Here is a 57,671-nt window from a genome sequence, read left to right on the forward strand (position 1 = left end):
ACCTCTGTAGGATTAGCTCGGCAGGTTCAGAGCATCCCGATTTACTATCGGAAGGGTCACTGGTTCGAACCCAGTATCCTCCACATTAAGCCTTATCAGTTATTCTGGTGAGGCTTTTTTGTTTTAGGGGCTTTTAAATAAACCTCTGTAGGATTAGCTCGGCAGGTTCAGAGCATCCCGATTTACTATCGGGAGGCTCACTGGTTCGAACCCAGTATCCTCCACATTAAGCCTTGTTGGTTTTTTTTGCCTTTTCTTATTATCTTATTAGAGTGTTCTATACCTATGTTATTTACTCTATTTCTCGGGATCGATATTATGTTGGTTCAACCTCTAATTTGCAAGAGCGGTTGTTAAAGCATAATACAAATCATAAGGGATTTACAGGAAATACTAATGATTGGAAAATTGTCTATTCAGAAGAGTTTGCTGCAAAAGAAGGCGCTCTTGCGAGAGAGAAGCAAATTAAATCTTGGAAAAGCAGGAAGATGATAGAGAAGCTTTTTTGTTAAGCTGGCTCAGAGCATCCCGATTTTCTATCGGGAGGGTCACTGGTTCGAACCCAGTATCCTCCACATTAAGCCTTATCAGTTATTCTGGTGAGGCTTTTTTGTTTTTGGGCATATAATGCCTAATTTGATTTATTATGCTGCTCGTACACCAAGCCTTGGGCGCCATTCGTGCAAGTGCAACGTGGTAGCCCCCACGTTAAGCCCTATTGGCCAATGTTGGGCCTTTGGGGCTTAAGGGAACGATAAATTATTTCTTCTTTCTGGTGGTACTGATATTAGGTAAAAAAGCCGTAATTAACCCTATCAATGGTAAATAAGCACAAATGGAGAACACGTAATTGATACTCGTTTTATCAGCAAGGTTTCCAATTAACGCCGAGCCCAGGCCGCCCATTCCAAAGGCGAAGCCAAAGAAAAGCCCAGCCACCAAACCTACTTTTCCAGGAATCAGTTCCTGTGCATATACCAATATTGCCGAGAAGGCCGATGCCAAAATCATCCCGATAGGAACAATTAGGATGCCCGTCCAGAACAAGTTGGCATGCGGCAACATCAGCGCAAAAGGAGCGGCACCCAGAATAGACACCCATATTACATATTTACGGCCAATTTTATCGCCAATTGGGCCGCCAAGCAACGTGCCGGCCGCTACCGAAAACAAGAATACAAATAAGTATATCTGCGAGGTTTGTACCGAAACATGGAACTTGTCGATCAAATAAAAAGTGAAGTAGCTGGTTAAGCTGGCCATGTAAAAATATTTCGAGAAAATAAGCACCAGCAAAATCACAATGGCGGTAATTACCCTGGTTTTCGAAAGATTGTGCTTCTCTATAATAGTGCTGGCCTTTTTTGCTTCGCGGTTTAGCACATAGTTTTTATACCAATTGCCTACGTAGCTGAGTACCATAATAGCCAACAAGGCAATTACCGAAAACCAGATAACGCTGAATTGTCCTTTTGGAACAATAATCCAGGCGGCCAGCAAGGGCCCAATGGAACTGCCGGCATTGCCTCCTAGTTGAAATACTGATTGGGCCAATCCCTTTTTTCCGCCAGATGCGGCATGCGCCATTCTGGATGCTTCTGGGTGGAAAATAGAAGAGCCCGTGCCCACCAAAGCTACCGAAAACAAAATCAGGTAAAAGCTATTGGATAATGAAAGCGTAATAAGCCCAACCAGCGTAAAGCCCATGCCAATGGCTAAGGAATAAGGTTGAGGCCTCTTGTCTGTGTATAAACCTACAAAAGGTTGAAACAAGGATGCCGCCAGCTGAAAGGTGAGCGTAATCAATCCGATTTGCGAAAAGGTTAGATGGTAAGAGCTTTTAACCAGAGGATAGATAGCCGGAATTAAAGATTGAATGGTGTCATTAAGTAGGTGTGAGAAACTTAGCGCAAATAAGATGGGGAAAACGGTTGCGTTTGTTTTGCTAAAATCAGAAGGGTTTGCGTTCATAAAAAAAAGATTTTAAACAAAGCTACATATTTTATTAAAGGTTAATCGTTAAAACTAAGATGTAATCACATATACACATCGTTTTAGTGCGTTAAAAGGTATTGTTGAAAGGCTTTGCGCCCAAATCAAATAAAACCACTTAGGCACATAAGATATCGCATCTTAATATCATTGAAAGGCCATGTGCCTATGTGATTAAAAGCTATGCGCCTAAAGCTTCATTTCAGCAACTTTCCACGCAAATTGTAAATCGTTCCTGTACATACGGCATAAAATCATAAATCATTTGTACTTTTGCGGGCGAAAACAAAATGAATATAAAATGAGTACTAATAGAGGACCAATATCGAAATTCATGGAGACCAATTATCTCCACTTTAATGCGGCAGCTATGATGGATGCGGCTAAAGGTTATGAAACGCATTTAGACGAAGGTGGTAAAATGATGATTACCCTTGCCGGTGCAATGAGTACTGCAGAATTGGGTATTTCTTTGGCCGAAATGATCAGGCAGGATAAGGTTTCAATCATTTCTTGTACTGGTGCCAACCTAGAAGAGGATATTATGAACCTTGTTGCTCATTCTCACTATAAAAGAGTTCCAAACTATCGTGATTTGAGCCCCCAAGATGAGTGGGATTTGTTAGAGAACCACTACAATCGGGTTACCGATACCTGTATTCCCGAAGAAGAAGCTTTCCGTCGTTTGCAAAAACATATCCATGCGATTTGGAAAGATGCAGATGATAAGGGCGAACGCTACTTTCCACATGAGTATATGTACAAAATGTTGTTGAGCGGTGTTTTGGAACAGTATTACGAAATTGATCCCAAAAATTCGTGGATGTTGGCGGCCGCCGAAAAAAACCTGCCAATTGTGGTTCCGGGCTGGGAAGACAGCACCATGGGCAATATCTTTGCGTCCTATGTCATCAAAAATGAATTTAAAGCCACAACCATGAAAAGCGGTATCGAGTACATGGCCTGGTTGGCAGATTGGTATGTGAAAAATTCAGATGGTAAAGGTGTAGGCTTTTTCCAGATTGGTGGTGGTATTGCTGGCGATTTCCCGATTTGCGTTGTGCCAATGCTTTATCAGGATATGGAAATGGAAAATATTCCATTTTGGAGTTATTTTTGCCAAATTTCAGACTCCACTACTTCTTATGGCTCTTACTCGGGAGCGGTTCCAAATGAGAAAATTACTTGGGGTAAACTAGATATCAACACGCCGAAATTTATTGTAGAAAGTGATGCAACAATCGTGGCGCCATTAATGTTTGCCTGGATATTGAAACAATAAATTAATTTCCAAATATCAGGGTTTAAAACCAACCCAAACCAAGTCAGCGATTTCCAAAAAATCGCTGATTTATTTAGCGCTAGCCGCTAAAATTGCAATAGTTTAGAATGATTATAAATTGTATTTCACTGTCATTAATATGTCATTGGTATCTTAATAAAGATTACTTTTGTCCAATTATTTCTGAGAGGTAAATCATCATTCATCACTTAGATTAAAAATTTTATTTCAAAATAAAGCATAAAATACTCATTATGAGGAATATCTCATTCGGACTTAAAAAATTTAGAAAAGCAACCTTCGTATTAGCTGCACTATCTTTTTTAACTGTAACTGTATCGAAAGCGCAAGATGTTGTAGAGGGAAGAACGTTATTTAAGTCGAAGTGTGCTTCATGTCACGCCTTAGACCATGATGGTACCGGCCCAGCTTTAACTCCAAAGGTTAACGAATTGGAGGAGTCGTTTTTAATTCCTTGGATTAGAAACAACGTTGAATTAAGAGCTTCTGGGAACAAACAAGCTATCGAAGCCGCTAAATTCTCTCCATCGGAGATGACCGCTTTTCCTAATTTAACTGATGATCAAATTAAAAACATCATCGCTTATGCAAAAGCAGGAGAGCCTAAAAAAGAAGCTGTTGCAGGTGCAGGAGAAGTGAAAGATGAAGGCGCTTCAAGCCTTTCAATTGCAGGTGTAATCGCGATTATTGTTCTGGCTATCGTTGTTTTGGTAGTGTTGGGCAGAGCGGTTAAAATGCTTGAGCGTTTAATTCTAGAGAAACAAGGTATCGTAGTAACAGATGAAGACAATGTTTCTTTAGCTACGGGCTTAAAAGGCTTGTTCAAGAACAAGAAGTTTGTGTTCTTTACCGTATTGTGCTTGGTGATTGTGTTAGGTTCATTCGGTTGGATGGGCATGTGGGAAACAGGTGTACACACGGGTTACCAACCAACGCAGCCAATTAAATTCTCGCACGAGTTGCATGCTGGTATTAATCAAATTGACTGTCAATACTGTCACACTGGGGCATTCAAGTCTAAAAACTCAACGATTCCTTCTTTGAACGTTTGTATGAACTGTCATAAAAACGTACAGGCAAGAACTGATGACGGATTGATTTCTCCAGAAATCCAAAAAATCTATAACGCTTTGGGCTATAACCCAGATACGCAAACTTACGACAAAACCAAAGAGAAGCCAATTGAGTGGGTACGTGTACATAACTTGCCAGATTTCGCTTACTTTAACCACTCTCAACACGTAGTGGTTGGTGAAGAAGCTATTCGTAAAGAAGCAGGTTTGAAACCAACTGATCCAGTTTGTTTCGCTTGTCACGGTCCAGTGAACACCATGGAAGAAGTTTACCAATACTCTCCGTTAACCATGAAATGGTGTGTTAACTGTCACAGAGAGGCGGATATCTCTAACAAGAAAAACGATGCGTTTTACGCAAACGTAATTGCTGCTCACGAAAAAATCAAAAAAGGTGAGAAAATTACCCCAGCGTTGTTAGGTGGTTTAGAGTGTGGTAAGTGCCATTATTAATAAATAGAGTTTTAGTTAAGAACGTTCGATAAACAGTAATATAGCTTAAATGGAAAGCAACAAAAAATACTGGAAAGGTTTGGAGGAGTTGAACAAAACTCCCGAGTTTGTTGAGAACAACAAAAGCGAATTTGCCGAGCCGCTTCCAATAGAAGATGTTTTAAGTGAAGCAGGACTAAGTACCGTTACCCCACGCCGTGACTTTTTAAAAGCCTTAGGTTTTGGTTTAGGTGCGGTAACCTTGGCAGCTTGTCAAAAAGCACCGGTACACAAATCAATCCCTTACTTGGTTAGGCCAGAAGAGGTAACTCCGGGTATCCCTAACTACTACGTTTCTACTTTTAAAGGTAACAGCGTAATGGTAAAAACCGTGGTAGGGCGTCCAATCAAAGTTGAAGTTAACCGCAATGCTGGTTTATTCAGCAGAGGTACTGATGCGCAGGCTCAGGCTTCAGTGTTGGATTTGTACGATGTTTCTAAACTAAAAAATCCTTTGTTGAAAAAGGATGAAACAACTTGGGCTGATTTGGACAAATTCGTAAAAGGCGAATTGAATAAAGTACAAGCATCAGGTAAGAAAATTCGTGTGGTTGCCAGCACTTTGAACAGCCCTTCGGCTAAAGCAGTGGTAACTGAATTTACCGCAAAATACCCTACTACTAAATTGGTTCAGTATGACCCGGTTTCTTATACAGGTATCATCAAGGCTAACGAAAATAGCTTTGGTAAAGCGGTATTGCCAAAATACAACTTCGATAAAGCAGATTTGATCGTAAGCTTTGCAGCTGATTTCTTGGGAACTTGGATCAGTGGTGAAGAGTTTACAGCTCAATATACTTCTAACAGAGATTATAAGTCTCTAGAGAAGAAAAAAATGTCTCGCCACTTCCAGTTTGAAGCTGGTATGAGTTTAACAGGTACCAACGCCGATACTCGTATTGCTTTGAAACTATCGGAAGAAGGGCCTGCACTAATTGCATTATACAATGCGATTACAGGTGCCAGCTTGCCAGGCGCAGGTTTGCCAGACAATGCCAACGCTGATAAAGCAATTAAATTGGTAGCTAAAGAATTATTACAGAACAAAGGCAAAGCAGTTGTAGTAGCTGGTTCTAACGATGTTTCTGTTCAAACTTTAGTAAACGCTATTAACGTGGCTATTGGTAGCTATGGTACTACTATCGATTTAGATAATCCTTGCAAACGTTACGAAGGTAATGATGCAGAATTTGCATTGTTGGTTGACGAAATGAACAAAGGTGAAGTAGGGGCAGTGTTCTTCTTGAACTCAAACCCTGCTTATGATGCTATCAATACTAAAACTTTTACCGAAGGTTTAGCAAAAGTTGGTTTAAAAGTTTCTTTCTCAGATAGGGAAGACGAAACTGCCGATCTTTCTGATGTAGTAGCCATTACACCTAATTATTTAGAAGCTTGGGGCGATGCTAATACTTATGAAGGTTTTTACAGCATTGTTCAGCCAACCATTAACCCAGTATTCAACTCTCGTCAGGCAGAGCAAAGTTTATTAACCTGGGCTGACGCTCCAGTACAAGATTACTACCAATACGTACGCAATTACTGGGAGAAAAACATATTGCCTGCAGCTGGTAAAACTTGGAAAGATGTGCTACAAACAGGTGTAGTTATTAACGCTGCAAGACCAGCTGGAAGTTATGGTTTCACTTTATCTTTAGATGCCGTTGCAGCAGCTATCGTAGCAAGCAGCAAAGCATTGAAGAAAGATATCGAGCTTCAGATTTTTGAAAGTGTTCCTATGCGTGATGGTAAGCAAGCCAACAACGCATTCTTGCAAGAATTTCCTGATCCAGTAACCAAGGTAACTTGGGATAACAGTTTAGCCTTAAACCCTAAACAAGCCGAGAAACTAGGTTACAAGGAATTTGACGTGGTAACGATCAAAGGCGAAAATGGTTATTCGGTTGATTTGCCAGTATTGTTCCAACCAGGACAAGCCATGGGCACCGCTTCAGTAGCTTTAGGTTACGGACGTACCAAAGCAGGTAAAGCGGGTAACAACGTAGGTAAAAACGCCTTCCCATTTGTAACTTACACCAATGGTACCTTAAAGTATGCTACTACGGCTACTTTAACCGCTACAGGTGCTTGGTCTGAATTAGCTCAAACACAAACCCACTACTCTTTCGAAGGTAGAAACATTGTTCGTGAAGCCTCTTTCAAAGATTTCCTAAAAGATCCAGCGGCTGGTTCAGGTAACCACCACAAACATAAAGTTTACGATTTGTGGACTACCGATAAGCACGAAATGTTGGGCAACAACTGGGTAATGGCAATCGATTTGAACGCTTGTACAGGTTGTGGTTCATGTATCGTAGCTTGTAACGTAGAAAACAATATCCCAGTGGTAGGTAAGGATGAGGTTCGCCGTCGTCGTGAAATGCACTGGTTACGTATCGACCGTTACTATAGCTTTAACGATGAGCAACATGGTGCGGTAACTAAAGAGAAAGAAATTGCTCATTTAGATAACCTAGAGAATGTTTCGGTAGTGCACCAGCCAATGTTGTGTCAACATTGCGATCATGCACCTTGCGAAACCGTATGTCCGGTATTGGCAACAGTACACTCGTCGGACGGTTTGAATCACATGGCTTACAACCGTTGCGTAGGTACCCGTTACTGTGCAAACAACTGTCCATACAAAGTACGCCGTTTCAACTGGTTTAACTACTGGAACGATTCGCGTTTCGATAACTACTTGAACAACGAGTTTACACAATTGGTATTGAACCCAGATGTTACTACCCGTTCAAGAGGGGTAATGGAAAAATGTTCGATGTGTATCCAACGTATCCAAGCAGGTAAATTAACGGCCAAAATTGAAAAACGTGCATTGAAAGATGGCGATATCAAAATGGCCTGTCAAGAAGCATGTTCTGCCAACGCAATCATCTTCGGCGATAAAAACGATCCAAACTCGGAAGTTTCAAAGGCCCTACGTAGCGAGCGTACCTACTACGTACTAGAAGAAATCAACGTTGAGCCAGGTATCGGTTACATGACAAAAATTAGAAACATAGATTCAGAAACAAAAGAAGTACATGCGTAAGCTATTACTTACAGCAATATAGAATATGGCAGGACATAACGAATCAATTTTAAGGGAACCTTTAATTACCGGAAAGGACATCACGTATGCCCAAATTACGGAAGAGATCTTATCTCCGGTAGAAAATAAACCTAACAAGGCTTGGTGGATTGGATTTATCCTTGCACTATGTGGAGCTACTTTATGGGTAGTTTCAGTAGGCTATACCTTCTGGTTTGGTATTGGTTCTTGGGGTTTAAATAAAACAGTAGGTTGGGCTTGGGATATCACCGGTTTCGTATGGTGGGTAGGTATTGGTCACGCTGGAACGCTAATCTCCGCAGTACTATTACTTTTCCGTCAAAACTGGCGTAACTCCATCAACCGTTCGGCAGAGGCGATGACTATTTTCGCCGTTATTTGTGCCGCAACATACGTAGTATCACACATGGGTCGTCCATGGTTGGCTTATTGGGTACTTCCTTTGCCAAACCAGTTCGGATCACTTTGGGTTAACTTTAACTCGCCATTGGTGTGGGATATGTTTGCGATCTCTACTTATTTCTCGGTATCATTGTTATTCTGGTACACCGGTTTATTGCCAGATATCGCCACCATCAGAGACAGAGCAACAGGCGTTCGCAAAAAAATCTACACCATTTTCTCATTCGGTTGGACAGGTAGCGTAAAAACCTGGCAACGTTTTGAGGCAGTATCATTAATTTTAGCAGGTATTTCAACGCCACTGGTACTTTCGGTACACACCATTGTATCTATGGACTTTGCAACTTCGGTAATTCCGGGATGGCACACCACCATTTTCCCTCCTTACTTCGTTGCCGGTGCAATTTTCTCGGGCTTTGCCATGGTATTAACCTTATTATTGGTTGTACGCAAGGTGTTAGGTTTAGAGAATTATATCACCATGTTCCACATCGAATCAATGAACAAGATCATCATCTTAACAGGTTCGATTGTAGGTGTGGCTTACTTAACCGAGTTATTCATTGCTTGGTACTCAGGTTCACAATACGAGTTATACGCTTTCCAGAATCGTATCGCCGGTCCATTTGCTTGGTCATACTGGTTAATGATGACTTGCAACGTAATTTCTCCGCAGTTGTTGTGGTTTAAGAAAATCCGTACCAACATTGCTGCAACTTGGGTGCTATCCATTGTGGTAAACATCGGGATGTGGTTTGAGCGTTTCGTAATTATCGTAACTTCACTACACCGCGATTACCTTCCTTCAAGCTGGACCATGTTCTCCCCAACCTGGGTAGATGTGGGCGTGTTTGTAGGCTCAATCGGAGTATTCTTTACTTTGTTCCTATTGTTCTTAAGAGTTTTACCTTCTATTGCAATTGCTGAGGTTAAAATGATCTTGAAGAGCTCAAGTGAGCAATCTAAGATGAAATTGATTAAAGAAGGAAACTTAGATAAAGAGCAGGTACAGGAGTACATTGAATCTTTAGAGAAATTTGATAGTGTTAAACAAGAAGAATACGCAAAAATATAACAATGAGTAATATCAAATATATTTTAGGCAGCTTTGGAGATCCTGATGAGATGCTAACCGGCATCAAGAAATTGCAGGAGAATAACATCTCTATATATGATGTTTATACCCCTATGCCTATTCACGGTATCGAAGCGAAATTGGGCGTTAAAAGATCTAGATTGGATATTGCCGCTTTCTTTTTCGGAATTACAGGTACAATCACCATGCTTACTGGAGTTTATTTAGCTACCGTAGTAGATTGGCCAGTAAACATTGGTGGTAAAACGCACTTTGCATTGCCAGATTTTATTCCAATTACCTTTGAGTTAACCATTCTATTCTGTGCATTTGGCTTGGTAGGTTCATATTATGCCTCTACCCATTTGTTCCCAGGAAGAGCCCCAAGGGTAATGGATTTACGTGCAACTGACGATCGTTTTGTCATTGCTATTGATGCCAAACAAAATACAGAACACGAAAAAATTGATGAACTTTTAAAAGGTGCAGGCGCTTTAGAAGTTAAGCATAATGAAAGGAAGTATATTAGCTATGAATAAGAATAAGATTGTTTTAGGAGCATTTAGCTTACTAGCTTCTGTAGCAATGCTTTCGGCCTGTAGAGACAATAAGAGTACAGGTTTAGAATACGCAAGGAATATGTATGATCCAATTGCCTACAATCAGGATCAGCCAAACAAAAACTTTGCGAACGGAGCAACGGCCCAAACGCCACCTCCAAACACTAATCCGGTTGATTATATCCGATATGAATACCCAAATACCAAAGAAGGGTATGAGGCTTCTGTAGCTTTGGTTAACCCACTAGCGTTAACAGAGAAAAACTTGACCGAAGGAAAGCACTTTTACACTGTTTTCTGCTCACCTTGCCATGGTGAAAAAGGCGATGGACAAGGCCATATCGTAAAGTTGGATAAAGGTATTTCAGGCGTACCCGCCTACCACGGCGCTGATGCAGTTTCATCTCGCGGTGGTTTAATGAAAGATATGCCAGCTGGAAAAATTTATCATACCATTATGTATGGTTTGAACGCAATGGGGTCTCATGCTTCACAGCTTAGTCCAGATGAAAGATGGAAAGTAGTGATGTATGTTCAACAATTACAAAAAATACAATAAGAAAAGCAGATATAAATGGGAACTCATCATTATAATTTAAGTGAACAATTTGAGTTTACTGGAAAAGTAAAAACTTTGAGTATTGTTGGTATCGTAATTGGTATTTTAACAATAGCTTATGGCTTGTTCTTCAACAGTGATCACATTACACATGAGCGTACTTTTGCCAATCTATTGTTGATGGGCTATTACTTCGCCTGTGTTTGTATGTCTGCCACGTTCTTCCTAGCAATACAGTTTGTTGCTCAGGCAGGATGGTCAGCATCTATTTTACGTGTACCGCAAGCCATGGCAAAAAACCTGCCTTGGGCAGCATTGATCTTAATTGCCATTACTGGTTTGGGATTATACACGCACAACCTTTATCACCATTGGCATGCCGAAGGATTAACCGATCCTAACTCGCCAAATTATGACAGCTTAATTGCAGGTAAAGCAGTATTCTTAAACTGGCCGTTTTTTATGATCAGGCAGGTCGTGTTTATGGGATCATATGCAATTTTTGCTCATTTTGTAACCAAGTGGTCGTATAACGAAGATTTAACAGGAGGGTTAACTTCTTACAATAAGAGTTTCAAATACTCTTGCATCTTCTTGGTAATCTACGGGTTTACTACGCCAATCTTTGCTTTCGATAACATCATGTCCTTAGAAGCACACTGGTTCTCTACCATGTTCGGTTGGTATAACTTCGCTTCAATGTGGGTAAGTACCTTAGCGATCATCGCTATCGTGATTATCTTATTGAGAAAGGCGGGTTACATGAGCTGGGTAAACAATAGCCATCTACACAACTTAGGCCAGTTTATCTTCGGTTTCTCTATTTTCTGGACTTACGTTTGGTTTGCTCAATTCCTATTGATCTACTATGCGAATATGTCGGAGGAGACGGTATATTTCCACAAACGTTTCAACAGCTACGAGTTCTGGTTTTACCTTAACTTGGTGCTGAACTTCTTATCACCATTGCTATTGTTGATGGATCGTGATAACAAAAGAAGTGAAAATATCCTACTAGTGGTTTCTATCATTGTAGTGTGTGGCCACTGGGTAGATTATTACCAAATGATTATGCCAGGGGTATTTGAGTTTGGAACAAAAAGCGGTAGCGGTTTCGGTATCTTGGAAATCGGTATCACACTTGGCTTTGTAGGCCTATTTACTTACACAGTATTAAGTGCATTAAGCAAAAAACCTTTGGTGGCAAAAAACCATCCGTTTTTACAAGAGAGTTTAAACCACCACTTATAATAAAAAATACGGTTTACAATAAATAAGTAATATAACTACGGTACATCGTACTACTTTTAAAGAAAATGAGTTTAAGAAAATTAATCGTTAATAAAACAATGGCAGCGTTAGCAGTATTATTTACTGTTTTTACCAGCGCTAATGCCTTTGCTCAGGAAGCAGCTGCAGCCACTACGGCTAAACCTGTAGACATGGGTCCAGTACATAAAAATGCAATATTTTATGTGCTAATGTTCTTGCTTTTATGTTTATTCATTGCCATAGTAGGCAAAGCATTAAAAGTATATGAATTAACCCGCGAAACGCAAGGTAAGCCAGAAGGAATCAACTGGAATACGGTAAACGCTGTAATATTTGCTCTATTCTTAATCGTAGGTTTATACGGGGTATATTGGGAGTATTCGGTTCACGGTAAAATGATTTCTCATATGCACGAGGCGGCATCTGAGCATGGCCAGCGTATTGATGAGATGTTTAAATTAACATTGATCATTACCACTATCGTATTCATCCTTACCCACATCGTTCTTTTTGCATTCGCTTATTTCTACAGAGCTTCTGATCAAAGAAAAGCTTATTACTACCCGCATAACAATACGATCGAGAAGATTTGGACAATTGTTCCTGCTCTAGTATTAACCTTATTGGTATTGAAAGGTTTCTTAACATGGAGATCTATTTTCTATAAAGTGGAAGATCCTAAGAACAGACCGATCAGTATTGAGGTAACTTCATCGCAGTTTTTATGGGATATCCGTTACGCTGGCCCAGATGCAGTGGTTGGCAAGAAAAACTACAAGTTAATTACCGCGATCAACAACTTAGGTATCGATTTTAACGATAAAAACAGTTTGGACGATTTAATGGCCGAGGAAATTGTTCTTCCGGTAAACAAGCCAGTTCGTTTTATATTGACAAGTAAAGACGTTATCCATAGTTTCTATATGCCTCACTTTAGGGTACAATTAAATACCGTACCAGGTATGACCTCATATTTTGAGTTTACGCCAACGATTACTACGGATGAGATGAGAACTAAACTTAACGATCCTAAGTTCAACTACATTTTGTTGTGTGCTAAAATTTGTGGAGCCAACCACTTTAACATGCAGAAAAATGTAAGGGTTGTTAGCGAAAAAGAATATCAAGAATGGTTAACTAAGCAAACTCCTTATTTAACTAACGACTTGAGAAAGGCATTTAACTTACCTGTACCGGTAGAAGCAGCCCCAGCAGCTGAACAAGCTCCTGCGGATACTGCAGCTACAGCTGCCAAGGTAGCCTTAGATGTAAACAACCAATTAGCTTTAAAAAAATAATAATACTGGAAAAACCTTATTATGTCAACAATATCATTACACGATACACACCACGACGATCATGGACATGGCCATCACCATGAAACGTTCTTAACTAAATACGTATTTAGTCAAGATCACAAAATGATTGCCAAGCAGTTTTTAATAACTGGTATCATTATGGCAGTTATCGCAATGCTTTTATCGATCCTATTTAGGATTCAGCTTGCTTGGCCAGACAAATCTTTTCCTTTATTAGAAACATTTTTAGGTAAATGGGCTGAAGGTGGAAGAATAAAGCCAGACTTTTTCTTGGCGTTAGTAACTATTCACGGTACCATCATGGTATTCTTTGTACTAACCGCAGGCTTAAGTGGTACTTTTAGTAACTTGTTAATTCCTTTACAGGTTGGTGCTAGAGATATGGCTTCGCCATTTTTGAACATGCTTTCTTATTGGTTCTTCCTAGCTGCATGTTTAATCATGATGGGCTCTTTCTTTACCCAAACAGGACCTGCTAGTGCTGGTTGGACAGTTTATCCACCACTTTCGGCAGTACCAAAGGCCATGCCTGGTTCAGGAATTGGTATGACCTTGTGGTTAGTCAGTATGGTTCTTTTCGTAGCCTCATCTTTAATGGGTGGTATCAACTATGTAAGTACCATTTTGAACATGCGTACAAAAGGTATGGACCTTTGGAAAATGCCTTTAACCATTTGGGCTTTGTTCCTAACTGCGGTTCTAGGTATTTTATCGTTCCCAGTATTGGTAGCGGGTGTAGTACTTTTAGTATTTGACCGTAGCTTTGGTACAAGTTTCTATTTGTCGGATTTAGTATTCGGTACTCAAATTTTGCCTAACGAAGGTGGTTCTCCAATTTTGTGGCAACACTTATTCTGGTTCTTAGGTCACCCTGAGGTATATATCGTGATTATGCCTGCTTTGGGTATTTCTTCAGAGATCATCTCTGTAAATGCTAGAAAGCCGATTTTCGGTTACCACGCAATGGTTTATTCATTGATGGGGATTACCATCCTATCATTCATCGTTTGGGGGCACCACATGTTTGTAACAGGTATGAACCCGTTATTGGGTGGGGTGTTTATGATCACCACATTGATCATTGCGGTACCATCAGCGGTAAAAACCTTTAACTACCTGGCTACTTTGTGGAGAGGTAATATCAGATTTACGCCAGCGATGTTATTCGCTATCGGTTTGGTATCTTTCTTCATCTCTGGTGGTTTAACAGGTATCTTCTTGGGTAACGCTTCATTAGATATTAACTTACACGATACTTACTTTGTAGTAGCTCACTTCCACTTGGTAATGGGTTCTGCAGCTATTTTTGGAATGTTGGCCGGTGTTTACCACTGGTATCCAAAAATGTTTGGCCGCATGATGAACCCTAAGTTGGCTTATCTGCACTTCTGGGTAACTTTCATTTGTGCTTACTTGGTATTCTTCCCGCTACACTTCTTAGGTTTAGATGGTGTACCGCGTCGTTACTATGCGTTTACCGAGTTTGAGTTTATGAACAAATGGTTAACCGTTAACGTATTTGTAACTTGGTCGGCCATTATTGCTGCATTGGCTCAAATTGCATTCTTGTTTAACTTCTTCTATTCAATGTTTAGAGGTAAAAAAGCAACTCAGAACCCATGGAATGCGAATACTTTAGAATGGACTACACCAGTTGAGCATTTGCACGGAAACTGGCCAGGGGAAATCCCAACTGTTTACCGTTGGCCATATGACTATAGCAAGCCAGGAGCTGAAGAAGACTTTATTCCTCAAACAGTTCCTTTCTCACAAACGATGAGCTCTAATTTACCTCATGACTTTGAAGGTAACGAAGAGGCTGAGCGTATCCAAAAAGAATGGGAAGCTGCAAATAAGCCGGTGACCGAATAAGCACTGCGCCGAACTTTGTCCAAAATATGTAATAAGGTATCTGCCAAGTGTGCTAACATTTACAGGTACCTTATTTTTATAAATCTATCACATATTCAATGATTGCTAAATCTGAAAGTAGATTTATTAGAATAAACTTAATCACCATCATAGCTACATTAGTAGTTATTTTGGCCGGTGGTATTGTTCGTAGTACGGGTTCAGGAATGGGTTGCCCAGACTGGCCAAAATGCTTCGACCAATATATTCCACCTACTTCCATTAAACAACTTCCTCCCGATTACGAAACAAAATATGTAGAAGGAAGGAAAAAGAAAAATGAGAAGTTTGCCAAGTACTTGGAAAGTATGGGCAAGCATCAATTAGCAGATCGTATCAGAAACGATCAGTCGATATTGGTGCATGAAGAGTTTAATGCCGCTAAAACCTGGACAGAATATATCAACAGGCTTACGGGTGCAATTCTGGGTATATTCCTTTTGTTAACTGCAATTTTTTCATTTGCATACAAGAAGAAAGCTAAACGAATTATTGTACTCAGCTGGTTGAATATCCTAGTAGTGGGCTATCAGGCTTGGTTGGGTTCAATAGTAGTTTCAACCAATTTAACGCAATGGGTGGTAACGGTACACATGTTACTAGCCTTAGTTATTTTGGGAATTGCGATTTATACTTACAACTATGCTAAGCAATTGCACAGCGAGCCAACGGTAATTATGTACCGTATCATGTGGTTGAAAGGCTTTTTGTTCTTTACCATCTTAATTTCTATCCTACAGATTATTTTAGGTACCGAAGTTAGGGAAGCAGTAGATAGCATTGCCAAGTCACTGCAATATAACGGACGAAATACTTGGGTGTCTAAAATAGGTAGCGTGTTCTCCTATCACAGAGACTTAGCAATTTTAGTGGGTATTAGCAATTTTATTGTTTATAAGATGGTAATTGACCGCTTTAGCGGCAAAGCCTGGCCATTAATTACGGCCAACTACCTGATGGTAACCTTAATCGTTCAGGTAGTCTCTGGATTTTTGTTATCGTACCTGGGTTTACCGCCTTATGCGCAAGCCGTACATATTTTGTTTTCGACCATTATGTTCAGCTTGCAATATTATTTGTACTTGTTGGTGTATAGGACCAAAACCTATAAGGCCGCTTAAATATTAAAAATTGAAACAGTTTTTTTCAGATTTTTCAAAACTCATAAAATTCCGACTAACGTTCTTAGTGGTGTTTTCTGCGTCTGTTACATTTTTAATCGGGTCAAAAATTCAGGTAGACCGTGCCATTATTGATGAAATTAACTGGAACAATTGGTTGATTTTGATCATTGGTGGTTTTTTGGTAACCGGAGCCGCAAATTGCTTCAACGAAATTATTGAGGTTGATCTGGATAAGCTCATGACCAGAACCAAAGATAGGCCAATGCCAGCAGGTCGTATGACCACGGGGCAGGGCCTCGTATCAGGTTTGGTGATGGGTATAGCAGGAACATGGCTATTGGGCAAACTTAATTTAGAAACCGGGTTGATTTCTGTGTTTTCTATTTTATTATATGCTTTTGCTTATACACCGTTAAAAAGAAAATCGCCTATTGCTGTTTTTGTGGGCGCTATACCAGGAGCATTGCCACCACTTATTGGTTATTTGGCGGCTATTGGCCACTCGCCAGTAGGTTACGTGCCCAGAGATTACCAAATAGCCATCATCTTGTTTTTGGTGCAGTTTGTATGGCAGTTTCCCCACTTTTGGTCTATTGCGTGGGTGTTAGATGAAGATTACAGCAAAGCTGGATTTAGATTATTGCCAACCAAAAAGAAAGATAAAGCCAGCGCTATCTTTACTTTTGCCAGCACCCTGATCTTAATTCCAGTAAGCTTATTGCCAACTTTCTATGGTTTTGGAGGATATTATATTGCTGGCGTTTCGGTGGTGCTAGGACTGTTGTTCAGTTGGTATGCCTACCAATTGGTAGTGAAAATGGATTTGGCAAGTGCCAAAAAAGTGATGTTTTGCTCATTTTTTTACATCCCTTTGGTACAATTAATTTTATTGTTTGATTTAGTAGTATAAAGATGGTGAGTACAATGCAACAAGAGCGCGTAGCGTTCAACTTTAAGCCTAAAAAATTTGTGGTTTGGTTGTTCGTGGTTTCTTCTACCATTATGTTTGGCGGATGGACCAGTTATTACCTTGTTTTTATGGCCTCAAAAGGTAAGGGGCATGGTTTGGTTTTACCAGAAGTTTTTACCTACAGTACTGCTGTGCTATTGGTTAGTAGTATCTGTTTATTTATGGCAGCAAGAGCGCTGAAAAAAGGCGATACCAGTAAGCAAAGAATGCTATTATGGCTAACTTTTGTTTTAGGCGTTGTTTTTGGTGTGTTGCAGTTTCAGGGTTGGGTAGGCCTTTACCAAACCGGGGCAGTATTGGTAAACAACAATGCGGCTATTTCCATGATTTATGTTGTATCGGGTTTCCACTTGCTACATATTGTGGCGGGTTTAGGCTTCGTGACCAGCAGCCTTATAGGCAGTTATAAAAAGGTTTCTCCGGAGGTTGCTACCTACCGCCAGGACGTTACCTCAATATTTTGGCATTTTATAGATATCTTATGGATATATCTATATGTTTTTTTACTTTTGAACAGTTAATTTTTTAACAAACTATTATACTAATATTAAATGGATTCATTATCGAAGTTAGACCAAGTTAAAACAACCCCATGGGCCGGCGGTCGTTCGCCGTGGTCGGTAGAGTATGGTAAAATAATGATGTGGTTTTTCTTGTTGTCGGATGCCTTCACATTCTCATCGTTATTGGTTTATTATGGAGCGCAAAGATTTAGCAAGTTTGCTTGGCCAGATCCGGATTTGGTTTTCCAGTCTATCCCAGGTTTCGCAGCCCACGGCTATCCTTTGGTTTTCGTAGGTATAATGACTTTTATATTGATCATGAGTTCTGTAACCATGGTATTAGCCGTAGAAGCAGGACACAGAGGATCTAAAAAAGAAGTAATTTGGTGGATGGTAGCAACCATCATCGGGGGGTTCATGTTCTTGGGCTGTCAGGCTATCGAGTGGACTCACTTACACCACGAAGGTTTCTGGTGGGGCCAAATCCCTAAAGAATTAGGACATTTCTTTGAAGGCGAAGTCTCCGCAGTATCTGCACAGCAGTTTGCCAACCTGTTCTTTACCATCACGGGTTTCCACGGTTTCCACGTATTCAGTGGGGTGGTCATCAACATCATCATTTTATGTATGGTCATTAACGGTACTTTCGAAAGACGCGGACATTACTTAATGGTTGAAAAAGTAGGTTTATACTGGCACTTTGTAGACTTAGTTTGGGTATTCGTATTTACCTTCTTCTATTTGGTTTAATTAGTTTTAAAGATATTTATCATGTCAGAACATCACACACATACATCAGAGGAGCACGGTCACGGAGAACATGCTTCAATGTCTAAAGGCAAAATTTGGAAAGTGTTTTTCATCCTTTTGTTCATTACCGTAATTGAGTTTATCATTGCATTATGGGCAATCCCTGGAGGACATATGTCGCAATCGGTTGGCAACTATGTTTACATCTTTTTAACCTTGTTAAAAGCCTTTTACATTGTGGCCTATTTCATGCACCTTAAGTACGAGAAACTGGGATTGCAATTATCGCTAACCGTTTCTTTCGTGTTTATCATTTACTTTATTGTACTGATGCTGATTGAAGGCGGTTACCTTCATTTGCACATGCCTAAGGTATAGATGCACGATACGCTCCATCCGAAATTATAAATGATCGAAAAACCGGATGAAATATAATCATACCAAAAAAATATTAATCCTGGTCACCATATTAGCGGTACCAGGATTTTTATATTATTTACTTCAGGACAAGGGTAAGAACCGGTACAAACCTTTACCTATTTATGGTCCAAAAGTGGTTGCGTCAACCTTCCATTCTGTAAGAGGAAAGCAAATTCCAGACACCATTTATCACCTAGTGGATGATTTTGCCCTGACCAACCAAAACGGCGATACCATTACTTTAAAAACCTGGCAGGGCAAAGTGGTTGTACTTAACCTCTTTTATACGCAAGTTAATTCTGATGGTGCGAAAATATCCATGAAAGCCATGCAAGGCTTTAACGAAATGTACCAAAACAATCACATGGTGCATTTGGCAAGCATTAGTGTAGATAGTAAGGATGATCTTAAGGCGATATCCAATGCTGCCAAAGCCCAAAATGCAGTTGCGCAAAAATGGGATTTTCTGAAAGGCGATACCGCAACCCTGAACAAGCTGGTAAAAAGATCACTATTGCTTGATGCAGTAGACAATAGTACACCTACTGAAAGAAAATTTATCTATAGTAGTAAAATAGTACTGTTAGATTCTCAACATCGCATTAGGGGTTTCTACGAAGCCAGCAACCAGGAAGCCTTATCTAAATTAGACGACGAAATTAAGGTGCTCATTGCCGAAGAACTCAGAAATATCAAAGACGGTAGGTAATTAACAGTTCTCAATAAACAATTCAACGGGCTAAATTTAGCCAACTATTAATTTATGAAAATGGAAAATACGGTAGAACAAAAATATAACAGGTGGATCGTGATCCTTTCGGTAGCTGTTCCGCTAGTAGTGGCTTTGTTATTTGGCGTTAATTTAAAGAAGTTGGGTTATGATGTACAACCACTGAGCTTTTTGCCTCCCATTTACGCTACCATTAATGGCATTACGGCAGTGGTATTGCTAGTGGCGGTTTGGGCCATTAAAAATGGGAAACGTAAGCTGCACGAAAACCTGATGAAATTTGCCATCGTATTATCAGTGTTATTTTTAGGAATGTATGTAGCTTATCACATGACTTCCGACTCTACAAAATTTGGTGGCGAAGGAGCCATCAAATACATCTATTACTTCATTTTAATAACGCATATACTACTGTCTATCATCATCATTCCATTTGTATTGATTACTTATGTGAAAGCATTGGCACAACGTTTTGATAAACACAGAAAGATTGCGAAGATCGCTTTTCCAATGTGGCTCTATGTAGCGGTTACCGGAGTGGTGGTTTATCTGATGATTTCTCCTTATTACACGCATTAATTTTCTGCATAAGCAACGCCTAACCGTTTACCGAACGGCAAACTGAAATTTTAACGCTCGATTTTGTAAAAAATCTATAGCTTTTTGCTATAATTCTTATCTTAGAACATAGCAACTATAATCATTCAGAAGTGTGGGTAAAGAAACTGTAGAAAGTATACAACTAATGTTGGAAAAAGGCAATGCCAGGGCCTTTACAGATTTCTATAGCCAATATTTTAAAAGATTGTTGATCGAAAGCGATAAATATGTAAAAGATATTTATGTAGCGGAAGAAGTAGTGCAAAATGTTTTCCTTAAAATATGGGAACGGTCCGAGGATCTTACCGAAATCAAATCCATCAAATCGTATTTATACCGTTCAGTCATTAATGCTTCCATCAATTACGTAAACAGGCAGCGGAATTTAGAGCAACACCACCAAAAAATAGTAGACGAATTTACGGAAGACCAAGCTGAGCAACTGGATGAAGAGAATGAATTGATTGTACTGTTATTTGACGAAATTGAGAAGCTGCCACCGAAATGTAGGGAAATCTTTAAAATGAATAGATTTGAACGCTTAAAATACCGTCAAATAGCCTTAAAATTAGATCTTTCCGAAAGAACTGTTGAAAATCACATCGCCAATGCGTTAAAACTTTTGAGAGAGGCTATGCTCAAAAAAAGAAATGTGGAAATTGGCAGCTCTACAAGGTTATTTCAGCTTTTATTCTTTTTTTAAAAAAAAGTTCGTGGATAACTAGGGGTTTTTGGTGAGGTATTTGTCATAGCGTTACTAAACAAACAAAATGACTAACCAGCCAGAAATACTTGCGTTAATTGCAAGGCATTTGGAATATCCAGATGACTTAGCGTGTAAAGCCCAAGTTGAGCAATTTCGTAAACATTCAGCCGAAAATGAGGCTTTCTACAACAGCGTAGAAAAAGTATGGCGTTTGTCTGGCAAAGCAGCTCCGTTGGCTAGTTTAGATCATCATCAAGCAGCGGAAAGGTTTAGTAAGAGATTAAATAAGCAAAGACAAAATCTTCCAACTAAAAAAACTAAGCTTTCTCGTACTACCGTATTCCTTAGATGGGCCGCCGCTGCAGTGGTTTTATTGGCCCTAGGTTCGGTCATCTATTTATACTCTGGAGGGAAGTCGCTATTTCACAAGCAACGTACTTATGCTTCAGATGCTGCGCCGGGAAGTAACAAAGCTATTTTGGTATTGGCCAATGGTCAAAAAATTTCCTTAAGTGATATCAACAACGGCGATGTAGCCAAAGAGGCAGGCTTGTCTATCACAAAAACCGCCGACGGACAACTGGTGTACAACATTGTTGACGATAAATTAGGCGGAGCTGCAAAAGAAGACACGTTTAATACCATTGAAACCCCAAAAGGAGGAGTTTGGCAAATTAAACTGCCTGATGGCTCGTCAGTATGGCTCAATGCCGCTTCGGCGCTGACCTATCCGCTTTCCTTCGCAAAAGGGAAAAAACGCTTGGTTGAATTAAAAGGGGAGGCCTATTTTGAAGTTTCAAAAGACAAAGATCATCCTTTTATCGTTAAAACGGCCAAACAGGAAGTTGAAGTACTGGGAACAAGTTTCAATATCAATTCCTACGCTGATGAGAGCGAAGTAAAAACCACTTTGTTGGAAGGCAGCGTGAAAGTAATGCCCTATTTGGCAGGACAACAGCCAAACATCTTAAAACCTGGTGAACAAGCTGTACTTAGTGCAAGAGGTATCAACATCAAAGAAGTTGACGCTGAAGAATCTATTGACTGGAAAAACGGCTATTTCATGTTCAACAATGAAAAACAGGAAAACATCATGCGCAAAATTGCCAGATGGTACAACGTGCAGGTGGAATATGCCGACGCTAGCGCTAAAGATGTGATGTATTACGGAAGCATTAGCCGTTTTGAAAACGTATCGAAGGTACTGAGAAAATTTGAACAGACCGGAGAGGTGAGATTTGAGATCCACAAAAACAAAATAACCGTTTATAAAGAAACTGGGCAATAATATTGCTCGCATTAATCAACAAAATCAACAAACCGAACAAACTATTCAACATGAAACAAACTCAACAAACTTAGCCCCGCCATTTCCACGTCAAATACAAAAGAAAAAAGAGGTGCTCGTAACACCTCCTTTTCTTGTATCTGTTTAACCCGTTCCTAAAATATTGGCGTATCAAGGAATCATTTTATTGGATTAACCGCAAAATCCCAACGGTGCTTGGCACCGTGTGGCGAAGCTGCAAAAAAACAGACTATCAAATGTATAGAAATTACACCAAAATTCTATGTAGGTATTTTGGCTACCTACCAAAATTTTTATTGATCATGAAATTAGTTACAGTAGTATTGCTTGTCTCCTTTCTTCAAGTAAGCGCTGCTTCCTACGGGCAGTTGGTAACTATTAGAGAAAAGAAAGCAACTTTAGAGAAAGTTATTAAGGAAATTAAAAGGCAGGCCGGTTACGACGTGTTGGTATCTACCGACAAAATGAAGAGTAACACCATGGTAAATGCGGGCTTTAATAACATTTCTGTGGAGCAGGTGATGGATAAGATCCTTGATGGAAAAGATTTAACCTATTCCATTGAAGACAAAACGATTCTGATTAAGCCTCGGGAAAAATCGTTCTTCGAAAAAATTGTCGACTACTTTGCCGCTATCAAGATTACCGGCGTGGTAAAGGACAAAAAAGATGGGCTGCCCATGCCTGGCGTTAGTATTACCATTAAAGGAACAACCACTACGGTAGTTACCAATGATAAAGGGGAGTACCAAATTACGGCAGCAGAAGACGCTGTGCTGGTTTTCAGGTTTATTGGCTACAAAACCACAGAAATTGGCGTTAATGGCCGAACCAAGATCGACCTCTCTATCGAAGAAGATGCCAGCGAACTGAAAGAGGTAAACATTGTTTCAACCGGATTTCAGAACATCAATAAAAAGCTGTTTACCGGCTCTGCAACCAATATTAAAGGTAGCGATGTAAAGCAAGATGGTATCATTGATGTTAGCCGCATGCTGGAAGGTAAAGTAGCAGGTGTTTCGGTACAAAACGTGTCCGGAACTTTTGGTACTGCACCTAAAATCCGTGTACGTGGGGCAACTTCAATATCTGGTGAAAACAAACCCCTGTGGGTTGTTGACGGAATCGTGCTGGAGGATATCGTAAACATATCTAACGACCAACTTTCCAGTGGCGATGCGCTAACCTTGTTAGGCTCGTCTGTGGCAGGCATCAATGCTGATGACATTGAAAGCTTTAATATTTTGAAAGACGCTTCTGCAACAGCACTTTATGGCGCAAGAGCAATGAACGGCGTAGTGGTAATTACCACCAAAAAGGGTAGAGCCGGAAATAATAATATCTCCTACAGTGGTAACTATTCAACCTTTTTGAAACCTTCGTACGATCAATATAACATCATGAATTCAGCCGATCAAATGTCGGTGTATGCTGAGGTTTTAAGAAAAGGAGGCTTGGACGCCAACATTGTGAACGGCAAAAATGGCGGTGTATTTGTAAAACTGTACGAGCAAATTAATCTGTATAATTCCACTACTGGTCAATTTGGGGTAGAAAATACGCCCGAAGCAAGAGCAGCCTTTCTGCAAAAATATGCCAGGGCCAATACAGACTGGTTCGATTTGCTATTCAGAAATTCCTTTGTACAAGAGCACTCACTTTCATTCACATCGGGCTCCGAAAAATCACAGCATTATTTTTCATTAGGATATTATGACGATAACGGCTGGAGTATTGCCGATAAGGTGAAACGTTATACCATGAACATCAGGGGTAACTACAATATCTCACCCAAAGTAACCGCGGGTATATTGGCCACAGGTTCTTATAGGCAACAACGCGCTCCAGGAACGCTGGGACGTACAAATAACGTGGTTGAAGGTAAATATGAAAGAGATTTTGATATCAACCCGTTCAGCTATGCCCTAAACACCACACGTACCATGCGTATGTATGATGATAACGGCAATCTGGAATTCTACAAACTTAACTATGCTCCTTTTAACATCAAGAACGAAACCGAAAACAACTACATTGATCTTGATATGTTGGATTTGAAAGTGCAAGGTGAATTAAATTACAAATTCCTAAAGGGATTTGAGTTTAAGTCATTAGGTTCAATGCGCTATGTGAAAACAACAAGAGAGCATAAAATTACCGAGTATGCCAACATGGCCCTGGCCTACAGATATGCGCCAAACTCTACCATCAGGGAAGGCAATATCTTTTTCTACAGGGATCCGGATAAACCACAGGAAGTAGAAAAGATATCGGTGTTGCCGCAAGGAGGTTTCTACAACAGAAATGATGATAATTTGTTGAATTTCAATGTCAGGAACCAAATTCAATACGACAAAACAATTGGCGACCACACCTTTGGAGGTTTTGTTGGCCAGGAACTGAAATTTACCAACAGACAAAATAGTTTTAACAACGGTTACGGTTATCAATACGATAAAGGTGGCGTGCCTTTTACAGATTATAGGATCATTAAGATGCTGCTAGAAGCAAACTATAATTATTTTGGCATGGACCGTTTCTACGATAGGTTTGCTGCTTTCTTCGCAAATGCAAGCTACGCCTATCAATCAAAATATGTAATCAATGGTACGTTCAGGTATGATGGAAGTAACAGGATGGGCGAGTCTAGAACCGCCAGATGGTTACCTACCTGGACCGTGAGTGCTGCCTGGAATGCCTCGGAAGAAGACTTTATTAAAAATATCGACCAAATTTCCTACTTAAAACTAAGAACCGGTTACGGTTTAACGGCAAGTATGGGTAGCGCCCGTAACTCTTCTGTTTTATTGACCAACAGTACAACCTTAAGACCTAGACTATCAGAAGTGGAATCGAGGATTGTATTAGATGGTTTGGAAAACTCTCAACTGACTTGGGAAAAACAATATGAGTTTAATGCCGGTTTAGATTTGGGCTTGTTTAAAGATAAACTTTCAGTTAATATAGATTTTTACCACCGAAACGGATTTGATCTGATCGGTCCTTTCCGTACTTCGGGAATCGGCGGCGAATTTACCAAATACGCCAACTACGCCGACATGAAATCTAGAGGTGTTGAGTTTACGGTAAGCGGAAGGGTAGGAAATCCGACAGGATTGCAGTACACGCCAACATTTACCTTTGGCTACAACAAAAGCAAAATCGTTAACCTAAAAAATACCTCCCGAATTTACGACCTGGTAAGACCAGAAGGTGGTGCTTTAGAGGGCGGCCCGGTTAGAGGATTGTATTCCATCAACTTCCAAGGGCTAAACTATTTGGGTGTGCCCACTTTCGTTGATGAAAACGGTAATGTTTCTAACAGCGTTTACGTGCAAAGCCAAAACCCAGCTTATTTAACCTATGAAGGTTCTGTTGAACCTTTAATTACCGGCGGTTTAACCAATACCATCAAGTATAAAAACTTTGTACTTACGGCATTTGTATCTTATCAAACAGGTAATAAAATCAGATTGAACAACGCCTATTCTGTAAATTATGATGACACAGATGCCATGCCAAGAGAGTTTTTGGATAGATGGACCTTGCCACTGGACGAAACCGTGGTGAATAGCCCGTCCGTAGGTGATTACCTGTTAAGGAAATCACTTTCTGGAAGCTATCCTTACACTGCCTTTAACTATTCTTCTGAAAGGGTGGCCGATGGATCGTTTGTAAGGTTAAAGCAAGTTTCTCTGAGCTACAACCTACCGCAGATGCTCATGAAGAAGATCGGGTTAAATAGTGCATCTATCAAACTACAGGGCAATAACATCTGGCTAATTTATGCCGATAAAAAGCTTAAAGGACAAGATCCGGAATTCTTTGCTTCGGGTGGTGTAGCTATACCAGTTCCGAGACAGTACACATTATCATTAAAAATTGGAATATAAAAGCATAGTCATGAAAAAATTATTTAGTTATATACTTACGGTGAGCTTTATTGTTTCCACAACAGGTTGTAAGAAATTTTTAGAGCATGCACCCGATCAGAGAACCCAATTAAACAGTCCACAAAAAGTCTCTGAGTTACTGGTAACCGCTTATAGCGCCGGTAATTATGTGTTGGCGGCCGAGTCGATGTCTGATAATGTTTCTTTTGTAAATGCTACTGGAAACAACGTTCCAGCTAACTTCGATTCTTACTTTTGGAATGATATCAGGGCAATTAACCAGGATTCTCCTACCTATTTTTGGACCAACACCTATCGGGCAATTTCAGTAGCCAACCAAGCTTTGGATGCCATTAAGAAAGCCGCTGATCCGGAAAATTATCAGGCCCAAAAAGGAGAGGCCTTGGTAGCTAGGGCTTATGGTCATTTGATGTTAGCCATATTTTTCTCGAAACCTTATGATAAGGCAACCGCAGAAACAGACATGGGCATTCCCTATGTTACCGAGCCAGAAAATATCGTGCTTAAAAATTACGAACGCAAATCGGTAGCGTACACCTATGCCCAAATCCAGAAAGATTTAGATGAAGGGATCCCTTTGATTAAGGATAATCTATATACCGTACCGGCCTACCATTTTACCAAGAAAGCCGCTTATGCCCTTGCAGCCCGTTTTTATCTTTTCAAGAAAGATTACGACAAGGTAATTGAGTGCGCCAACTTGGCTTTTCCTGCAAATAACTTTGCCGATAACCTGAAACCTTGGCCTTCGTACGGCAGTATGCCAAGCAGCACCGAGATAGGAACCGCCTTTACAACGGCATCAACGCCAGGTAACCTGTTATTGATACAAACCACCTCGTGGTTAAACAGGTACTACAACAGGGCGGTTTTCGCTTTCTCTCAAAACCGCTTAAACAGTATCACCGCCCCTATGGGAATTAATTTTTCGGCATACAGGAAGTTCTCCTTCTCAAGCACCTATTATTTTGTGCCCAAGTACGCCGAGCATTTTGTAAGAACAAGCATTAACGCCAACACTGGTACGGGCTATATCATGCAGCCGTCGTTAACCACCGAAGAACTATTGTTGAACAGGGCAGAGGCCTATATCATGAAGGGACTTTATGCAAACGGCGTAACCGACATCAACACATTGTTGAGTAAACGAATCACCAATTATACTTCGGCCAATGGTGTAACTGATGCAAAGGTAAAAGCATATTACAGCAATTTGCCAAATGAGCAGGCCATGTACACCAATGCAATTTTAGACTTTAGAAGGGCAGAATTTGTACATGAGGGCATACGCTGGATGGATATTCTTAGGCACAAGCTTCCGGTGGTCCATGTTTATGAAGACGGATCATCAAAGGAATTAAAGGCTGATGACCTAAGAAGACAATGGCAATTACCTGATGAAGTTTTGCTTTCAGGAGTACAAAAAAATCCAAGATAACATAAAGCCTAATTGAACATGAAAAAAATAGGAATTTTACTTACGGCTATTGCGTTATTAATGTTTGGCTGTAAAAAAACTGAAAACGTAGACAGGGAAATTGTAGGTTTAGGTGGCGATACCTGGCCTAAAACAGCTTTAGATACCTGGCTTTACGATACCTTTACCAAACCTTACAACATTGCGGTTAAATATCGCTGGGATGGAACAGAACAAGATCCAAACTTTACTTTGGTGCCGCCAAAGGTAGAGCAGGTAAAACCGCTGATGGAAATGGTAAATACAGCGTGGGTTCAGCCCTATGTTGACTTGATGGGAGCTAACTTTATCCGTACCTATGCGCCAAAAAACTATGTGCTTATCGGCAGCGTGCGCTACAACTCCGGCGGTACGGTTACTTTGGGCGAAGCTGGAGGAGGCATCAAGATCACTTTGTTTAATGTAAACAATTACGATGCTGCCAATAGGGCCGTATCTAAAAGGATACTAAAAACCATACACCACGAGTTTTCCCATATTCTGCACCAAACGGTGATGTTCCAGAAAGAATACCAGTACATTACCCCAAGCGGTTATACGGCTGATTGGAACAATGCCACTGGCTTTTATAACAAAGGCTTTATTTCGCAGTATGCACAGGCGGCACCTGAAGAAGATTTTGTAGAAATGATTGCCTTAATGATCACAGAAGGCCGGAACGGCTATGAAGTACTTACCAGAAACATTACCGATGCTACGGCATTGGCCAGTGTACGCCAAAAGCAAACCATGGTAACCGCTTATTTAAAGCAAACCTGGAACGTTGATATCGAAAGCATACAGGCAAAAGTACAAGCGGCCTTAAACCAACGTGCCCCAGAAAATGCTGGCGATTATTTCGCATTTGGAACAGACAAGTTGCCAATCCTGACCATTGATCCGATTGCCAATCCAAATATGTCTGCGCCTTTTATCAGCATTTTTAACCAAACTTCAACCGGATTGGCCGGCGTTGGTGGAGCAGGTAGGATTTTGGATCAAATGGCCCTGATACGTACTTCGGCTACGCAAATGACCTTGAGGCTTTATTATAGAAACACTGCGGGCACGGCATTTACGGCAGATTTTGTGCACAATGTTACCAATAATACCAACGGAACTTTTTCGTTAACCTACGCCTCTAGGGATGCCAATGCTGACGTAATCGCTTCGGGCGTAACCAGCATGACCAATTTCTTGTTAGGCAAACAATTTGGAGTTAAATATTACTACAACGCCAATAACACAAAGCAATATACAGGTGTTTACGATTTTAATAATCAAGATACTTATATGTACGGGTTTTTATCATATTAATTTTTTGAAATGAAAAAGCAACTTATTTATATAGCGCTTACCATGTTGGGTTTTGTGGTAGGCTGCAAGAAAGATGAAGATCCAAAATTGGAAGATCCAGATAAAAGGCTTACCGCCGAACTGGCAGCAAGACAGGCCGATTTACTGACGGCACCTAACGGATGGAGGGCGACAATCTATCCAAAGGGAGGAAAAGGTTTCATGTACTATTTGAAATTTAATGCCGATGGAACCGTAAAAATGCTTTCAGATTTTAATGCTACCACTTCAACGGTACTGGCCGAAAGCACCTATCGATTAAAGGCACTGATGAGGCCAACATTGATTTTCGACGGTTATAATTACATCCATTTGCCGGCAGATCCCAATGGATCAGTAAGCGGTGGCAGTAATGCAACAGGTTTAGCTTCTGATTTTGAATTTGCATTTACCAAAACAACTGCAGATAGCATTTATTTTGATGGCATATTCAACGGAAACAAGTTCATTATGTCTAAATTGACGGCAGCAGATGAACAAAAGTTTTTGGCAGGTGCCCTAAAGCCATTCATGGATGATGCAACAGCTGCCACCTCTAATAAAATCCTTTTTATACTATTGGATGGAAAGCAAATCCCCGTGTCTATATCGATTTCAAATAAATCGATTAGCATAGCGGGTAAAACCAGTTCGCCTTTTGCATTTAAACTGGATGGCTTAGAACTAAAATCACCACTCAAAATCAATAATTATACCTTTGATAGGGTATATTGGGACGATGTGAACAAGCAATTTTATTTCTTAAACGGAACCACCAAAATCATTATCGAAATTTCACCGTCGCCATTACCGTTGGAAGAAACGCCTGAACTGCATACTTTGTTGGCAAGTCGTTGGAATTCTTTGCTGATCAATATGAGCACTATGCCAGATCAGTCAGCCTCCTTTAAAACAGCTTACAACACTGCAAATACAAGCCTGGGTACCTTGGGCGGTGCCGGAAGATACATCGAATACATCACCATTTTATTTAATACCAACGGCACCATCAACTTCCAAATTAGGTATAGAAATCCGTCGAGCCCTAACTCGTTTTTCTTGGCCGATTTCAATTATACCATGAACTTGAATGCCGCCACAGGGGTAGCTACTTTTACACAATTGGGTACGCCTTCGGGTAATGCGGCTACCATAGCCACCTATGTAGTTGCTTTACGAAACTATATCGCAAACAATTCGTTTAAAATTGCCTACATCTCGGCAGCAGCTCCAGCTGGCGCTAAAGTAGGTGGTTTCTTAGGCCAAAGTAATCCTGCATCGTTTTTCTATGGAACGCTCAGTCAGTAGAGGGTTTTGTGAGTTAGAGTAATAGTTAATTAAACAGCTTGGTTAATGGCCAAGCTGTTTTTTAAAATCATAATTTATTTATAACAAGCTCTGTATTAATCTTTTCACTTAAATTAACGGTAAAATATTATGAAACAAAAACGTCTAATTTTTTTCGCAATTATGGTTATTGCCTAGTAGTTTTTCCTCGTATGAAAGGCATAATTTTTTGTTGTATATCCAAAATGGCCAAGTAGTTGGTCCTTACGGCCTATAATTTGAACAAAGTTTGTTCAAGAATCACTTTATTTGTTTTCCTCATGATCAACATTAAATTTAAAAGAAGTAAATACAAATTTGGAACTTATTGGACCGGCCCAATATTTTTACTACTGGGCATTTCCTATTTTGTAACGGAGCAAGTATACCAATGGAACCATTATGCTTACCTGTTTGTTGGCGTTGGTACAACGCTATTCCTTATTTTCGATAAGCAAGCTAATTATATTGCCATTGATAATGATAAACTTGTCATCAATGGATTATGGACCCGTTGGCTTTATTTAAAAGACATTACTGGTTTCGAAATCAATGGTGATCACTTGAAAATTTCTAAAAACAATCGAGAGATAAATATTGATCTTTCTTTAATCACAGAAGCCTCTAAAACAGAACTGATTTCTTTTTTGGAAGAACTTAGGCCAGTGAAGTCAAATCATTAGTGTGGTATTCTTTTACCTAAAAATGAAATAACTTGTGCCAATTTTACTTTAAATTTGAGGCATGAAAAAAATACTGGCCATATTACTTTTCTTTTTCACGGTGCTGATCTTTAGCCCCCAAGCCAAAGCCCAATGTGCAATGTGTACTGCAAATGCCGAAATGGGTGTAAAGAATGGCAATACACAAACTAAAGGTTTAAACTCTGGCGTTTTGTATTTGCTGGCCATTCCATTTTTATTAGCGGGTGGTGTAGGCGTAATTTGGTACACCAACTTCCGTAAAAAAGATACTAGTCCGCTGGCCTAGTTACTACTGTTAAATACCTTTAAAATTTCCTTAAACAAAGATTAATTTGCTACATTGGCATCAATGGCTAATGCGATGATTTATGTTTAAACCACCGTCATTTTTTGACGGCAGCTTCATCACAAATGAAATAGAATCTAAACAGATGAAAAAATCCACTTTTGATTTCCTGAGGGAACTGGCTAACAATAACAACCGCGAATGGTTTGCAAAAAACAAAAACCTTTATGAAGAGGCCAAAGCCGATCTTTTTGCTTTGATAGCTCCGCTAATTAAGGAACTTTCCGCCATTGACCCCGAGTTTTCGGCAGATACCGAACCCAAAAAATGCTTGTTGCGTATTTACAGGGATATTCGTTTTAGTCCAAACAAAGCGCCCTACAAAAAGAACTACGGGATTGCCTTTGATGTAAAGGGATATGGCCCAACCACGCCTAGTTACTATCTGCACTTAGAACCAGGAAGCTGTTTCTTTGGCGCTGGATTTTGGATGCCCGAGAGCAAGGTGGTGAAAAGCATTAGAGAGGAAATCGATTACAGTGCCGATGAATTCTTAGCAGTGGTTAACAACAAGGACTACAAAGCATTATTCGCGTTAAGCAAAGAAGATAGCCTGAAAAAAGCCCCAAAAGGATATGAAATAGATCATCCGATGATTGAGTATTTGAAATTGAAAAGCTTTATTTCCATCTATCCGCTAAAGGAAGAAGACTTTTATCAAAAGGATATCGTGGAAAAGTTGAAAAAAGCATTCCATACCATTCAACCTTTCATTTTATTTTTGCGCAAAGCAGTAGATCAGTAACACCTTAAAACATACATTGATAAATACACAAATGAGGAAATTCAATTTTTTAGTTGCCCTTTTTTTAGTTATCGCCACGCTAAGTTCGTGCGTGGTGCTTTCTACCAAAAAATATAAATCGCTTTTAGCCAAGCAAGATTCCCTTAATACCGGATGGAACAGCTCGCAATTGCAGAATGAAAGTTTAGAGCAGCGCATTAAACGCCTACAAGCCGATACCGCATCGCTGAACAGTCAGCTAGCGGCACTTAACCAGCGCTACAGCGATTTGGATGCTAATTACAGCAAATTGAGGAGCAACAGTTCATCAGAAATTAACAAGCTGAACGAAAACCTGAAAAAGCGTGAACAACGACTAAAAGAGGTAGAAGAAGTATTGCGCAAACGCGATGAAGCCACCAACCAATTGAGAGCTAAATTGCAACAGGCACTACTTGGTTTCACTAAAAACGGCCTAACGGTAGAAGTTAAAAACGGAAAAGTTTATGTTTCCCTAACGGATAAATTATTGTTCCCATCGGGAAGTATCATTATCGACGAAAGAGGAAAACAAGCATTAACCCAATTGGCCGAAGTATTGAAGCAACAGCCAGAAATTAACATTGCCGTAGAAGGTCATACCGACTCGCAGCGCATCAACAATTTAGGTCAGATTAAAGATAACTGGGATTTAAGTGTATTACGGGCAACCTCTGTGGTACGTTTCCTTACCGAAGAGCAAAAGGTAGAAAGTGTAAGAATGACCGCAACAGGTAAGGGACAATATCAGCCTTTGGCCGAAAATACCAATGCCGAAGGCAGAAGCAAAAACCGAAGAATTGAAATTGTACTTTCTCCAAAATTGGACGAACTGTACGATTTGATTAAACAGTAATTAAGACTTACGAAGTTTTTAAGCTATTCAAATTTAAACTTCGTAAGTCTATAGAAAAATAAAAGAGGCTATAAAAAAGCCACAGATACACAGATTTGATTTGTGCATTTGTGGCTTTTATAATTGATGACGTTGATAATCGGTTAAAATGGTGATTGTAGTGATGCAAAATCACTTAACACTAAATCTTTGTCAGACAAAGAAAACTCCTTAGTGTCCAGATAGGCTGCCCAATCAATGTTGATGGTGGGGTCATTCCACATAATGCCTATTTCCGAATCCTTATCATAGTAATTGCTTACCTTATAGGTGAAGATCGTATCATCCTCTAAAGTTAAAAATCCGTGTAAAAAGCCAGGTGGTACCCATAATTGTTTGTGGTTTTCACCACTTAATTCAATGGCAAAATGCTGCCCGTAAGTAGGAGAGTTTTTTCTAATATCTACGGCAACATCAACCACACGGCCTTGTATTACCCTTACCAGTTTGCCCTGTGCAAATGGGTTTGCCTGGGCATGTAAACCGCGTAAAGTTCCTTTTTTGGAAAAGGATTGGTTGTCCTGTACAAAAGTGACGTTAATACCAGCTTGTTCAAAAAAACGTTGATTAAAGCTCTCGTAAAAATAGCCCCTGCTATCTTGCCAAAGCTTAGGCTCAATGACAAAGAGATCTTTTATTGGGGTTTCTATTAAGTTCATAAATTTATCCTACAAATTCCATTAAAGTGCTAAAGGTAACCAGCTTGTTGGGGTAGCGGTTGTACATTTCGGCAATAAACAATTGCTCGTGCAAGTCTAAAAAGGTTTGATGGCGGGCTTGGTCTTCCGCAATGAATTGGATACAATAGCTGAGCCCCTCGTTGGGCGAATCCACAATCTTCAACAGCCGATAGGAAACAAAGCATTCTGTTGCCATCAATTGCTCAATGTGGCTTTCCGTCATCCATTGCAGCCAATCGGGCGCCGAAGCTTCTTCGATAATTACGGTTACATTAAATAATAGCATGTGGCAAAGATACACTTAAGCCCCCAAATTATCCCCACGGATATTGCGGTATCTTTTTCTGGCCTCGGTGTTCAGCATGCTGCCCGGAAAGTCGGTAATCAACTGCTGGTATAATTTTTTGGCCCCCTCTATGTTTTTCAGCTGGTGCTCGTAAATATCCGCTAGCGTAAATATCGCATCGTCAATCCAAATACTGGTCGTATGATTGGCAATCAGTTGCTTTAGGTTTTCCTCGGCTTTCACAAAATCATGGGTTTTAATAAAGATTTTGGCTTTGGACATCAGTACATCGTCGGCCAGGCTATTGTTTGGAAATGCAAGATCAATACTATCCAATTTTTTGATTGCTGCGGCATTGTTGTTGACGAACTGGAGCATTTCAGCATCTGCATACATCATCAGGGCCAAACTGTCGTTTTTGCTTTGCAGGTTATCGGAAATCAAAAGGCTTAGGTTGAGGGCGTCGTTAGCCATCAGCTGCGAAGTGGAGGCTTTAAGCACGTCGGCCTGTGATTTGGCATATTTAAAATTGCCTTGGTAGAAAGATAGTCGTGCCGATCGGAAACGAGCCTCGCTAGCTACCGGAAGATTTTCATATTGCTTGGCAACCTGTTCATAAACCAGCAAGGCCTCCCAAGGCTGTTTGTTCAGCACATAAATGTCGCCCAAATCTATTTTTACCTCGCCTAGTTCCATTGCTGGTAAACCTGGCACTTTTAATGCCTGTTCTAAGGTTTTTTCTGCATCGGGTAGGTTGTTTAGGTAGTAGGCTTGTAGGTAAGATAGTTTTTTAAGGGCAAAAATGGTTTGGTTGCTAATCCCATACTGACTAATTACCAGTGCAAATTCCTCTGCCAGCGCTTTAACGGCTGTTTGATCTATTTTTCCCTGCATGGCCAGTTCGTATTTGGCATTAATAAGCTGTATTTTTGCAGGTAGGTAAAGCTCTTGCTCAGGCCCTTTGCTGAGCAGGTACTCATAAGCTTTGATGGCCGTTGAAAAAGCCTTGTTGGCTACAAAAGTATTGGCCGTATTAAAAATCAAATCGCTGGCATTCTTAGCTCTTTTATCTTGCGCAATAAGCTGCCGCAAGGCCATTTCATACTGCTGTTGCTGGATATATTGCCAAATCAGGAGCTCGGTATAAATTTCATTTTGAGGGTCTTTTTGTATCTTTTTGAGCAAAGCAGATTGGAGCAGCTGATAGTCGCTGTTGCCTTCAAAAATGTTCGATAGTACGCTTTGTGCTTGTGGCACCAATTGCGGATTGGAAGGAAGTGCATGGATATATTCATCGATCAACGCCTGTTTGTCCTTCTTAAACCTATAGATACTTAAGAGCTCAAACGTAAAGAGCTGCTCGTCGCCAAGTACTTTGCGTCCCTGTAAAAACGTGTTAACGGCCATATCATAAGCTTCGAACCGGTAAAAAGCATTGGCAAGTTCCCTAAACTGAAATTCGTTTTTGGGTACATTTTGGATCGCGGTATAATAAATTTTGTTGGCCTCCGGAGTTTTGCCCAGCTCCTGATAAATGCGCCCCAGGGCTATTTGGTAATTGAGCTTTTGCGGCCATTGCTTGATCAATTTTTTAACCAGAATTTCGGCCTCATCGTACTTTTTAATTTTAAGTAAAGCCGTATAATAGAGATCAAAATACCCATCATTCCCGGTGCTTTTAAAAAGTTTTTCGAGCAACGAGGCCGCTTTCGCATAATCTGCCTGCTGATAGTACTGATAGGCCAGTGCTTCATCTATATTTTGCTGCCCAAAACTGGAAATATAGTAGCAGCAGCCAAGAAGTAATAACATCAGACGTTTCATGGGCATCTTTTTCGCTAATTGCTAAAATTAAATTTTTTAAGCTTATAATTACGCATTGAATATAAAATAACGTTGGGCGCCGTACTGTATTTTAAATGTTACGGTGTATTTTCCGTAAAATGCCAAATAGTTATTTTATTTGAATGTAAACTAGCCTTTGAAATAAGTAACAATATTAATGCTAATAGCCCAACGGCTATAGGGTTGTGTAATTTTGCGACATGATGATTGCAGTGAAAAAATATGTATGGTTGTTGTTGGTGGTAGCGCTTTTTGCATGCAATCGTGATACCAAAGTAAGGGAAGTCCCTGTGAATGATTTCTTTAAAACGCAGGATAGGGCTTTGTATCGATTATCGCCCAATGGCAAGCACCTTTCTTATCTTACCCTTAAGGATAAAAAGCAACATCTGGTAGTAGAGGATTTGGAAAAGGGCAATACCGTAGAAGTTTCAAAACTTGAAGAACGTAACATCAACTTCTATTGCTGGGTAAGCAATGATGAACTGATTTACTACAAGGAAAAAGAAGGCAGTAGGTTCCAAACGGATTTGTACATTGTTAACAGGAATGGTACCCAGGAGCGTCTTTTAAGTAACGATGGCAAAAGTAAGATCCGTTTGCTTGAAGACCAATTGATAGAAGATAAATTCCTGTTGGTAAGCAGCAATAAAAGAGATTCTACCGTGTTTGACGTTTATAAACTAAATGTTAGAAATGGACAGATGCTGATTGCCGCCAAAAACCCCGGAAACTTTACCGATTGGCTTACCGATAGCAAAGGAAAACTGAGAATGGCCATTTCTACCGATGGCGTAAACGAATCTGTATGGTATCGCGAAAATGAGGCTAAGCCATTTCAGAAAATCATTACCAATAACTTTAAAACTACGTTGTGGCCTGTGGCTTTTTCAGAAAGCAAGCCCAATACTATTTATGCCATTTCTAATGTAAATAGAGATAAAAATGCTTTGGTAGAAATTGACTGTGTTACTGGAAAGGAAAAAAGTGCGCTGTTTGCGGAGGATACCCTGAACGTGGTAGAAGCACAGTATTCCAAACGCAGGGGCAAAATGGATTTTGTGGTGTATGAAACCTGGAAAAAGGAAAAGTACTATTTGAACGACGAAGCCAAAAAGCTTTATCAAGGATTGGAGAAATTAATTCCCGATGCCGAATCGAAAATTGTGCACAGCGATAAAAATGAGCAGCACTTTATTGTAAGGACTTTTACCGACCGTAGCCCAGGGGCATATTACCTTTACTATGCAGAGAACAACTTTTTGAAGAAGTTAAGCGATATTAATCCTTCCATCAAAGAAGAGGAAATGTGCGAAATGAAACCTATCAGCTATGTAACCAGTGATGGGTTCAAAATTAACGGATATTTAACCTTGCCATTGGGCGTACAGCCCGAAAACCTGCCCGTGGTGGTAATTCCGCACAACGGCCCCGGCCAGCGCAATTCATGGGGTTTTAATGCCGATGTACAGTTTTTGGCCAACAGAGGCTATGCCGTACTGCAGGTGAACTACCGTGGCTCCACAGGCTATGGGAAGGAGTTTTATGCCGCAGGTTTTAAGCAATGGGGCCAAAAAATACAGCAGGATATTGATGCGGGCGTATTGTGGCTCATTGATCAAAAAATAGCCGATCCAAATCGTGTGGCTATTTATGGCTATGGCTTTGGTGGATTAATTGCCATTAACAGCGCCATTGGAAATGCCAAACTATATAAATGTGCAGGTTCAAGTACCGGAGTTTTAAATCTTTTCAGCTACCTGAAAACAATTCCGCCGTTTCTAACGTCCAACCTTCAAATGTATTACGAAATTGTTGGCAACCCAGATAAAGATGCGGAATACATGAGGCAGGCTTCGCCTGTTTTTCATGCAGATAAGGTAAGCATACCCGTGTTCATCACGCAAAGCGCTAAAGATCCAAGAATTAATGGGAATGATGCGGTACAGTTTGTAAAGGAACTTAAAAAGCTGAACCTGCCCGTAACCTATTTGGAAAAAGAAGACAATAAATCGCCGTTGAACAGGGAAGAAGCCCGCAAAAAATCATACGCGGCACTAGAGCTTTTTTTACAGGGCAATTTAAAAAAGCGCTAGGTTATGCCCATGGAGTCTGTTAAAGAAAGCGGTTACCGTAAAAACTTTTCCCTCATCGCTGCATTTATCGGCCTGATATCGGTATTGTTTGTACTCTCTCTGTTTTTGGCCTTTAATTTCAGCAAGAAAAAGATAGAAGGCGACTTTATTTCGGCAAAAACCAATGTGCTGGAAGAAAGTATCAAGCCTTATAACGATTTCTTTTCCAATAAGCTGCCCGAAATTTCCTATTACAATGGCTTTCTCGACTCAGCCACGGCCGCCAAGTTTGTAGATACCATATTGCTCAAATATCCTTTTGTGAAAAAGGTATTCTTTTTTGATGCCGAAGTACGCAATATGCGCTACGAAGATAATGGGCTAAACGTAGGGGAATTTTCTGTGGGGATGAAAAATGCCTATCAGTTTGGTACCTATATCCCAGATGATTCCGTAAAGATTTTTGGGGCCAATGCGGTACAAAGTAACGCCACACTGGAAAGCTTTAACGAGCTGGCTTTAAAGCTTTATACTTTTGTGAATAAGCTGGACACCACCAGAGTGCCCACACAGGAAGAGTTGTTCAATATCTTCTCCAATATTAAGCCCAATAGGATCGATTATTTCAATATCCCCCGCTTTGAGGACCTGAAAGTGTATAAGCAGATGATTACCAAAAAGCTGCCATCAGAACCAGTGTATCAACAAGACATGCTTTCTTTTGAGCTTGACCCGATGAAAATCAAGATCAAGAACAACAGGCCATTGCTTTACCAATCGGTGCGCATTGAGCCCATCAGCTACGATCCTTTGGAAACTTCATCGGAATATGAAACGGGAGAAATCACTTTGGGAGGCCCATTTTCAGCCTACAAGCTGTACTTCATCTCGGCTAAATCTTTTATTAAGAAAGAGATTTTTGGTTACTTTTTCCCAATTGCCGCCCTGATCCTGATTTTTTATGGATTGCTGTTGCTCGTGGCCTTTTTAATCTATCGTAACCTAAATATCAACCACAAGATGTTTAAGCTACAGTATGATTTTTTAACCAACCTTACCCATGAATTTAAAACACCCGTTAGTGTCATCAAAATTGCCGGCAATAATATCAAAAGCGCCGCCAGCATTTCTGAAAGGGAACAAAAGCTATACGGAAAAATACTGGACGAAGAAGCCGATAAGCTTAACGGCCTGATGAATAAACTGCTGGCCTTTACCCAGATTGAAAATAAGGCCATCAAGCTTAACGAAGATCGTATTGACATGGTGGAGTTTATAGAAAGTACCATTGATGCCCACCAGCTTAAACACCCCGATTTTAAATTGAGCTATGAAGTTAATGAATTTACCCACTTTGTGACTGATCCGGTACTTTTGGGTAGTTTGTTTGATAATTTGGTGGAAAATGCCTATAAATACTCGCCGCCCAACCAAAAGCAACTGCACATTACCGCCAGGCTAATCAAGGATAAAGTAGTTTTGCGTTTTAAGGATGCGGGTATAGGTATTCCGGCATCAGAAATCAATAACATCTTTAAGAAATTTTATAGAGTTCAAAATCAGTATAACCAAGCAGGAAGTGTGGGTTTAGGTTTGGCTTTTTGTAAGGAACTTGTTAATTTTATGAAAGGCGAAATTACCGTGCGCAGTGTGGTAGGTAAAGGCACCGAATTTAAGATCGTATTGCCTTATGTGCAATAACAGGTGTGAAGGATTAAGTGATGCAATGTTTAACTAACGAGATGATCATAGCATGTAGGAATATTTGCTTGAGCCGTCATTTACTCATTTAAAATTCAATCATTCAAAATTTAAAAAGTTATGTCAAAAGATATTAAGATACTAATTGTAGAGGACGATGAAAATTTACGTTTTTTGGTAGTTCATCGACTAAAAAATGAGGGATACCAGGTTTTGGAAGAAGGGGATGGTATAGCAGCGGTACAAACCATTGGTGCCGAGAAACCCGATATTGTACTTTTAGATTGGATGTTGCCCGGAAAAGAAGGCTCTGAAGTTTGCGAAGAAGTTCGTAAGCAAGGCTTTGAAGGGCTGATCATCATGATGACCGCCAAAGCGCAGGACGTAGATAAGATAGATGCCTATCAGTTTGGGGCATCGGATTATGTCACTAAACCATTCAATATGGATGTTTTGGTGGCCATGTTGGAAAGCAAGGTGAAGTTTTTGCTGAATGCCGATAGATCCGAGATCCACCGCTTTGGCAACATGGAGCACCATCCAAATATCCACACGCTTTTCCGCGATGGCAAGAAAATAGAATTGACCATTTTGGAAAATAGGATATTGCTCTATTTCCTTCGCAACCCTAACCAGGTGATCAGCAGAGAAGACCTGATGTTAGAGGTATGGGGCTACAATTCGGATGTGAACACACGTACCTTGGATATGCACATTGTACGCTTGCGTAAGAAAATAGAAGCCAATGCCGATAATCCACAGCTGTTGCAAACCGTGAGAGGCGTAGGCTATCGCTTTAACGCCGGATAAAAAAAGGCCCCGTATTTTAAATACAGGGCCTTTTTTTAGTTTTTGTTTTGCCCAGGAGCATAAGGCTTTGCAGATTTAGCACCTGTAGCTTTCTTTACCTGCCCTGGAGGGACTTTGCCGCTGTTGCCGGCCGTTGCGTAGCATGAAGCAAATAATGTGGCCACAATGCAAAATATCGGGATAATGAGTTTCTTTTTCATTTCAGTTGGATTTTACTGGATATTTTGCAAAGAGCATGCCAACTATACCCGAGGGATTAGGATATTGGAATCCAGCTACAAGCAACCAATATCAGGTATTGTAGTAACATGGTGCCATCTAAATAAAAGAAATAATAATACTCGTTCCTTTTAAAATTAGATTTAAAGATGAGCCATCCCGTAAGCAATACGGTTAAGGTAAGCCCTATCACGTCCAGATTAATGGCTTTGGTGAATAATACCAATAGCAGCAGGTAAATTGCTAACAAAGCCTGGCAAAAAAACCAGGTTGTTTTTTCACCTAAAATTACCGGAATGGTCTTTAGTTCGTAAAGCTTATCCTGAAACAAGTCTCTAATGTCGAACGGAATAGTGATGGCGCAGATAAACAGAAACCTCTTGGCCACCAACAACACTGTTTCACTTAAAGGAACCTGAATTTGGTGCAAGCTTTCCAGTTCAACAATGGGTAGGAGCACACAGCTGCTGGCCCATACAAAGGCAATAAGAAAAAGCTTAATGCCCGGGATGTTTCTTAAGCCTATTTTTTTGCCGTTAAGGGTAAGGAACGGGATATTGTAAGCAACCGCAAGCAAACCCACAAAGCCCATCAATAATTTGGATTCGAAACTAAGGTAGAGTAGGCCCAGAGGGATTAAGCACAGGGCTGAAATAAGTGTAGTGGAAATGGTAAACCTATGGTGGGAAAAGATCCACCTCACACGCTTGAAAGGTGATTGCTCCGGAGCTTTTGGTGTTGATAACAACACCGCCAGGTTATAGATCATCAACGTGGAGAAAAACAAAAATGCCAATACATGTTCACTAGGCCTGGCCCTGAGCAGGTGATAGGTAACCAAGCCTTGGGCAACTGCGCAAATTGCAATAAAGAAATTGCTGAACAGCAGAAAATCAAGAACGGATAAACCTATTTTTCGGATCATTTATTTTTAGTTGTAGGTTTTGGGTTATCGGTTACGGGCACAACCCCGTATCTTTTAACACGTCACAGGCAACACCTAAGCTTTGCTTAAGGTAAATATCGTGATTTCTGGCAAAATACCTACACGTCCCGGATAGCCTAAAAAGCCATAGCCAACATTTACATAAAGTTGTTGCTTTTGTTCGGTATATAGGCCGGCCCATTCTTTGTAGATATATTGCACGGGGCTCCATTGCATTTCCTTTATTCTTACGCCAAATTGCATGCCGTGGGTATGGCCGCTAAACATGGCATCTATCTGTGGGTATTTTTGCAATACCTCGCCACGCCAATGTGAAGGATCGTGCGAAAGCAATAATTTCACGGGAAGATCATCGGTGTTTTGTGTGGCCAATTCCATCTTGCCGTACTTTGGAAAGCGGCCCATGCCCCAGTTTTCAATCCCAAGGATACCAATTTCTTCGCCATCCACTTTCAATCTGCGATGCTGGTTCATTAAAAGGTCCCAACCCATAATTTTGTGGGTAGCAATCATGTCCTGTAGGTTTTTCACTTTAGCTGGGGAGCTGGCTTTGCCAAAATGGTAATCGCCATAATCGTGGTTGCCCAATACCGAATAAACACCCAATGGTGCCGTTACTTTGCTAAAGATATCTTGATAGTCCTTTACCTCGCTGGTAAGGTTGTTTACCAGATCGCCCGTAAAGAACACAAAGTCTGGTTTTTGGGCCAGCAGCATTTCCACGCCACCCTTTACGGCGGTTTTGTTATAAAAACTGCCCGAGTGGATGTCTGAAACCTGTGCCATGGTAATGCCGTCAAAAGCACTAGGCAAATTGGGGAGCTTTAGGTTCACCCTTCTAATTTGATAATCATAAGCACCCGAGATAATGCCCCAACTTAATGAGCTTAAAGGAACGGCTCCGGCAATTAGGCCTGCTTTTACCAAAAAGGAAGAACGGCTGATGGGTTGGCCGGCAATACTTTCTTTCGCGGCCTCTGCAGGTTGCTTACGTTTCAACAACCTCTTAAATTTGATCACCAACCGCCTCAAATCATCAATCAGCAAGAAAGGCAGCATAACGGCCTTGCTGGCCGTAAGTAGAAAAAAAGCTACTAAAATAATAGCCCTGATGGTTAAGAACAGATTGAGGTAAATGGCACAAAATACGCCCACAATTAAACTGATGTTTATTATCCACCACGCTTTTTTAAAGCGTTGCTTGGTACGCGGTGTCCAGTTTTTAAATGCGGCTAATATGGCATTGTAGCAATAAATGTCGAATAAGATAACGATAAAACAGAGTACCGTAAGAAATATTGTTCTTCCCATTTGGGGTAAAGTTAAATTGATTTGAGTGTTTAGACCCTGGATTTTAAGATTTGTTTCAATGGTTTGTTTTAGACTTCCGAAGTATCAAAAACTTCGGAAGTTTACATCGTGCCAGATTTTTCTCTTGCTGTGCTACACTCGAAACGAGGCGAGCAGAAACTACCTAAAATCTTCGTCGTCTTCATCCGTTAAATCTGTATTGAACAAACTTTCAAACATATCCGAAAAACCAAAGCCGCCGTTAAGGTAGTTTTTGTTCAGTTGTGAAAACTCCGCTAATCCGTGTAATACAAATTCCATGAGCAACAATGTCTGGTTTTCACTCAATTTGGGATGGAACCTCTTGATCAGTTCTTGCAGGCCTTTTACTTTGTGCAATTCGTTTTTATACTCGGTTAACGTGAGGTTGTCATCCACCTCAATGGTGTTGCCCTCCGTAAACCATTCGGTAATTTCAGTGTAGGGATTAGCCGTTTTACTTTTTTTAGCTCTGGTAGGGTCTGGAAAATAACGAACAAATAAATGCTTAATGGCCTTTCCAATGAGGGTATGCGCCACTTTAGCAGGGCCTTCTAGCTCACCTTCGTAAACCAATTCTATTTTTCCGGTAACAGCGGGGATAATACCGCTAAAATCCGAGATACGTACAAAGGTGTTTTTTTCTTTATTGATGAGCATTCTTCGCTCCGCGTTGCCAATTAGATTTTCGAAAGCCGAAATGGTTAAGCGAGCAGAAACGCCCGATTTCTGATCGATGTATTCGCTTTTTCTGGCTTCAAAAGCAACCTGTTCCACCAAATCTTTCACTAAGCCATCGGCTTCTATCAAACGTTGTTCAGGCGTAAGTTTGGCCTCCTGAAAGGTGATTTTCCTCGAAATCTCTATTGATTTTGGATAGTGAGTTAAAATTTGACTTTCGATACGGTCTTTCAAAGGGGTTACAATGCTTCCGCGGTTGGTATAATCTTCGGGGTTTGCGGTAAACACAAATTGAATATCCAAAGGCAAGCGAAGCTTGAAGCCCCTGATTTGGATATCCTTTTCCTGGAGCATGTTAAATAAAGCCACCTGGATCCTCGCTTGTAGATCCGGAAGTTCATTGATCACGAAAATGCCACGATGTGCTCTCGGGATCAAACCAAAATGGATAACCCTTTCATCGTTGTAGGTCAGTTTTAGGTTGGCCGCTTTAATGGGATCTACATCCCCGATCAAATCGGCTACAGTAACATCAGGCGTAGCCAGTTTTTCGGTATAGCGTTCGCTGCGGTGCAACCACGCAATGGGAGTATCATCACCTTTGGTGGCAATTTCATGGTGGCCATACCACGAAATGGGGTTTAAAGGATCGTCAAAAATCTCGCTGCCAGCAATGTACGGAATGTATTCGTCCAGTAAATTCACCATTAAACGGGCAATGCGGGTTTTGGCCTGCCCCCTCAAGCCCAGTAGCAATACATTATGCCGAGCTAAAATAGCGGTTTGCAATTCAGGAATTACGGTTTCATCATAACCTAAAATTCCTTCAAAGCCCGCTTCCTTTTGCTGTAACTGTTTGATCAAATTTTTTCTGAGCTCATCTTTAATACTTAACGATTGATATGAAGTTGTTCTGAGTTCTCCTAGTGTTTTTGCTTTTGTCATAAAGGTATAAGCTTTAAGGTGTAGGGTGTAGGGGGTTGGCAGCTTTAGGCCTTCAACCTTACTCCTTACATCTATCTAACTGTTTTTCTTCTGTTTTTTATATAATCTTCAAAAATGTACTCTCCAAGGCCATTTAATGAGCTGTAAAATGCCCTACCGCCATTGATTTGGGTAAACTGCCTAACAAATTGCTGTAGATAGGGGTCTTTGGCAATCATAAATGTGGTAATGGGAATGTTCAGCCTTTTGCATTGTGCCGCCATGTTTAGCGTTTTGCTAATTACTTTCCTGTCCAATCCCACGCTGTTTTTATAGTACCTGCCATTTTCCTTTAAACAGGTAGGTTTGCCATCGGTAATCATGAAAATTTGCTTGTTGTGCGTTTTTCGGCGGCGCAGTAAATCGGTGGCCAGCTCCAGGCCAGCAAAGGTGTTGGTATGATAGGGTCCAACCTGTAGGTAGGGTAGGTCTTTAATGCTGATTGGCCAAGCATCATTCCCAAAAACTACAATGTCTAAAGTATCTTTTGGGTATTTGGTTTTGATCAGTTCGGCCAAAGCCATGGCTGTTTTCTTGGCCGGAGTAATACGATCTTCCCCGTATAAGATCATGGAGTGCGAGATATCGATCATCAGCACCGTAGAAGTTAGCGTTTTATAGTCCTTTTCTTCCACTTCCAAATCACGTTCCGTTAGGGTAAAATTGCCAATGCCGTGGTTAATTTGGGCGTTGTGGATAGAGGCCGTCATGTCAATTTGGTCCAAGCTATCGCCAAAATTAAACTCACGCCTATCTGCATTTTTTTCTTCGCCAATGCCCGATATGTTGCTGTTGTGGTTGCCTTTTCCAGCTTTTTTCAATTTCCCGAAAATTTCTTCTAAAGCCGATTTACGGATGCTCTGCTCTGTTTTGGCGGTTATTTTAACTTCGCCATCCTCTTCCTTCAAATAACCCTTTTCCTTCAGGTCTTCTATGAAATCGCCCATGCCGTAGTCGTTGTTGGTGAATTTGTATTGCTTATCCAGCTCGTTCATCCAGGCCAATGCCTCCCCAGCATCGCCTGCCGTATAGTTAAGCAGTTGGGTAAATAATTTCAGCAACTCCTCAAAGCCCCCTTTGGGCAAATCGTTGGGTAAATATTTCGAAAACTGGTAACCTTTCATATTACTTCTCACACCTCTAATTAACGTAACAACTAAGGTAATGGTTTAGCCATGGAATATTTTAAGGCAGATGTCATATTCTGTTCAGGAGTATCTCATAATTATTTGAAAAACTACGGCAGCATTCCATGGCGGGTTGCGGTCCTGCTGTACGCTGCTATCTTTTTGTTGGGTTCACCGGTAATGTTGCGCAGCGAAAGATCTATTTCTGAACTGCTTTAACTTACCGTTCCTGATCCCGAAACTTCGGGATCAGGATGGCAGGTAAAACAAAAAGGATATGCGCTCCCATCAGGTTTACCGGGCAAAGGCATTGCCCTGTGGGGTTTGAGTACCTAAAGCTTTCCCCGTTCTGCCAACAAAATAATCACCGCACCAATGGAATAAGCAATGATATCTTCCCAGGCAAAATAATTCCCAATCACTACATTGGCCAATCTCGAGTGTTCCATGCCTATCCGTTTTACAAACTGGAAATATTGCAAAGTTTCTATCAGATAGGCAAAAAGCAACACGCCAATAGTAGTGTTTAAAACAGGAAAATTAAAAAAAGCTTTTACAAAGCAATAAATGAGCATAACCACCAGCACATCGCCAATATAAGGACGGATAATTTGATCGTGCACAAAAAGCGCTATCAATACCTCTATGATAAAAAAGATTGCGGCGAGAACAAAATAACTGCTGTTGAATTGTATTTTCATGGGCTTTTGCCGTTTATGTTTCATGAAAATAAATTTATTAGATTTGTTAACAAAGGTTTTTTATGAAAAGATTATTGATCCTTCTATTTTGCTTAGTGGCCAGCCAGGCCATGGCACAAACCGCCCATGACCGTAATGCCATCTTGAAAGTATTGGAAGACCAGCGCCAAGGTTGGAATAAAGGCGACATGGATGCTTATATGCAAGGTTACTGGAAAAGCGACAGCTTACTGTTTGTTGGTAAAAATGGACCAACTTACGGCTGGCAAAAAACATTGGATAATTATAAAAAGGGCTATCCCGATAAAAGCGCCATGGGTTTTTTAACCTTTGGGATTAAAAAAATAGAATTTTTGTCGAAAGACAGGGCTTTTGTGTTAGGCAGTTGGAATTTAAAGCGAGAGAAGGATGAACCTAAGGGATATTTTACGTTGCTGTTAAGAAAGATCAAAGGACAATGGAAAGTAGTTGCCGACCATAGTTCCTAAACCAATTAACCCAGGATTCTTCGCTGTACGCTGAATAATAAGACTATTTCATCGGAACCAACTTTCTATACTTTCTTGAAAAGTAATACAAAGAATAAATCGTTAGCAATACACCAATTACAGACAATATCATTACGCTGCTCGAAAAGAAAGTCACCCAGTTCAGTTGTATTTTGAAAATCTCTTTGCTAAATAACACTCCTATGCTCCCAACATACCCAAAAGCATCGGCAATGTAAATCAGGAAACCAACATTGCTGGCATATTTAAAGGTAGAAATCAGTCGATCAAAGAAAATGGCGTTAAAAGGAATGTAAACCATGTACAGGCCAAGTCCTACCAAAGTCATCCAAGCAATGGGACCCAGTTGCCCCCATTTGAACAATAAGGTGCAAGTTGCAGCCAAAGCAAAACCCATCAAAATAAAATAATGCGCTGTTTTTAGCGCCGTAAAGTTGTTTTTAATTAGCACCATACTGCCAATAAGCACAAGTACAATTAAAGTAATAGGTGTTTCGGTTTTAGAGAAAAGAGCTGGTTGGTTAAAGAACCCCATTTCCTTCCACATCTCGGCATTGAAATTATCTCTGATGTCCCTAAAAATAGTTGCAAAGCAATAGATCATGACACAGGCTACAATTCCACCAAAAAAATCTCGGATAAATTTCTTTCGGTCGTTGGCAGTCATGGCTATGCGTTGCGCCCTAAAGGCAACGTCTTGTATATCTGGCTGAGGAATTTTTTCCATCAAATAAACAAACAAAAGCAAAGGGAGACAAAACACCAGTCCGGCATAAAAAGGCATCCAAAATTCGCTAATGCCAAAATTGTTCATCAACAGCGCACCCACCGATTTCACAAAGCCAGACGCAAAAATAAAGCTAACGGCAAGTGCTGCTCCAATAAAATCCGTACTTCTTCTACCTTCAACATAAGAAAATACCACGCCCCAAAGCATCCCCAATGGGAAGCCATTGACAAAAAGAAATACAATGTTGTAAGGGGCTGGTACAATGGCAAACAGCAGCCAACTTAACCATGCAATGCCCGTAAGCAACAAAATGATTTTGCCGCGGCCTGTACGTGGCAACTCAGAAATGTATTTGATGCCGTAAAACTTTGCCAGTAAGTACCCCAGCATTTGGCTAATGACCAATATCGTTTTATAGCTATATCCAGCAATGCTTAACCCATCAAAAGTGGCTACGGTAAAGGTTTTCCGATAGCCAAAAATCATGGTGTAGGCTAAAAACACAACCACTGCGGCATATAGCCCAGTTTGTATAGATTTACTGGTATTTGTTTGGCTCATAAAAGATTAATCTTCATTGAAGATAAACTATTTTAATATGAGTTCGTGTTAGGCATTTTGTAATTTTTCATTATTTCCAGTCTTAGCAAAGCCTCTTCGTTGTACTAAAATCGGCCTTGTCCTGTTCGGGATGCACAAATTGGCCTTACTTATTACTTTAATAGAACAGGGCGCAGCCGCGGATTTTTATTTATTCGTTTCTATGATTTTAGAGGTACAAATGAACTCACTCCGTTTCGGTTTTGCATACTTTTTTTATCTATAGGAAAACAGCTTGTCCGCAAAGCGAGGGAATGTAAATAGTAGTAGAAACTGATTTTTGAGCTAAAGGCCTGATTACGATAGACGGCGAGGACGCCGTTTTTAGCAACAAGATGTTGCTTGGCATCATCGCCAAACGAAACCTGTAAGTTACCGCTTGTTTTTAAATAGTTCTAAAGAAGTTGCAATGAAATTACATGGATGTTGTGCTGCGGATTTGCTCAATTTCTTGGAGTGCCGCATTCCATAAATTGATACGTTGCTGCAAGGCTTCTTGTACTGCGGCTGAAGCTTCTTTCCAAGCATTTTCTTCATCGCCACAAAGTTCGCTGGTCATTTCCAAAGCCAAATGACTATGGTGGTCACCGTCCACTTCAATGTGTCTATCTAGGTAATACTTGAAAATAGTGACTTGATCAGGATGTTTACTATTCAAATCACTTACCATGCTGTGGAACATATTGGGAATTAAATCTTCGCGGCCAAAAGTGAAAGCGGCTGCGGTAGCGTGATTTTTGCCCGCGTTGATGATGCCAAAAGTACTATTGATAAAGTCCTGAGCAGCCAACGGGACATTAGCCAAAGCATAAGCTTCGTCAAAGCTTTTTCCCGCTTGAAGCGATTGGATGAACGTTTGGATAGGCCGAGTATTTGCGCCCACTTGGTCCATTGCGTCAATATATAACTCAAAGTGGCTTTTGATATCGCCTTTTTCGTCCACATCCGACTCTTCGCCAGCCACAATTTCGTTAATCAATTGCCTTGTTTTGGCATTGCCTACCGGAAACCAAGGCAGCGTAGTACAGGTTAAATTAATTTGTAACGCTTTAAGCAACGACATGAAATCCCACACCGCATAAACATGATGCTCCATGAAAATACGCAACTCGGGTAGCTCACTAATTTGAGTGTAAACGCCATGGTTTACAATTTGATTTCTGAGCGTTGCGGTTAATTGGTTAATTTTTTCGATATGGGAATTCATTTGGATATGCTATTGTAGGGTTATGGTTTTAAGGCTTTTGAAGTTTTTAAAACTTTGTAGGCCCGGTATTGGAATAAATGGTTATTGTTCTAAAGTAAAGTTCTTGTAGTAAAAGTCTTTGTCGGCATCGGTAATTTCACGGATGACCTTGCATGGATTTCCCGCGGCAAATACATTGTCGGGAATATCTTTGGTCACTACACTGCCCGACCCTATGACCACGTTATTGCCAATGGTTACTCCAGGGTTAACCACTACGTTGCCGCCCAGCCAAACACTGTGGCCGATAGTAATAGGTTGTGCCCATTCATGTTCCTGATCACGCAGGTGGGAATGCAGCGGATGCCCAGCAGTATAAAGTGCTACGTTAGGTCCAAAAAATGCATGCTTGCCAATTTTAACTTTGGCGCAATCTAAAATAGTCAGGTTGAAATTGCTGTAGAAATGCTCATCAATTTCAATATTATAGCCGTAGTCGCAACGGAAAGGCGGTTCCACATAAAACATGGTGCCGGTTTTGCCAAACAACTTTTTGATTAATTGCTTGCGTGCCTTGATTTGCTTGGGAGCTAGGTTGTTGAACTCAAAAACGATTTCCCTGGCTTTTAAACGCTCGTTGGCAAGTTCGGAGTCACCAGCCTGGTAGGCTTTACCAGCCAACATTTTATCCTTTTCGCTTAACTGCTTTTGTTGCATGGCCGCGAAGTTAAACAACAACTTTGCGATGGCTAAAAAAAAATGACTTTATGAGATTTAATTCAGATTTGCCCAAAAAAGTAATCAAATGAAAACGGGGCTACCGTTACCGATGCCCCGCTATCAATATGTTTAGCAATGGTTTATAAAGTGCCTTTTGCATAAGCTTTTTCCGCTCTTTTTACGGCTAATTTTTCTCTATAAGAAGCATATTTTCCTTTAAATGCCATCTTTAGCAAACTATCTACGGCGCCGTGTTGGAACAAGCTCCATAAACTGGCTGCCTTACCTGGAATTGATTGATCCCAAGCTCTTAAACTCAGCGAGAATGAACCATCCAGGTATTTCATCCAATGCCACATGCCTATTGGCATAAATAGCGTATCGCCGTGCTCTAAAATAACCTCGTAACCTTCAATGCCATTTAAGGAAGGGAATTTTTCAAAGTCAGGTTTTCCTACGTTAAAATCTTCCAGGGCATAAGTTGCGTTAGGCAAGCAATACAAACGTTTTTTCCATTTGTAATCAAACAAGATCACGTGTTTGCGTCCGCCAAAGTGCGTATGTAAAATATTGGGCAGGTCAATATCATAATGCAGGAACGTTTCAGAATTGGAGCCGCCAAAAAACATCGCTGGTATGCTTTCCATTACGCCACCCATCAAATCTTTAGGGATCTTAATGTCGTCGATCAGTCCCGGTACTTTCTTAAAAAGATTGAAAAGAAAAATACGGAGTTCAGTAGGTTCACGTTTAATCAAATCAAGATATTCCCCAAATTTCATGTGCGCTACCGCCGAGTTAATAGGCTTACTTGGATCTGCTTTGGAGTTGTCGTATAATGGAACTTCTACATCCCCAGCAATGGATTTCAAGTATTCGGTTGTCCATTTCTCTCTGGCTGGCCAATCTTTGGTTAGGCCCTTAATAATTAGCGGACGCTTTGGATCTAAGTAGTTCTTCTTAAAATCTTCTTTGCTTATCGTGTCGACTGTATCAACTGGTTTTAATATAAAGCTCATTTGTGGGTTTGGTATAAACTTTTAATTAAAATTAACAAAAAGTTAATCATCACAAAATTGTGATTAAAAACGGAAATATAGGTGTGAATTAAAATAAAATGTGAAAAAAATGATGGAAATCATCCTAAGTTACCTTTGCTTTCCTGATCATTTTGGCGAAATAGCCAGGAAAAAGACGCTTTAAAAGTACGCCTTTGGTTTCCTTGCCGCCAATATATACCTCGTCTTTCTTTTTTTCCATGGCTTTAATCATTTGCTTTGCACATTCTTCTGGCGACATGCCGTTTTCCTGAGCGGCATCCATGGTGCCTTGCGGGCTGCCGTTGGAAGTAAGGGCATTAATAGTGACTTTGGTTTTAATGAAGCCAGGACAGGCTAGCATAATATGGATGTTCGGGTTGTCCAATTCTATCCTCAGCGATTCGAAATAACCATGCAAAGCATGTTTTGAAGCAGAATAAGCAGAGCGTAAACGAGTGCCAAACTTGCCCACTAAACTACTTACACATACAATGGTTCCGCTGTTTCGTTTGATCATTTGCGGTAAAACGGCCTTAGTTAAAATTACGGTCCCCCAAAAATTGATGTCCATAAAACGCTGCTCGGTTTTAAGGTCGGTTTCTAAGGCCAATGCCCGTTGGCTGATGCCTCCGCTGTTAATCAGTACATCAATATGTCCATAAATACGTAGGGCGTCCACAGCTTTACCCGGAAGGCTTTCGCTGTCCTCAAGGTCCAATGAAAGCACATGTACATCAATTTGGTTGCGACATTTTTGCTTCACCCGGAACAGCTCGTCTCGGTTACGGGACGAGATGATTAACTTTGCACCAGCAGCGTTCAGCTCGTACACTAAAGCTTCTCCAATGCCCGATGAGGCACCCGTGATCCATACTATTTTGTTGTTCATCATATTTGTTATGATTTTGCCGGCCTATAAAAGATCAGCGTGATTTCATTTCATCTCCCTCCAAAAAAAGTGCTGCGGCAATGCCGTCCGCAAATAACTTTCCTTTATTGCTAAGATAAATCTTATGATTGTCGATATAAACTTTTTCGTCGGCCAAATAAGGTTTGATGTGTTTAAGAACCAATTCTTTTGCTCGTTCACCGAAGTCATTACTCACCTTTTCAAGGTTAATACCCCACATGGTACGCAATGAGGTCATCACATATTCATTAAATTGATCGGCATTGCTCAGCTGTTCAACAGTTTCTGGTAACTGCTTTTTGCCAATACCTTCTAAATACTTTGCATTGTTGGCAATGTTGATGTAGCGATTAGTGCCATCAAAACCATGCGCTGAAGGGCCTATGCCCAGATAAGGTATGCCCTTCCAGTAGTTGGTGTTGTGCACGGCATATTTGCCTGGTAAGCTATAATTGGAGATTTCGTAGTGTTCAAACCCATTATTTGTTAGCTTTTCCACTAACATTAAAAATTGCTCGGCACTTTGATCGTCGTTAACGCCAGGTTGCTTGCCTTTGGCAATAGCATGGGCAAGCGCTGTACGGGGTTCAACGGTTAGGGCATAGGCCGAAATATGCGGTACTTCCAACATGACTGCTGTTTCTATGTTGCTGATCCATTTTTCGTCACTAAGCAAAGGATAACCATAAATCAGGTCAATCGTTAGTTTTTCAAACCCGGCATCCTGACTTCTCTTAATGCAGTCTGTAGCCTCTTGCGCATTATGGGCACGGTTCATCCAAATCAAATCTTCATTAAAAAAAGACTGCGTGCCTATGCTAAATCGGTTAAAAGGTAACTGCCTTAGCTCCTTGATTTTTTGAGCCGTAAGGTCATCTGGATTGGCCTCTATCGTTATTTCAGCGTTGGATGAAATAGAAAAAAGGTTTTCTGTAGTGGCCAATATTTTTTGCAAAGCAGCGCCCGGCAGTGTGGTAGGGGTACCGCCGCCAAAATAAATGCTCTCTATCGGTTGATTGGCCAATCGATCTTTCTTCATCCTGATTTCCTGGCAAATGGCCTCCACCATTTCATCAAGGTTTTTAGTTGAAGTGGTAAAGTGGAAATCGCAATAAGTACAAGCTTTTTTGCAGAAAGGAATATGGATATAAATGCCCGCCATGCTATTTTGCTATATTAAATGAAGATAAAACAATATAGAAAAATATACATAATAGTCTGTAAATCAATTTAATGGTTTTTAAATATTCTGTCTTCATCTTTTGCATTTTACCTTATTTTATGTTACTTTTGTTACTCAAATGTTACTATTTACATTTTATGAGTAACAAAAGTAACAAAGATTGTTTTACTTCACCTATTCAGCCATGGTCACCGTAAGATACAAGAAATTAAATGACGATAAATACAGTGCTTACTTGGATATTTATTCCGCTGCAGGTCAAGGCAAAGGTAAGCGCAATTATGAATTTCTCAAGATTTATGTGACCAAGGATTATTCCAATCCGAGCACTAGGATCGCAGAGGTCGATAAGGATAAGATGAAGGTCATTAAAGCCATACGGAATAATCGGGAGGATAAGATGAGCTTTTCTGAAAACGGATACCAGCAAAATGGAAAGATCAATTATAATCTTTTGGATTATTTTAGGAGTACGCTTGCCAAGAAGTTCTACTATAGACTAGAATGCGTTACGATACAACTTGAAAAATATGCAGATGGTGAGCAGATCTATTTTCAGGATGTAGATGAGGATTTTCTAACGCTTTTCCAAGATTACCTGTTGAGTGTGGTTAGCCAGAATACAGCAAACTCCTATATGACCACCTTTCGGCAGTACTTCAATAAGTTGGTGGTGAAAGGCATTGTGCAGGTTTCTCCGTTTCCAACATTTAAGATTGTTGGTCTTGCCGAAACCGAAATTACGACACTGAACATTGAAGAGGTGCGAAAGTTAGCTGCTTGTATTCCCAAAAAGGGAAACAGTCAGATCAGACAGGCCTTTCTATTTTGTTGTTTTACCGGCCTTAGGTTTTCCGATGTAAAAAAATTGACCTATGATGAAATTCAGGACGGCCATCTTGTTTTCCGACCTGCAAAGACTACACAAAAGATCGTTAGGGTTCCATTGCTCGATGATGCACGTTCGGTAATGGACAAGGTTGATATCCATCCAAAAAACAATAAGGTCTTTTGGGGTTTGCCCTCTAGTCAGGTTGTGAACCTCTATCTGAAATTCTGGGGACTTGAAGCTGGAATTAAAAAGAGTTTACATTTTCATGCGGCAAGGCACACTTTTGCAACAATTGGTCTAACTTTTGGTATAGATGTTTACACGATGCAAAAACTGTTAGGACATTCCAAGATTGAAATGACTCAGCTTTATGCCAAAATCGTAGATGAAAAAAGAAAAGCAGAAATGTTGAAGTTTCCCAGCCTGTTAGATGAAAAAAGTACTCTTTGAGGTGTTATTGGTTGTAGTCTATTCTGCAATCTTCTTCCAGTTTGACCAGTTGAGGTTACCCTTTGTGATCGTGGGGGTATTCATGGTGCTTTGGATAGTTCCTATACAGCTCTTGCTTTCGGTAAGCGCCTCCAATTGGATGAACGAGATCATCGGAAGATACCACAGGTTATCTGTTGAGGAACGCTTGGCTCAGATTAGGTCAACTTTCGAAGGCCTATCCGATGTCGAAGCAGTAAAATTGAGATGGTTTTATATTCAAGCGTGCCTATTCCATTATATCATGATGCTTGTTGCGGCGCTTGGATTTGTAGCCTTGGCCCTACTTTTTCTTGCTGGCACCATAAATGCCAATGAACTCAAAATTACCACGATAGGAGTGCTCGGTGCAATCATTTCCGCTGTATTCGGCTACTTTACTCTGCCAAAATTATATCCTCCAGCAGTTAAGAAGAACCTGGATGAGACGTTCCATCTTTTCCTCAGTGCAGAATGGAAGAAAAAACTCTTCAGAGAGGTACCCCAAATCGCCGAGCAATCTGTTGAAAGGACATTTTATGATTTTTGGTTGGAAGGAAAAACCCTTGAAGAAAAAACACTAGCTTTCTCTGACTTCATCGAGCGAATCAATGCTGAAAGTGCAAATGGCCGATTACTGGAATGGGGCGATCAGGAAAAGCTTGAAATTAGATGTGTCATCCATGCCAGAGCTGTCAGCAAATCGCTAGCGGGTTTTCTCAAATACTGTATCGAGGAGCGAAAGGTGCTTTCTGGCGAAATCCTCCACTATAAGTATAGAGAGCTTATAAGGGATGTATTTCATCTGGAAGATATGAAAAGCCTAGTATTCCTTGAAGGACAGCGCTACAGGAACACTCCAGTAGAGTACGTAAAACTGTACAGGATAAAATAACCCCTCACTGTTTTTTAATCTATAATATAAACCTATTTTGTTAGATATAGCGAAAGTCGTTCGATAGCTATCGAACGTTTGTATTGTGCTGTCTTTATCTTTCCATTTGCAAGATAAAATGGAGGTAAGATGAAGATAAACCCAGATATAAGATTGATCGATCTGAAAGTTTCAGATCTGGTAGAAATTCTACACCAAGAGTGGCCACGGATACCAGCAATTGCCCAGGTTAGCGAGGAGGATGAGATTGGCGGCTACGAAATTGCCGAACGGATTACCGGATATTCAAGACAGACCCTTTACCAGCTTAAGTCTGCAGGACAGTTGCCCTATCTGTCCCTGCCCAATGGCGGGGTTCGGTTTTCCAAAAAAACAATCTTGACTTGGCTGCTGTCACATAGGTGCCTCACTGAAACCGAAGTTGCTGAAAAGGCAATGGAATTTGAGTTCAAGAGAAAGCTGCGAAGGAAGTAGCAGGTATCAGCATACTAAAAACGGCAATACTTTGTGCGCAAAAGCTGTCCGCCATGTAAGGCTACCAATTGAGGGGAAGTTGTCCATTTTCCTTCAAAAATGGAGCGAGCGGAGGTTGGGCAGAGCCCTACCTTTCTCGCCCCAGGCTATCGCCATGGGGGTTTAGCGCACCCTCCGGGGGTGCGCTCCCTTTACTAATGAGCCTAAAGGCCACATTTCAGCACCCCAGTTAGGGTGCGATATATCTGGATATGCCAATATAACTGACATTATGGGAAATGAACCACTAAGATCAATCAAATACTCCGAGGCCGAAGCGAGCAAGCTTGAAAAGCTTGCGCTAAAGCTGGGAAGGCCCAAACGACAGGTTTTCCTTCAGATGGTGGAGTACTTTTACAGAACAAAAAAAGATCCATTGGACATTAACGATGATATGCTTAAGGCTACCATCATGCGCCAATACAAGGATTATGTGGGTTTTATAAAGACCCAAGAGAACGAGCTGCTGATACCGACCAAACGGGAAATTGGGAGGATGATCGACTCTCAGAAGAAAGTGATCACGGGATTTGGCCTGCTTGCCAAGCAGAATGAGCAGATACCGGGACTTTTCGAACGCCAGAACCAATATCTCAGCGGGCTGGAGACCAATTATCGCAGGATTGCACAATTGCTAAAAGACAAAGAACATCTTAAGGCGTTGTTCCTCGGCATACTCGAAAGCTATGCCTCCGCTCGAGATAATCTATCGGCGTTGGGATCCAGAAAGGAAAAGGAGCAGCTATTGTCTACTACACTGTACCAGATCAAAATGCTATAGCTATGTACATCAACATCACCGATAAAAAAGAAGCGAACAACAAAGGCAGCTGTTCGAGCCTGGTCAATTATCTGGAAAAGGAAAACAGGATGCATCTTGCCGATGCACCAGAGCTATGGTTTGGCCACAATGGTGCCGAATTTGAACCTTTCGAGGTGCGCAAGGGCATAGATGCCAATGTTGCTAAACTGGGCAGACGGGATGCCAAATTCTACCTGATCAACATCAGCCCCAGCCAAAAAGAGCTCTACCACCTTGAGGAAATGTTCGGCAAGAATGGGATGTCTGAAGCACTGAAAAGCTATGTGGAAAAAGTGATGGACGAATATGCACGCAATTTCAATAGACCGGGAATCAATAGCAACGAAGACCTGTTGTGGTTTGCAAAACTGGAACACCATAGACACTATAGCCATAATGACAGAGAGGTAAAAGAGGGTGCCAGAAAAAAGGGCGAACTAAAACTTGGAGATCAGCGGCATATCCAGATCATTGTCAGCAGGAAGGACATTGCCAATAAGGTCAAGCTCAGTCCGATGAACGCTTCGCGTGGAAAAAACGTTGAACATTCCAAAAAAATGGGGCAATTTGACCGGACTGCCTTCAAGCGGTGCGGCGAAATGGTGTTCGACTGGGAATTCGAGTTTGAAAGGGGGCTAAAGGATAGGATGGACTATGCCAATATCCAGAAAAACGGAACGATCGAACAGCGAAAACAGCTGGATATACTTACTGCTGGAGCAAATATGCATGAAGATCCAAAAGGGATTATACCCAAACTCGCCGTGGAGATTTCCAATGGGCTTTTCCAAAGTGCTGGTTTGATGCTGGAACATGTAGGTACTACAGCTCCCAGATTTCTCGACATTATGCTCGAGCCGGTGCACATGCCCATAGCACAGGAACCCAATCCCATGTTCAAGAAGAAAAAGAAGACTAATGAAAAGGATCAATCCCAACAATTGAGTAGATGATAAAAAATCAAGGTATGAGTATACAAAAAGAACAATTGAAAATTTTTAAGGAGATCCAGTCACA

Annotated in this window: 53 protein-coding genes and 2 tRNA genes (1 of these 55 running past the window's edge); 39 read left to right on the forward strand and 16 right to left on the reverse strand. The window is 40.6% G+C overall.

Annotation, left to right across the window (positions count from 1 at the left end):
* Positions 1-6: 6 nt before the first annotated feature.
* From DUT71_RS13300 to DUT71_RS13310, 3 genes are all read left to right on the forward strand, one after another.
* Positions 7-83, forward strand: a tRNA-Val gene (locus DUT71_RS13300).
* Positions 84-147: 64 nt separating this feature from the next.
* Positions 148-224 (forward strand) — tRNA-Val (locus tag DUT71_RS13305).
* Positions 225-272: 48 nt separating this feature from the next.
* Entirely contained in the window at positions 273-512 is a 240-nt protein-coding gene (locus DUT71_RS13310) for a GIY-YIG nuclease family protein (RefSeq protein ID WP_113663028.1), read from the forward strand.
* A gap of 247 nt (positions 513-759) precedes the next feature.
* Here DUT71_RS13310 and DUT71_RS13315 read toward each other — a convergent pair whose 3' ends face one another.
* Positions 760-1,971, reverse strand: coding sequence for an MFS transporter (locus DUT71_RS13315; protein WP_113663029.1), 1,212 nt, complete (start codon positions 1,969-1,971; stop codon positions 760-762).
* A 322-nt stretch (positions 1,972-2,293) separates the two neighbouring features.
* Here DUT71_RS13315 and DUT71_RS13320 point away from each other — a divergent pair, with 322 nt between their 5' ends.
* The 26 genes from DUT71_RS13320 (at position 2,294) to DUT71_RS13445 (ending at position 32,843) form a co-directional block, all read left to right on the forward strand.
* Positions 2,294-3,274 carry a deoxyhypusine synthase family protein gene (locus tag DUT71_RS13320; RefSeq protein ID WP_113663030.1) on the forward strand — a complete coding sequence of 327 codons (981 nt, stop codon included), beginning with the start codon at positions 2,294-2,296 and terminating at the stop codon, positions 3,272-3,274.
* Positions 3,275-3,528: 254 nt separating this feature from the next.
* Positions 3,529-4,821 (forward strand): c-type cytochrome, encoded by a 1,293-nt coding sequence (locus DUT71_RS13325; RefSeq protein WP_113663031.1) that lies wholly within the window; start codon positions 3,529-3,531, stop codon positions 4,819-4,821.
* 49 nt (positions 4,822-4,870) lie between these two features.
* Complete coding sequence (locus DUT71_RS13330) at positions 4,871-7,912, forward strand: TAT-variant-translocated molybdopterin oxidoreductase (protein WP_113663032.1); 3,042 nt, start codon at positions 4,871-4,873, stop codon at positions 7,910-7,912.
* 25 nt (positions 7,913-7,937) lie between these two features.
* Positions 7,938-9,410, forward strand: a complete 1,473-nt coding sequence (gene nrfD / locus DUT71_RS13335) for an NrfD/PsrC family molybdoenzyme membrane anchor subunit (protein WP_113663033.1) — start codon at positions 7,938-7,940, stop codon at positions 9,408-9,410.
* Between the two features lie 2 nt (positions 9,411-9,412).
* The gene (locus DUT71_RS13340; RefSeq protein ID WP_113648413.1) at positions 9,413-9,949 is read left to right on the forward strand and encodes a DUF3341 domain-containing protein; all 537 of its coding nucleotides are present in this window, start codon (positions 9,413-9,415) and stop codon (positions 9,947-9,949) included.
* Complete coding sequence (locus DUT71_RS13345; RefSeq protein ID WP_240186928.1) at positions 9,942-10,529, forward strand: c-type cytochrome; 588 nt, start codon at positions 9,942-9,944, stop codon at positions 10,527-10,529. The genes DUT71_RS13340 and DUT71_RS13345 overlap by 8 nt, the downstream gene beginning before the upstream one ends.
* A gap of 15 nt (positions 10,530-10,544) precedes the next feature.
* Complete coding sequence (locus DUT71_RS13350; RefSeq protein ID WP_113663035.1) at positions 10,545-11,780, forward strand: quinol:cytochrome C oxidoreductase; 1,236 nt, start codon at positions 10,545-10,547, stop codon at positions 11,778-11,780.
* Positions 11,781-11,878: 98 nt separating this feature from the next.
* Entirely contained in the window at positions 11,879-13,099 is a 1,221-nt protein-coding gene (locus DUT71_RS13355; RefSeq protein ID WP_240186929.1) for a cytochrome c oxidase subunit II, read from the forward strand.
* A gap of 21 nt (positions 13,100-13,120) precedes the next feature.
* Complete coding sequence (locus DUT71_RS13360; protein WP_205313938.1) at positions 13,121-14,992, forward strand: cytochrome c oxidase subunit I; 1,872 nt, start codon at positions 13,121-13,123, stop codon at positions 14,990-14,992.
* A 98-nt stretch (positions 14,993-15,090) separates the two neighbouring features.
* Positions 15,091-16,152, forward strand: a complete 1,062-nt coding sequence (locus DUT71_RS13365; RefSeq protein WP_113663038.1) for a COX15/CtaA family protein — start codon at positions 15,091-15,093, stop codon at positions 16,150-16,152.
* A gap of 10 nt (positions 16,153-16,162) precedes the next feature.
* Positions 16,163-17,065 (forward strand): heme o synthase, encoded by a 903-nt coding sequence (cyoE, locus tag DUT71_RS13370; protein ID WP_113663039.1) that lies wholly within the window; start codon positions 16,163-16,165, stop codon positions 17,063-17,065.
* Between the two features lie 14 nt (positions 17,066-17,079).
* Positions 17,080-17,646, forward strand: coding sequence for a cytochrome c oxidase subunit 3 (locus tag DUT71_RS13375; protein ID WP_240186930.1), 567 nt, complete (start codon positions 17,080-17,082; stop codon positions 17,644-17,646).
* A 30-nt stretch (positions 17,647-17,676) separates the two neighbouring features.
* Positions 17,677-18,378 carry a cytochrome c oxidase subunit 3 gene (locus DUT71_RS13380; RefSeq protein ID WP_113663041.1) on the forward strand — a complete coding sequence of 234 codons (702 nt, stop codon included), beginning with the start codon at positions 17,677-17,679 and terminating at the stop codon, positions 18,376-18,378.
* Positions 18,379-18,399: 21 nt separating this feature from the next.
* Complete coding sequence (locus tag DUT71_RS13385) at positions 18,400-18,756, forward strand: cytochrome C oxidase subunit IV family protein (protein ID WP_113663042.1); 357 nt, start codon at positions 18,400-18,402, stop codon at positions 18,754-18,756.
* A 46-nt stretch (positions 18,757-18,802) separates the two neighbouring features.
* Entirely contained in the window at positions 18,803-19,507 is a 705-nt protein-coding gene (locus DUT71_RS13390) for an SCO family protein (RefSeq protein ID WP_113663043.1), read from the forward strand.
* Between the two features lie 60 nt (positions 19,508-19,567).
* Positions 19,568-20,107, forward strand: coding sequence for a DUF420 domain-containing protein (locus DUT71_RS13395; protein WP_240186931.1), 540 nt, complete (start codon positions 19,568-19,570; stop codon positions 20,105-20,107).
* 133 nt (positions 20,108-20,240) lie between these two features.
* Positions 20,241-20,831, forward strand: a complete 591-nt coding sequence (locus tag DUT71_RS13400) for an RNA polymerase sigma-70 factor (RefSeq protein ID WP_240186932.1) — start codon at positions 20,241-20,243, stop codon at positions 20,829-20,831.
* A 67-nt stretch (positions 20,832-20,898) separates the two neighbouring features.
* Positions 20,899-22,122 carry a FecR family protein gene (locus DUT71_RS13405; protein WP_113663045.1) on the forward strand — a complete coding sequence of 408 codons (1,224 nt, stop codon included), beginning with the start codon at positions 20,899-20,901 and terminating at the stop codon, positions 22,120-22,122.
* A 323-nt stretch (positions 22,123-22,445) separates the two neighbouring features.
* The gene (locus tag DUT71_RS13410; protein ID WP_240186933.1) at positions 22,446-26,036 is read left to right on the forward strand and encodes a SusC/RagA family TonB-linked outer membrane protein; all 3,591 of its coding nucleotides are present in this window, start codon (positions 22,446-22,448) and stop codon (positions 26,034-26,036) included.
* Between the two features lie 10 nt (positions 26,037-26,046).
* The gene (locus DUT71_RS13415; protein WP_113663046.1) at positions 26,047-27,495 is read left to right on the forward strand and encodes a RagB/SusD family nutrient uptake outer membrane protein; all 1,449 of its coding nucleotides are present in this window, start codon (positions 26,047-26,049) and stop codon (positions 27,493-27,495) included.
* Positions 27,496-27,513: 18 nt separating this feature from the next.
* Positions 27,514-28,830 (forward strand): zinc-binding metallopeptidase, encoded by a 1,317-nt coding sequence (locus DUT71_RS13420; protein WP_113663047.1) that lies wholly within the window; start codon positions 27,514-27,516, stop codon positions 28,828-28,830.
* A gap of 9 nt (positions 28,831-28,839) precedes the next feature.
* On the forward strand, positions 28,840-30,156 hold the full coding sequence (locus DUT71_RS13425; RefSeq protein WP_113663048.1) for a DUF4302 domain-containing protein: 1,317 nt from the start codon (positions 28,840-28,842) through the stop codon (positions 30,154-30,156).
* Positions 30,157-30,455: 299 nt separating this feature from the next.
* The gene (locus DUT71_RS13430) at positions 30,456-30,857 is read left to right on the forward strand and encodes a hypothetical protein (protein ID WP_113663049.1); all 402 of its coding nucleotides are present in this window, start codon (positions 30,456-30,458) and stop codon (positions 30,855-30,857) included.
* 61 nt (positions 30,858-30,918) lie between these two features.
* Positions 30,919-31,164, forward strand: a complete 246-nt coding sequence (locus tag DUT71_RS13435; RefSeq protein WP_113663050.1) for a hypothetical protein — start codon at positions 30,919-30,921, stop codon at positions 31,162-31,164.
* Between the two features lie 145 nt (positions 31,165-31,309).
* A complete protein-coding gene (locus tag DUT71_RS13440) occupies positions 31,310-31,969 on the forward strand; it encodes a DUF2461 domain-containing protein (protein ID WP_113663087.1) in 660 nt (219 codons plus the stop codon).
* A gap of 31 nt (positions 31,970-32,000) precedes the next feature.
* Positions 32,001-32,843: an OmpA/MotB family protein gene (locus tag DUT71_RS13445; RefSeq protein ID WP_113663051.1), complete on the forward strand. Its 843-nt coding sequence runs from the start codon at positions 32,001-32,003 to the stop codon at positions 32,841-32,843.
* Between the two features lie 143 nt (positions 32,844-32,986).
* Here DUT71_RS13445 and rfbC read toward each other — a convergent pair whose 3' ends face one another.
* Genes rfbC through DUT71_RS13460 form a run of 3 tightly spaced genes read right to left on the reverse strand, consistent with a single transcriptional unit; the run spans position 32,987 to position 35,672 of the window.
* Positions 32,987-33,541 carry a dTDP-4-dehydrorhamnose 3,5-epimerase gene (gene rfbC / locus DUT71_RS13450; protein WP_113663052.1) on the reverse strand — a complete coding sequence of 185 codons (555 nt, stop codon included), beginning with the start codon at positions 33,539-33,541 and terminating at the stop codon, positions 32,987-32,989.
* 4 nt (positions 33,542-33,545) lie between these two features.
* Positions 33,546-33,848: a DUF4286 family protein gene (locus DUT71_RS13455; RefSeq protein ID WP_113663053.1), complete on the reverse strand. Its 303-nt coding sequence runs from the start codon at positions 33,846-33,848 to the stop codon at positions 33,546-33,548.
* A 15-nt stretch (positions 33,849-33,863) separates the two neighbouring features.
* Entirely contained in the window at positions 33,864-35,672 is a 1,809-nt protein-coding gene (locus DUT71_RS13460; RefSeq protein WP_113663054.1) for a tetratricopeptide repeat protein, read from the reverse strand.
* 221 nt (positions 35,673-35,893) lie between these two features.
* On the opposite strand from DUT71_RS13460, the gene DUT71_RS13465 reads away from it, so the two are divergent.
* The 3 genes from DUT71_RS13465 (at position 35,894) to DUT71_RS13475 (ending at position 40,279) form a co-directional block, all read left to right on the forward strand.
* Positions 35,894-37,789, forward strand: coding sequence for a S9 family peptidase (locus DUT71_RS13465; RefSeq protein WP_240186934.1), 1,896 nt, complete (start codon positions 35,894-35,896; stop codon positions 37,787-37,789).
* Between the two features lie 9 nt (positions 37,790-37,798).
* Entirely contained in the window at positions 37,799-39,469 is a 1,671-nt protein-coding gene (locus tag DUT71_RS13470; RefSeq protein ID WP_113663089.1) for a sensor histidine kinase, read from the forward strand.
* Positions 39,470-39,589: 120 nt separating this feature from the next.
* Positions 39,590-40,279 carry a response regulator transcription factor gene (locus DUT71_RS13475; protein ID WP_113663055.1) on the forward strand — a complete coding sequence of 230 codons (690 nt, stop codon included), beginning with the start codon at positions 39,590-39,592 and terminating at the stop codon, positions 40,277-40,279.
* Positions 40,280-40,314: 35 nt separating this feature from the next.
* On the opposite strand, the gene DUT71_RS20230 is transcribed toward DUT71_RS13475, so the two are convergent.
* From DUT71_RS20230 to DUT71_RS13500, 6 genes are all read right to left on the reverse strand, one after another.
* Positions 40,315-40,479: a hypothetical protein gene (locus DUT71_RS20230; RefSeq protein WP_162796037.1), complete on the reverse strand. Its 165-nt coding sequence runs from the start codon at positions 40,477-40,479 to the stop codon at positions 40,315-40,317.
* A gap of 56 nt (positions 40,480-40,535) precedes the next feature.
* Complete coding sequence (locus DUT71_RS13480; RefSeq protein ID WP_113663056.1) at positions 40,536-41,423, reverse strand: UbiA prenyltransferase family protein; 888 nt, start codon at positions 41,421-41,423, stop codon at positions 40,536-40,538.
* Between the two features lie 75 nt (positions 41,424-41,498).
* Positions 41,499-42,755: a metallophosphoesterase gene (locus tag DUT71_RS13485; protein ID WP_113663057.1), complete on the reverse strand. Its 1,257-nt coding sequence runs from the start codon at positions 42,753-42,755 to the stop codon at positions 41,499-41,501.
* A gap of 159 nt (positions 42,756-42,914) precedes the next feature.
* Entirely contained in the window at positions 42,915-44,399 is a 1,485-nt protein-coding gene (locus DUT71_RS13490) for a sigma 54-interacting transcriptional regulator (RefSeq protein WP_113663058.1), read from the reverse strand.
* Between the two features lie 71 nt (positions 44,400-44,470).
* The gene (locus DUT71_RS13495) at positions 44,471-45,562 is read right to left on the reverse strand and encodes a vWA domain-containing protein (RefSeq protein ID WP_113663059.1); all 1,092 of its coding nucleotides are present in this window, start codon (positions 45,560-45,562) and stop codon (positions 44,471-44,473) included.
* Positions 45,563-45,897: 335 nt separating this feature from the next.
* Positions 45,898-46,266: a ribosomal maturation YjgA family protein gene (locus DUT71_RS13500; protein WP_113663090.1), complete on the reverse strand. Its 369-nt coding sequence runs from the start codon at positions 46,264-46,266 to the stop codon at positions 45,898-45,900.
* A 62-nt stretch (positions 46,267-46,328) separates the two neighbouring features.
* On the opposite strand from DUT71_RS13500, the gene DUT71_RS13505 reads away from it, so the two are divergent.
* A complete protein-coding gene (locus DUT71_RS13505; protein ID WP_113663060.1) occupies positions 46,329-46,754 on the forward strand; it encodes a YybH family protein in 426 nt (141 codons plus the stop codon).
* 43 nt (positions 46,755-46,797) lie between these two features.
* On the opposite strand, the gene DUT71_RS13510 is transcribed toward DUT71_RS13505, so the two are convergent.
* From DUT71_RS13510 to hemW, 6 genes are all read right to left on the reverse strand, one after another.
* Positions 46,798-48,066 (reverse strand): DUF5690 family protein, encoded by a 1,269-nt coding sequence (locus tag DUT71_RS13510; protein WP_113663061.1) that lies wholly within the window; start codon positions 48,064-48,066, stop codon positions 46,798-46,800.
* Between the two features lie 454 nt (positions 48,067-48,520).
* Complete coding sequence (locus DUT71_RS13515; protein WP_113663062.1) at positions 48,521-49,312, reverse strand: DUF3050 domain-containing protein; 792 nt, start codon at positions 49,310-49,312, stop codon at positions 48,521-48,523.
* 81 nt (positions 49,313-49,393) lie between these two features.
* Positions 49,394-50,008: a sugar O-acetyltransferase gene (locus DUT71_RS13520; RefSeq protein WP_113663063.1), complete on the reverse strand. Its 615-nt coding sequence runs from the start codon at positions 50,006-50,008 to the stop codon at positions 49,394-49,396.
* Positions 50,009-50,151: 143 nt separating this feature from the next.
* Positions 50,152-51,030: a cupin-like domain-containing protein gene (locus DUT71_RS13525; RefSeq protein WP_113663064.1), complete on the reverse strand. Its 879-nt coding sequence runs from the start codon at positions 51,028-51,030 to the stop codon at positions 50,152-50,154.
* A 124-nt stretch (positions 51,031-51,154) separates the two neighbouring features.
* Positions 51,155-51,943 (reverse strand): SDR family oxidoreductase, encoded by a 789-nt coding sequence (locus tag DUT71_RS13530; protein ID WP_317048854.1) that lies wholly within the window; start codon positions 51,941-51,943, stop codon positions 51,155-51,157.
* A gap of 31 nt (positions 51,944-51,974) precedes the next feature.
* Positions 51,975-53,123 (reverse strand): radical SAM family heme chaperone HemW, encoded by a 1,149-nt coding sequence (gene hemW, locus DUT71_RS13535; protein WP_113663066.1) that lies wholly within the window; start codon positions 53,121-53,123, stop codon positions 51,975-51,977.
* A gap of 205 nt (positions 53,124-53,328) precedes the next feature.
* Between hemW and DUT71_RS13540 the strand changes: the two genes are divergently transcribed.
* From DUT71_RS13540 to DUT71_RS13565, 6 genes are all read left to right on the forward strand, one after another.
* Positions 53,329-54,426: a site-specific integrase gene (locus DUT71_RS13540; RefSeq protein ID WP_113663067.1), complete on the forward strand. Its 1,098-nt coding sequence runs from the start codon at positions 53,329-53,331 to the stop codon at positions 54,424-54,426.
* Positions 54,407-55,339 (forward strand): efflux RND transporter permease subunit, encoded by a 933-nt coding sequence (locus DUT71_RS13545; protein ID WP_113663068.1) that lies wholly within the window; start codon positions 54,407-54,409, stop codon positions 55,337-55,339. Before DUT71_RS13540 ends, DUT71_RS13545 begins: the two co-directional genes overlap by 20 nt.
* Positions 55,340-55,468: 129 nt before the next feature.
* Complete coding sequence (locus tag DUT71_RS13550) at positions 55,469-55,813, forward strand: helix-turn-helix transcriptional regulator (RefSeq protein WP_113663069.1); 345 nt, start codon at positions 55,469-55,471, stop codon at positions 55,811-55,813.
* A 271-nt stretch (positions 55,814-56,084) separates the two neighbouring features.
* The gene (locus DUT71_RS13555) at positions 56,085-56,633 is read left to right on the forward strand and encodes a BfmA/BtgA family mobilization protein (protein ID WP_113663070.1); all 549 of its coding nucleotides are present in this window, start codon (positions 56,085-56,087) and stop codon (positions 56,631-56,633) included.
* A gap of 2 nt (positions 56,634-56,635) precedes the next feature.
* Entirely contained in the window at positions 56,636-57,607 is a 972-nt protein-coding gene (locus tag DUT71_RS13560; RefSeq protein WP_113663071.1) for a DUF5712 family protein, read from the forward strand.
* Between the two features lie 14 nt (positions 57,608-57,621).
* A protein-coding gene (locus DUT71_RS13565) for a hypothetical protein (RefSeq protein ID WP_162796046.1) crosses the window boundary here: on the forward strand, positions 57,622-57,671 show its start. 313 nt of this gene lie beyond the right edge of the window; the window shows 50 of its 363 coding nt (coding positions 1-50); its start codon is at positions 57,622-57,624; its stop codon lies off the right edge, out of view.

It is taken from the genome of Pedobacter nanyangensis (assembly GCF_003313505.1).
In the GTDB taxonomy this organism is placed as follows: Bacteria; Bacteroidota; Bacteroidia; order Sphingobacteriales; family Sphingobacteriaceae; genus Pedobacter; species Pedobacter nanyangensis.

Bases quoted from the DNA above. Each gene is read 5' to 3' on its own strand.
- DUT71_RS13315 (WP_113663029.1), bottom strand. From the start codon at position 1,971: ATGAACGCAAACCCTTCTGATTTTAGCAAAACAAACGCAACCGTTTTC.
- DUT71_RS13320 (WP_113663030.1), top strand. From the start codon at position 2,294: ATGAGTACTAATAGAGGACCAATATCGAAATTCATGGAGACCAATTAT.
- DUT71_RS13325 (WP_113663031.1), top strand. From the start codon at position 3,529: ATGAGGAATATCTCATTCGGACTTAAAAAATTTAGAAAAGCAACCTTC.
- DUT71_RS13330 (WP_113663032.1), top strand. From the start codon at position 4,871: ATGGAAAGCAACAAAAAATACTGGAAAGGTTTGGAGGAGTTGAACAAA.
- nrfD (WP_113663033.1), top strand. From the start codon at position 7,938: ATGGCAGGACATAACGAATCAATTTTAAGGGAACCTTTAATTACCGGA.
- DUT71_RS13340 (WP_113648413.1), top strand. From the start codon at position 9,413: ATGAGTAATATCAAATATATTTTAGGCAGCTTTGGAGATCCTGATGAG.
- DUT71_RS13345 (WP_240186928.1), top strand. From the start codon at position 9,942: ATGAATAAGAATAAGATTGTTTTAGGAGCATTTAGCTTACTAGCTTCT.
- DUT71_RS13350 (WP_113663035.1), top strand. From the start codon at position 10,545: ATGGGAACTCATCATTATAATTTAAGTGAACAATTTGAGTTTACTGGA.
- DUT71_RS13355 (WP_240186929.1), top strand. From the start codon at position 11,879: ATGGCAGCGTTAGCAGTATTATTTACTGTTTTTACCAGCGCTAATGCC.
- DUT71_RS13360 (WP_205313938.1), top strand. From the start codon at position 13,121: ATGTCAACAATATCATTACACGATACACACCACGACGATCATGGACAT.
- DUT71_RS13365 (WP_113663038.1), top strand. From the start codon at position 15,091: ATGATTGCTAAATCTGAAAGTAGATTTATTAGAATAAACTTAATCACC.
- DUT71_RS13375 (WP_240186930.1), top strand. From the start codon at position 17,080: ATGCAACAAGAGCGCGTAGCGTTCAACTTTAAGCCTAAAAAATTTGTG.
- DUT71_RS13380 (WP_113663041.1), top strand. From the start codon at position 17,677: ATGGATTCATTATCGAAGTTAGACCAAGTTAAAACAACCCCATGGGCC.
- DUT71_RS13385 (WP_113663042.1), top strand. From the start codon at position 18,400: ATGTCAGAACATCACACACATACATCAGAGGAGCACGGTCACGGAGAA.
- DUT71_RS13390 (WP_113663043.1), top strand. From the start codon at position 18,803: ATGAAATATAATCATACCAAAAAAATATTAATCCTGGTCACCATATTA.
- DUT71_RS13395 (WP_240186931.1), top strand. From the start codon at position 19,568: ATGGAAAATACGGTAGAACAAAAATATAACAGGTGGATCGTGATCCTT.
- DUT71_RS13405 (WP_113663045.1), top strand. From the start codon at position 20,899: ATGACTAACCAGCCAGAAATACTTGCGTTAATTGCAAGGCATTTGGAA.
- DUT71_RS13410 (WP_240186933.1), top strand. From the start codon at position 22,446: ATGAAATTAGTTACAGTAGTATTGCTTGTCTCCTTTCTTCAAGTAAGC.
- DUT71_RS13415 (WP_113663046.1), top strand. From the start codon at position 26,047: ATGAAAAAATTATTTAGTTATATACTTACGGTGAGCTTTATTGTTTCC.
- DUT71_RS13420 (WP_113663047.1), top strand. From the start codon at position 27,514: ATGAAAAAAATAGGAATTTTACTTACGGCTATTGCGTTATTAATGTTT.
- DUT71_RS13425 (WP_113663048.1), top strand. From the start codon at position 28,840: ATGAAAAAGCAACTTATTTATATAGCGCTTACCATGTTGGGTTTTGTG.
- DUT71_RS13430 (WP_113663049.1), top strand. From the start codon at position 30,456: ATGATCAACATTAAATTTAAAAGAAGTAAATACAAATTTGGAACTTAT.
- DUT71_RS13435 (WP_113663050.1), top strand. From the start codon at position 30,919: ATGAAAAAAATACTGGCCATATTACTTTTCTTTTTCACGGTGCTGATC.
- DUT71_RS13440 (WP_113663087.1), top strand. From the start codon at position 31,310: ATGAAAAAATCCACTTTTGATTTCCTGAGGGAACTGGCTAACAATAAC.
- DUT71_RS13445 (WP_113663051.1), top strand. From the start codon at position 32,001: ATGAGGAAATTCAATTTTTTAGTTGCCCTTTTTTTAGTTATCGCCACG.
- rfbC (WP_113663052.1), bottom strand. From the start codon at position 33,541: ATGAACTTAATAGAAACCCCAATAAAAGATCTCTTTGTCATTGAGCCT.
- DUT71_RS13455 (WP_113663053.1), bottom strand. From the start codon at position 33,848: ATGCTATTATTTAATGTAACCGTAATTATCGAAGAAGCTTCGGCGCCC.
- DUT71_RS13460 (WP_113663054.1), bottom strand. From the start codon at position 35,672: ATGAAACGTCTGATGTTATTACTTCTTGGCTGCTGCTACTATATTTCC.
- DUT71_RS13465 (WP_240186934.1), top strand. From the start codon at position 35,894: ATGATGATTGCAGTGAAAAAATATGTATGGTTGTTGTTGGTGGTAGCG.
- DUT71_RS13470 (WP_113663089.1), top strand. From the start codon at position 37,799: ATGGAGTCTGTTAAAGAAAGCGGTTACCGTAAAAACTTTTCCCTCATC.
- DUT71_RS13475 (WP_113663055.1), top strand. From the start codon at position 39,590: ATGTCAAAAGATATTAAGATACTAATTGTAGAGGACGATGAAAATTTA.
- DUT71_RS20230 (WP_162796037.1), bottom strand. From the start codon at position 40,479: ATGAAAAAGAAACTCATTATCCCGATATTTTGCATTGTGGCCACATTA.
- DUT71_RS13480 (WP_113663056.1), bottom strand. From the start codon at position 41,423: ATGATCCGAAAAATAGGTTTATCCGTTCTTGATTTTCTGCTGTTCAGC.
- DUT71_RS13485 (WP_113663057.1), bottom strand. From the start codon at position 42,755: ATGGGAAGAACAATATTTCTTACGGTACTCTGTTTTATCGTTATCTTA.
- DUT71_RS13490 (WP_113663058.1), bottom strand. From the start codon at position 44,399: ATGACAAAAGCAAAAACACTAGGAGAACTCAGAACAACTTCATATCAA.
- DUT71_RS13495 (WP_113663059.1), bottom strand. From the start codon at position 45,562: ATGAAAGGTTACCAGTTTTCGAAATATTTACCCAACGATTTGCCCAAA.
- DUT71_RS13500 (WP_113663090.1), bottom strand. From the start codon at position 46,266: ATGAAAATACAATTCAACAGCAGTTATTTTGTTCTCGCCGCAATCTTT.
- DUT71_RS13505 (WP_113663060.1), top strand. From the start codon at position 46,329: ATGAAAAGATTATTGATCCTTCTATTTTGCTTAGTGGCCAGCCAGGCC.
- DUT71_RS13510 (WP_113663061.1), bottom strand. From the start codon at position 48,066: ATGAGCCAAACAAATACCAGTAAATCTATACAAACTGGGCTATATGCC.
- DUT71_RS13515 (WP_113663062.1), bottom strand. From the start codon at position 49,312: ATGAATTCCCATATCGAAAAAATTAACCAATTAACCGCAACGCTCAGA.
- DUT71_RS13520 (WP_113663063.1), bottom strand. From the start codon at position 50,008: ATGCAACAAAAGCAGTTAAGCGAAAAGGATAAAATGTTGGCTGGTAAA.
- DUT71_RS13525 (WP_113663064.1), bottom strand. From the start codon at position 51,030: ATGAGCTTTATATTAAAACCAGTTGATACAGTCGACACGATAAGCAAA.
- DUT71_RS13530 (WP_317048854.1), bottom strand. From the start codon at position 51,943: ATGATGAACAACAAAATAGTATGGATCACGGGTGCCTCATCGGGCATT.
- hemW (WP_113663066.1), bottom strand. From the start codon at position 53,123: ATGGCGGGCATTTATATCCATATTCCTTTCTGCAAAAAAGCTTGTACT.
- DUT71_RS13540 (WP_113663067.1), top strand. From the start codon at position 53,329: ATGGTCACCGTAAGATACAAGAAATTAAATGACGATAAATACAGTGCT.
- DUT71_RS13545 (WP_113663068.1), top strand. From the start codon at position 54,407: ATGAAAAAAGTACTCTTTGAGGTGTTATTGGTTGTAGTCTATTCTGCA.
- DUT71_RS13550 (WP_113663069.1), top strand. From the start codon at position 55,469: ATGAAGATAAACCCAGATATAAGATTGATCGATCTGAAAGTTTCAGAT.
- DUT71_RS13555 (WP_113663070.1), top strand. From the start codon at position 56,085: ATGGGAAATGAACCACTAAGATCAATCAAATACTCCGAGGCCGAAGCG.
- DUT71_RS13560 (WP_113663071.1), top strand. From the start codon at position 56,636: ATGTACATCAACATCACCGATAAAAAAGAAGCGAACAACAAAGGCAGC.